Below are 57671 nucleotides of genomic sequence, written 5' to 3' on the forward strand. Positions count from 1 at the left end.
GCTTTTTGGCCGCTACCAGAATAACGCGGAGTCCCGCGCTGCTTATGTATTGCAGGTTCGTAAAATCAAAAATAAATTGCTGCTTGCCTTCCGCGAAAAGCTTCAAGAAGGCTTGCTCCGCAACAGTGGCATTGTTGCCGTCCAGCCTGCCTTCTAATGGAATGACCGTGACTCCGTTCAGCTCGGTTGCTTCTATATTCATTTATTATTTCCTCCCGCTTGCTCTCGATCGTCGTTTTTGTCCTTGAAACCTAATTGCTTCCACATGCGAAAGCGGTTAAGCCCGCCCGCATATTCGTAATGAATGTCATCCATTAGCCGTTTCACAAAAAAAATACCCAATCCCCCGATGGGACGGTCCTCCAGCTCAAGCTCCAGCAATGCCAGCGGGTCCGCTTCCTGCAAAGGGTTGAAGGGTACGCCTCCGTCTTCTATTCTCACTTCTACGCTGCTCGGAGAGGCTTGGATCATGACGTCAATATGATGCTCTCCCCCTGACGGAAAGCCATAATTCACGATGTTGACGACAAGCTCCTCACATGCCAGGGACAGGTCGAGAACCGTACGCTCCGGCCAGCCGACTTCGGCGCCGATTGCTTCAAGTCCTTCGTTTAGTCGCTGAAGCTCATCCATCCGATTGCATAGCTTAATTTCGCGATCGATGGGAAATTGCCAATCGTTCGACATTCACTACCCCCCCATTTGCAACTGGCCTATCCGCTCTTAAGCCAATTCAGGCTATTCGATACGAATCTAGTAGTTCTACGAAACTTGCGGGAATCCTGCTAATGCTGTCGAAATGATTTCACGGCACTTTCGACATAAATCCGCTTTATTCGACCATACCCTGTTCAAAGGCGTATCTTGTCAATTGAACCCGATTGTCCAGATGCAGCTTTTGCAAAATGTTTTTGAGATGATTTTTGACGGTGTGCTCAGACAAGCCCAGCTCGCCTGCAATCTCGCGGTTCGAAGCGCCCGTCGCCACTCGCTCGAGCACCTCTTTTTCCCGTTCCGTAAGCGGAGTGGTTATCATCTCGGCATCTTTATCCAATCTCTGCGGCTTGCTCGCAAGCCTCTTTGCTTCTTTTGGTTTGTTTGCCGAAAACTCTTGAAGCAGCCGGAAAGCAAGTTCCTTCGACATCGGCGCTTCATCCAAAGAAATGGCCCGCAAATATTCGAGCCATGCGGATGGAGCCAGATTTTTTAGAAGATAGCCCTGCGCCCCGCGCTTTATCGCCTCAAACAAATTCGTAATCTCATCCGATACCGTAACCATTACTATCTTCAAAGAAGGCATAAGAAGCTTGAGCTGCTGCGTCGCCTCTAGGCCGCCCATACCGGGCATATTGATATCCATCAACACCAAATCCGGCTTCATGTCTTCTATGACGGCTATTGCTTCCTCGCCGCTTGCCGCTTCTCCGATTACTGTAAAAGAGTCGTCACTCATCACGATATCTCGCATGCCTTCACGTCCGTGAGGATGGTCGTCTACCAAAAAAACACGTACCTGAACCGCTGTTTCGCTCATTTTGACCCGCTCCTGCCGCTGATTTCTATCGTCGTGCCTTGAGGCTTTCTCTGCTGAACCGTTACGCTCCAGCCCAATGCCTCTGCCCGTTCCTGCATCATTTTCACGCCGTATTTTCCTTTTTCAAAAAGCTTCTCCGGCGCTGCCCCGATACCGTCATCGACGATAAGACAGCGGAAGAGGCTTTGCTTTACCTCCGGGTTGAACTCGCTTTCGCAACGAATGTGGATATGCTCCGCTTTAGCATGCTTCTGGACATTCATCAGCGCTTCGCGCATAATCGCCAGCAGCTCGACCTTCTGTTTAGGCGTGAACAAGCCATCCTGTACCTCCCATTCGACCTTTGTGCGAATGCCGCAGGTTTGAGCCATTTCCTCCGTTAAATGATGGATGCTCTGCATCCACGACATATCCGCTCGAAGAGGCGCATCATGCAAATTGGCAATCGACTGCCTGACATCATCATAGACATGCCGGACTGTCTTTCTAATTTGATCCGTCGTTAGCTGCGCATCGGCCGCCGTTTTTGCCCGTTCCAGCTTGTCCAGCTTAACCGAAAGCATAAAGAGCGACTGCGATATCCCGTCATGGAGCTCGCGCGCAAGCTGCTCGCGCTCCTCAAAAGCTGCTTTCACAATCCGTTCACGCTGCAGCGTTTCTTGCATGTTCTCCAATTTCGCAAATAATGCCCGCAGCAGCGTAAGCGTAATGGCGAAGACAAATACTGGCGCCAATAAATTGCCGAGATCCATCGATATGAAAGGAAGAAGGAGCGTATGGCGCAAATATTCCCATAGACCAATCGCAACGGTCGGAATCCATAAAATCAGCCATTTTAACCATTTATACGACATGGTCCTTCCTCCTCCCCCGTTAATCATTGCGGAATGAAATCGTCTGTCTGGATTCCGTATCGGACTTGTCCTTTATAATGAGATCTGCTTCCCATGCCCCCCGCGTTGGCAGATCAACCTTGCTTGATTCATAATCGGTTTCGGTAAAGCCGGGAAAGGCATTGTAATCCTCGCTGTTGTCGCTTTGGAGAGGAACTTCAATGGGTTTTTGCTTCGGATGATCGGGGGAGCGAAGCAGAAGCCGCACGGAAGCCGGCGCGCCAAGCTGCTCCGGCAGCCATATCTTTAACGCAATCCGGTTTGGACCCGGTCCATTTGGCGTAATATTTATCGTGTAATGGAGCGATTCGCCCATTTTGTGATAGTAAAACGGCTCCGTGTCCGGAACCGGGCTCACATAGGTGAAGATACTCACCAAGACCAGCACCATAGCCATCATCAGCCCGTCCCATTTCAAGAGCTTGCCGCTTGGCAGCTTTTGCCGCTTGGCACGCATGCGCAGCAGGAAGCCGGCGCATGCAATCAGCAGCACCAATACGGCTTTCGCCATAAGCATGTTGCCCCAGCCCGTATAAATCAAATACCGCCACGAAGGCAGCAGCAGCACCGTCATCAAGGTACCGCTTGCCGTCAGCAGCAGAATAGTCAGCCATGCGGCTCGCGTAAACCGCTCCGCAAATCTTCCGGCCTCCTTGCGGTCTGCCCGCCAGAATAGCAAAAGCAGAAGCAGGCCGCCTGCCCATAGGGCAGAGCATACGATATGTACGAAATCGAGCACGATCGCCAGCGTATTGTTTGGAAGGGCATTGACATGGCCGTTGAAGCTTTCAGCGGCTGCGAGCAGCAATGCCCAAATGATTTTGATAGAATCATCCCTACGCAGGATGGCAAAGCCTAGCAGCGAAAGCACGATGAGAGCAAGCCATGATTGCCCGGTTGCAGTCTCCGTTAAGATACGGAGCCATTCATTCGGGCTGCTGTCCTCATATCCCTTCAACAGCTGGCTGATATGGACGAACACGAAAAGAAGAACAGCAAGCAGCAGCCCTCTTAATGAAAAGATCCCCCATTTATCGATAAGCTTACGCTGGATGTGATTCGATTCCCCGGGAATCGCAATCGACCAAAGCATGATGCCGGCAGCAAGCATAAACGCAAAATAATAAATCGCTCTAACGGTAAAAAACAACGCCTGCTGAACGGTAATCCCTTCATCGGCGTCCGCGTCCGCATTCGCATCGGTCGAATGCGGATGGCCTACCTGCTCGTGCGGGTCGAAGGATACCGCATCGTTCCCGGTCAGCGGCTCCGCAAATGCCTGCGCCGGCATGATCCAAAGCAATCCGGCAATCAAAAGCACGATAGCGAGCATGTAGATTGCCGTCTCGTTTTTACGGCTAACTGAAGTTCGTTTTTCCATGCATGTCTGAATAGTACCCAACTGATGTCACTTCCCTTTATGTCATTCTGCTTCAGTGTACTCGACCGCTGCCAAAAGAACAATTGCCGGAAAGTATGCCGGATATCCGGATCTTTCCTAACAAGCGTATAGATGAAGGAATTCAGGTTCATTCTACAAGTAAAACAAATACAAAAGGATGTGAACCTTGTGATGGACAAGGATTATCGAATTGCCGAGCTTGGCGGCCAAAGCGATGCGCTGGATGCCATACGTAAGCTCGAGCAGCAATTGACCGACGCCTACGGGACGGATGTGGCGCTCATTGCGTACTCGGCAGACCACGAAGATGAATCGAAGTAAACTTGCGGCTGAATGATAAATAGAGGCACGGTCCCTCCCTGCGCTTGCCAGGCATCGGACCGATGCCTTTATTTATTTGCCGTGCCTATTTTGTGCGCGTAAAAATCCGGCCAATAATCCTCTTCCACGCTGGGACTGCCCCTGTCCGATTCCCATACGTAGACCCAGCCGGAGACCTTCCGGTCCGCGGCGTCACGAACCCAAATCCGCTCATAGTCATTTAATTCTTCTGCACCGTAAAATTCCTCCAGCCTATCCATCGCGGCAAGTCCCTCTCTATCGACGGTGATCCATAGACCGCGTATAATACTATTGCGACCGAAGGCGATTTCGTCCCGCACGGCTGCCGGATAAGCGCCGCAATCCACGAGCCTGCCGGATATCCGGCCCGGCTTTGAGGATGCAGCATAGGCTGAAACGACCTCATGGTTGCTTTGGCCGGGCAGCAGCGAACCGTATATAAAAACGTTAATTAGAGGTATTGCTCTCATCTCCTTCCTTATCCATTCATTCACCCTATTACATCCTGCTTGCTTGGAGGTGCTTAATATCATGGTAATCCAGCAGCCTTACGGCGTATACGGCTACCGTTTTCAGGACTCGCCCGCGCTTCCGATCTATCAGCTGTTTGCCACGGGTTATCAAGAAGTAACGGATGCCGATTATTATTGGGACGGCATGAAACGCATTGACGGACCGCTCTATTTGTTCCAATACACCGTATCCGGCTTTGGGCAATTCAGGCTTGGGAAAGAAACGTACGACATTCATTCCGGAACCGCCTTTTTGGCTGAAATTCCCGGAGACCATCACTATTGCCTGCCCCGTTTAAGCGACCACTGGTCCTTTTATTTTGTATTATTCCGCCAGCAGCATTTGCAAAATCTTTGGGCTGAGCTGCTGCAAGCCGTTGGCGTCACGCCAAGCTTCGATTCCTCGAGCGCAGTCATCCACACACTGAAGGCACTATATACAGAAGCAAGAGGTAACCGAATACAGAACAGCTATCAAGCATCGGCGCTTATTTACCGCTTGATCATGGAGCTGCTCCAATCGAGTACGCTTCAGCAGCAAGAAAAAGCGAACTGGCCGCAGCAAATCAAGCAGGCAGCCGCCTATATGGAGGCGGAATACCATCGACTGCAAAGCCTGGATGACGTCGCATTCGCTGCAGGGCTTTCAAAGTATTATTTTACGCGAATGTTCACCAAGACGACAGGCATCTCGCCAATGGATTACGTCACGAAGCTGCGGATCGAGAAGGCGGTTCATCTGCTCCGAAGCAGCAGCCTGTCCGTCGAGGACATCGCCTATGCCGTAGGCTACTCCAGCGGCAGCTACTTCAGCAAAGTATTTCGCAGCCGCGTCGGCTTTCCTCCGGCTGATTTCCGCTTGGCGAAAGAGCTTCCGTCCATTGACCGTCTACAGTTCGATTAGAGAGCAATATTTTACATGTTAACGCAATAAATTGTGCTAGTCAGGGTCTGCTGTTTCGTTTTACGATTATTGCATAGAGCAATATAACGATATGGGAGGACGAATTTAATGACTAATGCTACTAAACACCATCAATATGCCGCAACGCCGCCTATGGGCTGGAACAGCTGGGATTGCTACGGCGCCAGCGTAAGGGAAGACGAGGTTCGCGGAAATGCAGCGTATATGGCTGAATATCTGAAGGCATTTGGCTGGGACTATGTCGTTGTAGACATCCAGTGGTATGAGCCGGGAGCGAATTCCTCCCAATACCGCCCTTTCGTGCCGCTTGAAATGGACGAGTATTCCCGGCTGCAGCCCGCCGTTAACCGGTTTCCCTCGGCTGCGGACGGCGGAGGCTTTAAAGCGCTTGCGGATTACGTCCACTCGCTGGGACTGAAATTCGGCATTCATATTATGCGGGGCATCCCGCGCCAAGCGGTTCATGCGGACACCAAAATCCTTGGCTCGGATGCGACTGCTCGCCAGATCGCCCATCCGAACTCCATCTGCCCGTGGAATACCGACATGTACGGCGTCGATGCTTCCAAGGAAGGGGCGCAGCAGTATTACAATTCCTTATTTGATCTGTACGCTTCTTGGGGCGTGGATTTCGTCAAAGTGGACGATATCGCGGCATCCAGGCTGTACGGCATTCATTTGGATGAAATCAAACTCATTCATCATGCCATCGAGCAGTGCGGCAGGCCAATGGTCCTCAGCCTCTCGCCTGGACCTGCGCCATTGGAGCATGCAGAGGCGCTTGCGGACCACGCGAACATGTGGCGCATGACCGACGATTATTGGGATCTTTGGCATTTGCTCCACGAGATGTTTGAACGCTGCGAGAAATGGGCGCCTCATGTGGCTGAAGGCGCGTGGCCCGACTGCGATATGCTTCCGCTCGGACATCTCGGCATCCGCTCGGTTGATGGCGGGGGCAGCGACCGCTGGACAAGATTTACGCGGGACGAGCAGGTAACGATGATGTCGCTATGGTCGATTTTCCGGTCGCCGCTCATGTTCGGCGGGGAAATGCGAGATAATGACGATTGGACATTGGCGCTGCTGACGAATGAAGAAGTGCTGTCTCTGCATCGCAATGGCCGAGGCGCCCGCCAGTTGTACCGTGATCAGGAGCGCATAGCTTGGACTGCGCAGGATGAGGCCGGCGTGAACTACGTTGCTTTATTCAACGCCGGCGAGCAGGAAGATACGGTTACGGTTACTTTGGAGCAGCTTGGCCTGACCGCTGCGCCGCAGGTTCGCGACCTTTGGGCGCGCAAGGACCTAGGAAGCATGAACGAGCTTTCGTTCCCGCTGCCGCCTCACGGCTCTCTATTGCTCAAGCTAACTTAGTCTCTTATGGGGTATCGCTTGCAAGAGCAAGCGTCAAATAAAAACCGGTTAAACACGTCGGATGCGTGCTTAACCGGTTTTTTTGTATTTACTCTAGTTCTTTAATGGAGGCCTTCTTACGAAATGCAGTCAAAACATAGGAACCAGCGGAGAATTAACGGGAGTTTTTTCGGTTAATTTGTAACCCTAGCAAAGCCCAGCTCAACCAAGACGCCTCCTCCGCGCACTCGTTCCAATTAACGGGAATTTCTCCCGTTAATTGGAGTTCTCTCCGCCTCAAACGGCATATACATGGAAAAACTCCAGTTAAATTCCGAGTTTCCATCGCAATCGAGCGTTTAGCATGAAATTAACTGGAGAAATTCCAGTTAATTAGTCTGTTGAGCTACCTAGCAGCATATTAACGGGGGTTTTTCCAGTTAATTTATCAGCAAGCCTAGCCCGCCTAACCAAGCCGCCTCCGCACAATCGCTCCATTTTACCGCCTCATTTCCAATTCGGGCGATTTTCGCTCCGAATCTTTGGTTTACCTGTTCCAATATGTTACAGTTAGAATTCACATGCGCTGCGATATTTCCGCATGGTAAGCATCTCATTCCTGAACATGAAGGAGGTCGTTTAGTTATGGCAAGCCAAACTGGAGCCATCGTACAGCAATCCTTAAACGCATTAATGGGAGACCCCGCATTTTTACCGAATTTGCAAGAGCAAGCACGCGAGCAAGCCTTTTTATCGCTGGCCGCCATCCTTTCCACGCCCAATAAAGTACATAAAGCCTTTTTGCGCATAACCGTCGACAACGGCAATGTCGTGCGCATCCCGGCTTACCGCATTCAGCATAACGATACTCTAGGGCCCTATAAGGGCGGCATTCGGTTTCACGAATCCGTCAGCGAAGAAGAGGTCACGAATCTCGCTGCGCTGATGACGCTCAAAAATGCCCTGCATGAGGTTCCCTTCGGCGGCGGCAAAGGCGGAGTCGTCATCAATCCGCGTTCCTATTCTGCCAAAGAGCTTTATCTCATTTGCAAAAAATACGTGCAATACTTCAGCGACGTGCTCGGCCCTGACAAAGACATCCCGGCCCCGGATATGGGAACGGGCGAGCGCGAGATGGACTGGATGATGTCAGAGTACAAAAGCATTCATCCCGGTCAGCCATACCTCGGCAGCTTTACCGGCAAAAGCGTCATCAACGGCGGTTCGCTGGGCCGCAGGGAAGCAACCGGCAAAGGCGTTTATTTCACCTTCCGCTATATGCTTTATGATTTTCTTAAAGCCCAAAGCAGCTGGCTTGCAGGCAGCTCGAACCCATTCGTGCAGACGGCGCTCACCCTTGCCGATAAGCCGCTTTCTATTGCCATACAGGGCTTCGGCAACGTCGGCTCCGTCGCTGCGCTGGAAGCGTATAAATGCTCCCGCCTGCAAAACAAAGTAGTCGCTGTCAGCGACCGCAACGTCACGCTGTACAATCCAGACGGCCTTTCCGTCCCAGCCTTGATCGATTACGCGAACCTCCATCAAGGGGATCTGCCTTCTACGGAAGCTGCTCTGTCCGAGTTTAAAATCAAAGCGCATATTCTCGGTCGCGAAGACGTCCTCTATTTGAATGTCGATGTTCTCATCCTTGCCGCCCTGGAGGAGCAGGTCCACAAAGACAACGCAGAGATGATCAAGGCCCGAATCATCGTGGAAGGCGCCAATGCGCCTGTGACGGGCGAGGCTGATGAAGCTTTGACCGCTAAAGGGACGATCATCATTCCGGATATTTTGGCAAACGCAGGCGGCGTTATCGTATCCTACTTCGAATGGCTTCAAGGCAGAGAAACCCAATTTTTTGGTGAAGAACAGGTGCATCAAATGCTATACGAAAAAATGCAAAAGACATTAAACATCATTTTGCCTGCTTTCTTCGGGGATCCGTTCCCGCTTCGTCAAAACTGCTATAATCATGCCGTCATGAAGCTTTCCACCGTGCTCTACCGCCAAGGCAAGCTTTTTTGAAGCATGAAAGGGCCGTTCCTCCGGCAGCACCTGCTGCCAAGGAATGGCCCTTCCCGTTTTTACGCTTTACCCCTGTTTACGTTTTACCGCTGTTTACGTATTAGCCTGTTTACGAATTATTCCTGCACGTAACGATTAATAACCTCAACAAGCAAATCATTCAACAGCTTTACCTCAAATTCCCCGACAGCCGGTTCTAGATGATCGCTCCCGATACCGCTGTCGTCGGTTAAAAATAAATACGTGCCGCCTGTGGCTGCCGCCATGAACCGCATTAAATATTCCGTCTCAATGCTTACGCCGCTCGATGCTACGGGAATAATCCGAATCCCCTGCCCTGCCGCATCCCGGGTCAGCTTCTTCATTTCGTTAATGACCTGCTTCTCATCATGGGGCGGTGCGTCCAGCACTAAAAAAAGGAGCCGCGCACGCGCTTCCTCGCTCCACTCATGCTCGTGCAGAGCATCGCGCAGCGCTTGATCGACGGCCTCCGGGAAATCTCCGCCGCCTTCTGCCTTTTGTTTGCTGAATTGATCCGTTACTTTATTGATATCCGTCGTGAATGGATACGGCTTTACGATGTAATCATCATAACGGTCCCGGTAAAAATTCGCGCTGATCCGTATGCCGAGCTGATTGGCATGCTGGTCGGATACACGGTTCACGACGTCTTTAAGCTCTGCTTCCAAATAATTCAGTTCATCCTCCATAGACCCTGTCGTGTCTACGACAAACATAATATCCACCTGATCAGATAACTTTGCTCCTTTGCCCAAGTCGACCTTGATGCTGCCTTGCTGCGGAATTTCCAGCTGCTGTGTCGTTTTGCTTTCCTGATCCGATTGCACTCTCACCGTATATCTGCCTAAATTCGCTGTATCTCGATCAAAAATCGCTGCATATACGAAAGCTCGGCCCTCTGTGCTCGTTCGTGCCTTCCAAGCCGTCTGCCCGCCGGCTAACAGCTCTACGCTCGCATCGGATACAGCTTTTCCGTTTGCGGTTACAACAACCTCAAGCCTGTGAAAATTCCAGAACTGCCAGGCACGCTTGCTGCTGTCGCCCTCTTGCGTGTTCAGCAAATTACCGAATCTCTCCCATGCAGCTAGATCATCCCATTCGCCTGCGGTTAACTGACCGGCTTGCACATCCTTATCCGGATTCGGATAGCCCCGCTTACCGCCTTCTTTTTCTCTTTCTGGCATCTCGCTAATGGAAGAGTCATCCTCTCTGCTTGTGCTGGTTTCTTCTTTTGGCGCGGAATTGCTGGACGAATCTGCCTCATCTGCCTTATCACGGTTTCCTGTGTTGGAAACATCGTTTGACGCGGAAGAGCACGAGCTGAGCATAAGCAGCACAGCAAGCAGGACTAAAGCCAAACAGCCTAAACCTTTTCTTTGCCAAACCCGCTCTTTGAACGAATGACCCTCTTTCATTCCTTCAACCCCTCATCTTTGTATTTCCTAATCTGACGAATATTGGCTATGTAATGTTGCATAAATAGTCCGGTAACATTACAATCGTTAACAGACATGCGGCGAGTCCCAGGTTCGGCTGCATTAAGCTTTCTATACAGGAGGACTTCACCATGGAAACCTTTTCCTTGCTTGCATTTGAAATGACCTATCAGCAGAAGACCATACAGCTCTCCTTCACCTCTGCAGAGCTCGTTCGCGTGACCGAATACGGTGATCGCTTGTGGTACGTCGACATTAACGGCGTCGGAGACCGTGAGCTATTGGCATGGTTTGGCCGAAGCGAGGATATTGGAATCGAGCTGATAGCCGTGGCCAGCACCGGACAAACCTTTCGCGGAAAAGGATATTTCCACCCCAACGAGCCGCATCAAGCCGCAGCCGTACGCGGAGACGGCGAACTGCTCGAGCAATAAGCCATAATCCTCATAAAAAAGGCTCCGCTAAGTCTTGTTAGAGACTTAGCGGAGCCTTTTCTTTTTATTTGATTTATTTGCCGTGAGCGATCTCAGGCGTCGTTAGGCGGTCGTAGAACTCCACGCCATTGTCTTTGTCAGCCGAATCGCGAAGCGCCATTGCGGAACGAGGATGCTCGTCCAAAATGCCCGTAATCATGTAAGGGATGATATAGCCCCATTCTTCCTTCTCGCGAAGTGGAACCATGAACTTCTCGATCATGTCGAGTACAGGACGAATATTGTATTTCGTGTTTTGAAGCTCAGCTACAAGAAGTTCCGTGTTGCAGTTACCCGCAGCGCGGCCCATGCCGTAAACAGAAGCATCAAGCAGCTCGACGCCTTTTTCTGCAGCAAGCAGCGTATTGGCGAAAGCAAGCTGAAGGTTGTTATGAGCGTGAACGCCAAGGCGTTTGTTAGGCAGGTGCTGACGGAACTTCTCAACAAGGTAGCTCATGTCATTCGGCTTCAGGCTGCCGTAAGAGTCTACCACGTATACGACGTCAACCACGCTTTCGTTGATCAGTTCGAAAGCTTCGATCAGTTGGTTCTCCATTACGTTCGAAAGCGCCATGATGTTGATGGTTGTTTCGTAACCGCGGTCATGAAACACTTTAACCAGCTCCAGCGCTTTATCCACGTCTTGGATGTAGCAAGCCACGCGGATCAAATCAAGCATGCTTTCGCTGCGCGGCAAAATGTCGTTCTCATCGACACGGCCGATATCAACAAGCGCGGAAAGCTTCGTGTTTCCTTTGTTCGGGATTACTTTTTTCAAGAAATCATCGTTCAGGAAACGCCAAGGGCCTGCACTTTCAGCGCCTTTAAGCAGCTTTGGCGAGTTCTTGTAGCCGATTTCCATATAATCGACGCCGGCTTCGTTCAAGCTTTGGTACAAATGCTGAACGAACTCGACACTAAAATCCCAATTATTTACCAGACCGCCATCGCGGATCGTGCAGTCGACAATTTTACAATGACTCGTTTTTGATTGCATGCGTAGATACTCCTTTAATTTGAACATGAGTTCATTTTTTCTCATCATACTTGAAAAGGACCCGGAACGCAAAATAATTTTGTCGGTTTATGGCTATTTTAAAAGCTTTTCCGCATTATTCGCCAGTTCCTCGCGAAACTGTTTTATTGCCGCCAGTTCGGCCAGTTCGCCATCTTTTTTCTGAACGATTTGTTCGCCTGATTCCGCGAGTTTCTCCAAAAATTGCTTCGTTATACGGGCCGTAGCCGACTCCGGCGCATTTGCTATGGTCGCCTGGTAGCTGCTCTTCACTTCCTCCCGCAGTTTTAAAGTTTCCGCATCATAGATAGGAGCACTGGGCAAACCATTTATATACATCGCTAAATACCCGTTCACATATTTATTTTGAATTTCTTCCCGCTCGGGAGCATCCGCGTAATTGACGATAAAGGTCTCGGCAAGCAAAGCTCTTGAAGCCAGCTCATCCCATGTGATGACGAGTCCGCCGTCCTTGGCGGCTGCCGTATTCGATTCTTCAGCCATTATCTGAACATAAGCATTCATCTGCCCTGACAGCCATTTGCTGAATTGCAGTTGCTTGCTGTAGTCAACGATGGGATAGATCGTTCCCTCTACCGTTTCTAATTTATAACCGCCGGCATGAGCTTTTTGCACAAGGGCAAGCACCTTTTCATCTTTAATGGCATCAGCGCTCTCTTTCGTAATCGGCCATGCTTCCTCTGCCAGCACCTCTTGCACGTTGGAGGCAAAAAAGTCGGTTTGCGCAGCTTCCAGGTGCGTATCATAATAGTCATGCAGGCCGCGCAGCATCGTATCTGCCGTCGATTGATCTGCTTTTTCCATATTTTCAGCCATAAACGCGAAAATATCCGATGCGTCTGCAGCTTCTTTGGCCACAAGCTGAAACTCGGTTATCATCGCCTTTTGGTCGGCCTGTGTTCCTTGCTCGTTCCCGCCCTCATTCACCGCTTGGTTATCCGGTTTTCCCGGGTCAGACGGCTGTTGTACGCTGCATCCCGTCACCGCTATTAATGCAGCAACGGCAAGCCCCGTCATTCTTACACGCCATTTATTAGATCTAGTATGACCATCCTTTATCCGCATTCATCCATCCACTCCTTGCTTTCGATTTGCAATCAGATACCTAATAGACGATTCGGCAGCTTAAAATGTTTTCAAAACAAAAAAACTGTTCTAAGGTGCCATTTGCACCTTAGAACAGTTTTCTTCTACTTCTTATTTAACCAGGGTATGCGGCTCTTGCCCAAAATGACCCGATCGGTTCATTTTCGTTTGGATATATTTCTCGTTATAAACGGAAGCGTTGCCCCAAAGCGGCACTCTGCCCGCTACGTTCATCCCAGATTTGCGCAGCGCGTCCACTTTGCGCGGATTATTGGTGATGATCGATACCGGCAATTCGCGCAGCAGCTTAAGCACGGCAATGGCGTCGCTGTAATCACGCGAATCATCCGCGAAGCCAAGCTCCGTATTGGCATCAACCGTATCGAGGCCATCCTCCTGCAGCAGATACGCGATCGCTTTGCTGAACAACCCGATTCCGCGGCCCTCGTGATTGGCCAAATAAAACAGCGCCCCCGTGCCATGCTCGGTAATAATACGCATCGATTGCTTCAATTGATAGCCGCAATCGCATCTTGCGCTTCCGAAGATATCTCCCGTATGGCAAATGCTGTGCATCCGGATCAGCGCGTCTTCATTATTCTCGAAATCGCCGTAGACGAGAACGCTCGATTGCTGGAGATCCGCATACGAGAAGCGATTCAAATCCTCTACCAGCTGTTCGGGAGACTTTTCCTCGCCCGCTTCCTTGCGGAGCCAGCTGTACCAATGAAACGTTTTGGTTTCACCGTCCAGCTCGACCGGAAGCTTGACCGGGCCAACGACATAGATATCGTCGTTTCCGGCTTGCGTGCGTTTTAATTTATCTTTAATAAGTGCTGCGATGTGGGGTTTAATCATAGTGATTCACCTTCTATATAGGATTAAAATTGCATAGATAAATAGCTCAATGTCCCGAATTCATAGCTTCTGTAGATGACCTGGGGAGCTTCACCAGGATTTCCGCTTCCAAGTGCTATATATAAAGGAACGAAATGCTCGGCGCGAGGTACTGCCATTTTAGCATGCGGGGCCAAGTCTTCATACTGAAATAAAGAATTTGTATCATGCTTATTCATTTTTTCAATCAGCCACTCGTCAAATTCGACTGCCCAGCTCTCCGGCTCTTTCTGCCCCCATTTCACCGCACGGAGATTATGAACGGTTACGCCGCTTCCGATGAGCAAAATATTCTGGCCGCTCAAGCTGCGCAGCGCCTCGCCAATGCGGAACTGCTCCTCCGCCGTGCGATAAGGATTGACGGAAACCTGCACGACCGGGATATCCGCGTTTGGAAACATATGCTTCAGCATCGTCCACGAACCATGGTCGAGTCCTCTTGACGTATCATATGCTACCGGGATATGATTTTCGCTCAGCAGATGGCCAACTAGCTCCGCTACCTTTGTGGAGCCTTTGGCTGGATATTTAACTTGGTACAGCTCATCCGGAAATCCGTAGAAATCGTAAATCGTTTCGTATTCATCATCTTTAGAAGAGATGGTAACCCTCTCTGTCTCCCAATGCGCCGTAAAAATAACGATCGCATCCGGTTTCAGGCCTGCTCCCGTTTGCTGAAGAAATTTGCTATATTCATTTTGCTCGACAGCGAGCATCGGTGATCCATGTGCTAGAAATAACGGTTTCACTGCGGTGCCTCCTCAAATACACTTACTATTTGTAACTAATTATAAATTTATAACTAAGGATAGTCAAGTAATTAACATTATTCAGGTGTGCTTGTATAAATAAGATATTGAGGTTATACTAAATGGAAGATAAAAGAGGTGATACACATGGAGCAATCTAACCTTTGTCCCCGTTTCCAAAGGGGAATGGACATTATTAGCAAGCGTTGGACCGGCCTGATCATTTTCCAGCTTCTGTCCGGCCCGCAGCGGTTCTGCGCCGTCCAGTCCGCGCTGCCGATCAGCGGCAGACTGTTGTCGGAGCGATTCAAGGATTTAGAAAACGAAGGTATTGTCGACAGGCATGTATATCCCGAAATACCCGTTCGCATAGAATATTCATTAACGGAGAAGGGCCGGGCGCTTGAGCCGATCATCCGTGAAATACAAGTGTGGTCGCAGGACTGGATAGAAATAGAAGAAGCGTAATGGGAACGTTTCGAACAAAAGGAATATCACGAAAGCGGAGGACTACGGCCGCTTCGTGATATTCCTTTTTTTGCGACACAGGATTGATGGCTAAAGCGTTCCCGTTTCCTATCGCACATTTTCCTTGATTAAATGTACAAGATTTACAGATATGCAAATGAGGGTTATAATGAAGAGTACATTATTCACGCTGAATTTTTCGAATGAAAAAGCGGGGGAACCATCGCGAACGATTCCAATCGTTTCGCAAGGGGTGAATCCAGGGATTTGTAACCCTGGTAGGGCATTCTCTCTAGCCCGAATCCGACAGCTAACCTCGTAAGCGAACAAAGGAGAGATTTATTTATGTTGACGAACTGTGCAAATCATCTGCATCATTTCACGGAACAGACTCCTCATTTATCCGTCACCCGAATCGAGCTTTTTGTCATTCCTGCACTTGCCGTCGATTCTGCAGGCCACCGTATTTGTCTTCGATTAACGAGCAGCCAAGGCTTTGGCTGGAGCGAGCTTTTTGCCAGCGACACAGAAGAGGCCGTTGACTTAGACAGGTGGAGCGATCTCCTGCAAAGTTTTATCGGACGCATTCCTCTTCCGCCTCTTAGCCAGTATCAATACGACAAAACGGAACAGGATGGGCGTGCTCTCGACTTGTTCGTTACAGCCGTCAATCATGCCTTAGCCAAGTCCGCCGAATCGCCCCCGTACAGCATCGACCATGAAGAATCTGTTTTGCGTCAACGTTCTGTCTCCTACGTCTCTTTGGACTAGTAAAAGGGTTAGTACACATAGAAAGTCCAGAACACGCAGTCTTGTTCTGGGCTTTCTTGCATTGTGCAGCGGTTTATGGAAAGGGCCGGCATTTGCGGACAACGAAAAGGCCCTCCTTATTACAGCCGCAGCCGTATGGGGAGAGCCTTCTTGTTTTTTAATGCCTTACGGTTCTTACCTTACCAACCATCCGCCGTCAACGGCGAGAATATGGCCATTCATGTAATCAGAGGCTGCGGAAGCTAAAAATACAGCCGGTCCAATCAAATCCTCGGAGGAGCCCCATCGTCCAGCTGGAATGCGCTGCAAAATTTGGGCGCTGCGAACCGGATCCTCGCGTAGCGCTTCCGTGTTGTCCGTGCTCATATAGCCTGGAGCAATCGCGTTTACCTGCAATCCTTTACCAGCCCATTCGCTTGCAAGCGCTTTGGTAAGCCCTGCCACCGCGTGCTTGCTGGACGTGTAGCCTGGAACGTTAATGCCGCCTTGATAGGAGAGCATGGACGCGATATTAATAATTTTGCCTGAACCCTGCTCGATCATTTGCTTGCCTGCAAGCTGGGAAAGCACAAAAACTGAGTTCAAATTAACATCGATCACAGCCTGCCAATCCTCGTAGCTGTGCTCTGCTGCAGGTGTACGGCGAATGATTCCTGCGTTATTGACCAAAATATCGATCCGTCCCAGCTCTTCCAATGTGCGGTCAATGATGCCCGCCAGCTTAGAGCGATCTGAAACATCGGCTTGAATGGTAATGGCTTTGCGTCCTAATGCCCGCACAGCGTCGGCTGTTTTGTCAGCAGGCGTGCTATTGGTAACAAGCGCCACATCAGCGCCTGCTTCCGCCAAGCCAAGCGCTACCGCTGCGCCAAGGCCGCGGCCGGCACCCGTAACGACAGCCGTTTTTCCTGTCAAATCGAACAAACCCATCGGTTTAAGTCCTCCCTCTCGTGCGCTTCCCGCTTTCCGGAAGCTCCGCCTTCATCATCTTTATTTGCTGTGCCTCGTATTTGGCTGCAACCTCTGGAGCGATGCCTTCATCCGTAATGATGAAATCGATCTCGTCCAGGCCAGCAAAAGTAATCAAGGCGCCCTTGTCGAATTTGCTATGGTCAGCCAGGCAATACACGATTTTCGCGTTATCCATATAAAGCTTCTTCAGCTTCGACAATTCTTCCGTAAATATCGTCAGCCCATATTCCAAATGAATACCCGTCGTGGATAAAAAAAGCTTATGGACATTCAACCGTTTAATCCATTCCTGCGATTCGGCCCCAATAAGCAGGTTGTTATGGCGATAGCCGCCTGGAATCACAAGCCTTACCTGATCCTTCAAGGTCAGCTCCCGGATAATGAGCAGGTCATTCGTAAGCACGGTGACAGGCATATTGGGAAGCCTCTTCGCCATCTCAAGCGTAGTGCTGCCCGCATCGAGCGCGATGATATCGTTATCCTCGATGCAGCTTAGCGCAAGCGCCGCAATCGCCGATTTTTCCTGTTGATGTTTGCTGTTAGGGAACTGCAGCGGATAAAGACTGTCTTCCCCTTCCTGCTCCACCACGGCCCCGCCGTGCGTACGCTTGAGCAGACCCTTCTCCTCAAGCTTCTCCAAGTCCTCACGAACCGTTTTTTCCGTAACGCCAAACTGCTCACTCAGCTCAGATACTTTAACTGCCCCAAGCTGCTCTAGTTTCTCAATAATTTTACGATGCCGTTCAGCAGCAAGCATGGTGCACCTCCTGTAGCGAATGCTTCTATTTTAGCTCGCTTGCAGGGACCGCGTCCATGTCTGTAAACGTATAGTTTTCTCCTGCCATCGACCAGCAGAACGTATAATTGCTCGTTCCAACGCCAGAGTGGATGGACCAAGGAGGCGAAATAATCGCTTGCTCGTTCGCCACAACCAAATGTCTCGTTTGCGAAGGCTCACCCATCATATGGAATACGCGCGCATCTGCATTCATATCGAAGTAGAGATACGCTTCCATGCGGCGGTCATGCACATGAGAAGGCATTGTGTTCCATACGCTTCCCGTTTTTAGGCTTGTTACGCCCAGCATAAGCTGGCAGCTTTGAATGCCGTCGGCATGAATGTATTTGTAGAGAACGCGTTCATTCGAAGTTTCCTGCGAGCCAAGATGAGTCGGATTTGCTTCCTCCATCGTCATCTTGCGCGTTGCGATTTCGGCATGCGCAAGCGCGGAGCAGAAATAAAGCTTAGCCGGGTTCGCTTTGTCAACGCTGGATAACAAAACCTGGCGTTTGCCTTTTCCGACATAAAGCACTTCAAGCTTGCTAAGCTCGTAAACTTCGCCGTCAACGGAAATCGATGCAGGTCCGCCAATGTTGAGGAAACCAATCTCGCGGCGCTCCAAGAAATATTCGGTTTTCAGCGTTGCTGCGTCTTCCAGTTCAAGCGTTTCGTTCACTGGCAATGCTCCGCCAACGATCATGCGGTCATAATGGGTATATGTCATCTTGATTTGATCCTGTTCGAACAGGCTCTCGATCAAAAACTCGCTGCGCAGACGTTCCGTATCATATTGCTTCACATCGGTAGGGTTTGTTGTGTGGCGTACTTCCATTGGATAAAAGCCTCCTAAATTTTTTTGGGGCGCACAGCATGCTCTGCTAGCGGCGCTAACGTTTGTTAATGTTCGTTTTTATGATATCACACATTTACGAACATAAAAAGTACTTTTATCAATCAAAAGAGGAATCAGCATAAAACCTATAAACGCAAGAAGGAGGAGACTCTAGTCTCCTCCTCCCTCCTATCTCGGCTGCAGTTTACCACGTAATCCGGCCGCCTGTCCGTTGATAACCACGTAATAATTCATATTTCCCGCTGCGCATCAAGCGTTTCATTTGAACTCTGTATTTACGACTGTCATCTCTTCTGGCTTCGGTGCATTCTTTGTTATAATGAACGCTCTTCATGCCCTTCCGATATTCCCGCGTCTTGCTTCTTCTTGGGTCATCGTGCTTCTTCGCAAAAACAGGCCTAATGTTTTGCTCGTTTTCCCACAGTGTGATATCTTCCTGTACAAACATCTTCATCCCCGTTATACCGGGTTAGATTATGGCGTTAAGCCATTATAGCGGTATAACTAATAGAAGATGACCTTTGGATTAAACATCTCTATCCCTCCTTATAATGAACATCGCTATTTAAGGTTAAGCAATCTAGTCAGGCCTGCTCCAAACCCGGCTAACCGTAATTAATTCGGTGCCTTCGAATGCCAGCTTATAAATATCCGGCATCTCAAGCTGTTTCCAGAAATCGAAGCCGTAGCTTTTATCCAAAGCATTCAGGATTAAAGCCAGCAGGTTTCCATGCGTGCCGATTACGATATTTTGGTTAGTATACTGTTTGAGCACCTGCATGGCGGCTTCCAGCCCGCGCTTCTGGGCAATCGCATTCGATTCCCCGCCCTCCCATGCAAAGCTGCTTTCCTCCCACACCTTCTCGATAGCTGCCTGAAAATCCTCGACCGGACGGTCCGAAAGCAATCTTTCCTTAAAATCATCCATAATTACAATAGCTTCGTTTAAGTAAGCCGCAATGCCTTCCACGGTCTGCATCGCCCGTTTATAGGGACTCGAAATGACCGCGTCGATATTCATTTCCATTAGCGCTTCTGTTATCATTTTTGCATCATTTAACCCCTGCTCCGATAAAGGCCTGGTTAATTCGTCCGGCGTATAGACGGAGTGCGCGTGCCTCACCAAATAAAGATTCGTCATCTGCTTGTTTGTTGCCTCCTTTAACTTTGCGCCCGGATCATCGTTCGAGGCCATCAATCCACAAATGATAATACATGTTCCTTCACTTGAGCCTTCTGCTCTTCTGTCAGCTTAATGGATTCCAATTCCTCGTACGATTGATCGGGGATAAGAATGGTCGACGGCTTTGCCAGTTCGGTTTTGGTCTGATCGCCATTGTCAGACATCATCATATCGGATCTGACTGCATCGGAAAGTATGATTTCGGATTTAATGAAATTTCCCTCTAAATCGTAAGAGTCTTCGATCATTTTGATATCGGATTTAATATAATTTTTGCCTTCGACGATAATGGTGATGGCATTGACCTTCTTATAGCCTGTTCGCACAAACATCCCTTCATCATTCTGCTCGCTCGTTTCGGTAGCAAACACTTCGATATGCTCAACCTTTTCCGATTTGCCGCAAGCACTTATTAAGACAAAAACAATGCATAGCAGACTTAGCTTCATTGCAGCGGCATATTTGCCTGTTTTGTATTTGAATCCCAAATCACCACTCCTTAACGCCTTCGTTTTTTGGGGTGTGCATGATCTGTATCGTATCCTTACCTCATGATTACAAACGTTTACAATTTTGTAAAGGTTGCAAAAGCCTGCGGCAAGCGAAGCACAGCTGCAAACCTATCGAATGGCGTGATATGATAGGCATGAGATTTTTATCCAATCTAATTATTTTATTTGAATGCGGAGGTTATATGCATGCCCATGCCAACCCATATTGTAGCTGTAGGCGGTTTTGTTGAAAATGAGCAAGAGCAGGTCCTTTTGGTGAAGACACAACATGACGGATGGGTTTTTCCCGGAGGACAGGTCGAAGCAGGCGAGAATTTAATGGATGCTTTAATCCGGGAAATAAAAGAGGAAAGCGGAATAGACACCGCTGTTTTGAGCTTAATTGGCATTTACTCCAATACAGGAACCTATACTTGGCATGACGGAGTAACCGAAGTTCCAACCAAAGTCATGCTGGACTTCTCGTGCAAAGCGCTCGGCGGGCAGCTATGCGTCTCTGAAGAAACGTCGGAAAGCGGATGGTTCGATAAGGCAGCGGCGCTCGAAGCGATTACAGCGCCTGCCATCCGTGCGCGCTACCAGGTTTATTTGGATTTTGGGGGAAGCGTAAGCTATATGGATTATGTCACGAAACCAGACTTTGAAATCAAATTAAATCGAAGCGTCTAGCTGCTCTCATAACATTTATTAGGCTAAGGGATTAAACAAACAACAGACAAATAAAGAAGCCGCTGGTCTACAATCGTGCAGGCCAGCGGCTTCTCTCTTATTCGTCATGCTGGCAGTCCGATGTCCATTACTGCCCGCGATGCAACGGTTTCCTAATAAATCGTTCGACCGGCCTCGTCAGAAATACCGGATTTCCGAAAGAAATACGTGTTAATAATATCGCGCCAATTTTTGGCATGCTCGGCTTGGTCAGCCAAACGGCAAGCAATCGAAGCAAATCTGGCTTCGTCCATCTTGCCGGAAAGTCCTGCCCATTGCTGCTGCAGCCTTTCCGCTTCCTCGGCTCCCCAGAAATGGGTGTCATAGATATGCTGAATCACCGTTTTTCCGGAATGGAGCTTATGGGTATAAGGCACATGGTGGAAAAATAGCAGAAGCTCGTCCGGGCATGTCTCGATGCTGTCATAGAGGGCCGCGTTCGGCGCTGCGTATTGCGATGTATATCCCGTGCCGCTCGCAAGCGTCCGGTTAACGCCGATGCCGTCCCGATCCGCAAAATGATACGTTCCCCATCTGGAATACTCGTAGCCGTCTACATCCGGACCGTAGTGATGGTTAGGCGCGACCATCCAGCCGACGCCAAGCGGAGCGGTGTAGCCTTCGAAAATCGGCCAAGAATGCATCAGCATCTGGCCGACCACGGTCACGACTTCAGGATCGCTGCCAAATGTTGCGATCGTCCACTCCATGCCTATTTCCTCGGCCGACAGCTGCGGGTTCCAAATAAGGCGGCCATACCCGTAAAGATTAGCCTGCGCCAATATATGTCCCGTCCAGCTTTCCTCATCCCCGATATTCGATACGGCGGCGATGCCGCTGTACGGTATCCCGTATAGCGTTCCATCCACGATTCTTTTCACTTCAGTACCTGCGCCTTCCGCAAACGTATCGAAGTCGAGTACCTGCTTCCATTGCGGTACCAGATAGCAGAGATGGCGCTGCTGGCCCGTGTACTCTTGGGTAATCTGGAACTCCAGTACTTGATTGGTTTTTTTCATGGCGCCGAACAAAGGAGACACCGGCTCACGCACTTGGAAGTCCATCGGTCCGTTTTTAATTTGCAGCAGCACATTTGGCCGAAAACGTCCGTCTAACGGCTTGAAATGGTCATATGCCGCACGCGCGCGATCCGTCTTCCGGTCACGCCAATCCTGCATGCAGTCATATACGAAGCATCGCCAGATCACGATTCCGCCATGGCTTGCCAGCGCGTCTGCCAGCATGTTTGCCCCGTCCGCATGGTCGCGGCCATAGGCAAACGGGCCCGGCCGATGCTCGGAGTCCGCCTTCACGACAAATCCGCCGAAATCAGGAATAAACGCATAAATCCGGTCCGCCGTTTCCTTCCACCAGCTTTGGACGCTGCCATCCAGCGGGTCTGCCGTCGGCTGGCCCCCTATTTGCAGCGGTGCCGCAAAATTAACGCTTAGGAATAATGTAATCCCGTATTCCCGGAAGACATCTGCGACGAGCGCTACAGAAGGAAGCTGCTCCGCTGTTATGAACCTGGTCTCCCGCTCATGAACATTCACGTTATTAATAGAGATGGCATTGAGACCGACAGAGGCGAGCAGCCGCGCATAATCCCTTACCCGGTGCAGATTTGAAGTAATGCAGCCATTCCGGTAAAAGATAGAACGACCCGCGTACCCTCTCTCGATAGAGCCGTCTGCATTATCCCATTGGTTTATCATCCTCAGCGCGTTGCTAGGGGATTCCTTCACATTCAGTTCCTCAAGCGGCGCTCCCGAACCGATTAGCCGAAGCAAATGGAACACGCCGAATAAGATACCGGCAGCCGATCCTCCTGTAACGATTATTGCGCCATATCCGCCCTCTTGCCAGTATCGCAGCGTATAGCCTTCTTTCCCCTGCTTCCATTCCTCCGAGCCCGCTTCGTCCGAGTAAACCGCTAATTGAACGAAGCCTCCATCCGCAGGCTGCTCCTTGATGCTCGCATCGATGCCGAGTAAAGCTTGGATACCTTGCTGAAGCTCCCTTACTGCGGTATCCATAGCGCCGGAACGTTTATCCGGAGCAATAATTTGGCTCAATATGCCCGTATAGGCTTTTCTCGTTTGCCGATCTTCAACCGGAAAATAATTCAGCCAGGCCTTATATGCCCTACTATTCATCAATCAAAATGCCTCCTTACGAACCCGCTTTGCAGTTGTTAGCTCCTCTGAATAACTCTCCAGAACGAGCCTTTTGGCTCATGCTTCTCATCGAACAGAAGCGGCCAATTTTTCCGTCCCCGCACAGGAAAGTCGCTCAGCCACGTATAATCATCCGCCGCTCCCCAAAAAGTAACGGCGTCAATATGGCTCCGGTATTCCTCCAGCAGCTTAAACAAGGCTTCGTAGCGCTGCTCCTGCAGCTCAAGCATTTCAGCCGTCGGGCTTGCTAAATCCGTGCGCCGGTCATCGTGGCGGAACATCGATACATCAAGCTCCGTCAATTGAAGCCTTAAGCCGAGCGAAGCATATTTCTCGATGGCAGACCGTATATCATCCAATTCGGGACTATACAGATTCCAATGCGCTTGAAGGCCGACGCCGTGCACCGGTACGCCTTGCTCGAGCAAGGATTTGACCAAGCGGTAGATCTTATCGCGTTTTGCTGGATTCGACTCATTGTAATCATTGTAGAAAAGCTGGGCTTTCGGATCGGCTTCATGGGCGAATTCGAAGGCTTTGGCAATAAAGCCGGGCCCGGCGATCTCCAGCCATTTGGAGGGGCGAAGCAGCTCCGATCCCTCGTCTGCGATTACCTCATTCACAACATCCCACGCATAAATATCCTCTTTATAGCGCTTCATAACCGTATCGATATGCGATTTCAAGCGGTCATACAGCTTATCTCGGCTGACCGGTCGGCCATCTGCTTCTTGAAACAGCCAATCCGATGTCTGATTGTGCCAAACGAGCGTATGCCCTCTCATTTTTTTGCCATGCTCTTTTGCAAAAGCAACGATTTTGTCTGCCTCTTCGAACGAATACGTATCCTCCGCCGGATGCAAGCTTACGAACTTCATCTCATTCTCGGCGGTCAGGCTGTTATAATGCTTGGCGATAAGCTCTCCCGCCTGAATGATCGTACGCGGATTAACCGCTGCTCCAATATCGAACGAGGCCTGAAATGCCTCATGCAGCTTTGGAATGCTGCGGTTCGGAATGCTGTCCATTTCCTGTTCCCCCATTCGATTATCCTTTCACGCCGCCTACGGTCATGCCTTTCACAAAGTACTTTTGCAAAAACGGATATACCATGATGATCGGCAGGGAGGCTACAATGGTCATCGTTGCCCGAATGGCGAACGGCGTTACCGTATTGGCTCCCGTATTGCCCGCATTGGCGAATGCATCGCCGGCCGATTTCGTCGTCAAGGAAGCATTGGAGTTTTGCAAAATTTTCTGAAGCTCATATTGCAAGGTGCTTAAATCGATATTCGATGAATTGTACAAGAAGACGTCAAACCATTGGTTCCATTGATAGACGGCCGAGAATAAAGCGACGGTTGCAAGCACCGGAACGCACAAGGGCAGAACGATGCTGTAAAACATTTTGAAATCGCCTGCTCCGTCTATTCTTGCCGACTCGAGAATGCTCTCCGGCAAACCTTCGATAAAGGAACGAATGATGATTAAGTTAAACACGCCGATCAAGCCGGGGAAGATATACACCCAAAAATTATCGAGCAAACCCAAATCGCGGATCAACAAAAAGTTAGGAATGAGGCCGCCGTTAAAGTACATCGTCAATATGAACGCAATCGTAACGAATTTGCGCAGGACGTACTCTTGTCTTGTAATGGTATAGGCCACCATGGCCGAGCAAAACACGGTTGCGATCGTTCCGATCACGGTACGCATAACCGAAATCATCGTCGCATGGAATATGGTCGATTCCTTCAGCACATAAGCGTAATTGTCCAGCGTCCACATTCTCGGCAGCAAATAGATGCCGCCCTTGATCGAATCTGTCGCATTATTCAGCGAAACGGCGGCCGTATTCAAGAAAGGATATAGGGTAACGACCATCAGTAAGGTGAGAAAGATATAATTGCAGGTGTCGAAGATCAGATCGCCGCGCGACGAACGTATGCGGCTTGATTTTTTGGAAACAGCTTCCGCTGCCGATTGATTCATGATGTACCCTCCTTCTAAAATAATCTGGACTCGCCCATCCGTTTTGCGAGATTGTTCGCTGCGAACAATAGGATAAAGCTAATAATCGTTTTAAACATGCCCGCCGCGATCGAGAGCGAGTAGTTGCCTTGCGCAATCCCGTATTTCAGAACAAATATGTCAAGGTTTTCGGAAAAATCGACGTTCATCCCGTTCCCCAGCAAATACTGCGGCTCGAAACCCGATTCCAGCAAATACCCGATATTCATAATCAGCAATACGATAATAACCGGCTTAATGCCCGGAAGCGTAACATACCACATCCGTTTAATACGGCCTGCTCCGTCCATCTCCGCCGCTTCATACTGCGCGGGGTCGATCATTGTCATCGCCGCCAAATAGACGATGGTGTTCCAGCCTACGTCCTTCCATACGGAGCTTGCTCCGAATATAGCCCAGAATTGCTCCGGTATGCCGAGGAACAGAATTTCCTCGCCTTTCTCGACGAAGCCGGTCCAAAGCAGCAATTGATTGATGATACCGTCAGGCGATAACGTCGTTTGAATGATGCTTGCCGCTACGACCCATGAAATGAAATGCGGCAAATAGCTTACCGTTTGAACCACTCGTTTAAAAGCAACCTTGCGCACCTCATTCAGAAGCAAAGCAAGCGTAATGGCCGTCACGAAACCAAGAATCAGATTAATGCCGCTCATGGCAAGCGTGTTTCTTAAGACGCGGATAAAGCGTTCATCCTGGAACAAAAATTGAAAATGTTCAAACCCCACCCATTTCTGTTCGCTAAAGCTTCTGGCAGGCTTGTAGTCTTGAAATGCGATGGTCCACCCCCATAGAGGCATGTATTTAAATATAAACAACCAAACTAAAAACGGTACGGACATGAGGATAAGCACGCGCTGTTCGATCAGCTTTTTTGAAAAATGCTTCAGTCCTGTCGGCTTCTTAGGCAACACCAGGTTTGACGTTGACATTGCTCGCTTATGTTCCATCTTTATCTCTCCTTCCGGACTGAATCGGGCAAAATAAGGAGAAAGGCCGGACATTTGCATGCGCAAGCCGGCCTCTCACCGCTACTACGTTACCTGTTATTTTGATGCTTCGATCAGTTTCTTCACTTCATCCGTTGTCCATTTCTCGTAAGCTGCCGTATCGAGCTTGCCGAAAGCTTCCGTGTACTCTGCCCATACCTTATCGAAATCCGCCGGCTTCGCAAGGACAAGCTTAGGGAAGTACTTCTTCGTGATTTCGTCTTTTTTCGTTTCCCATATTTGCTGTTCCGAGCCTTGCTCCTTCGGAATGCCCCATGCAGGGTACCAAGGGCGGGCGTCCGGTTTAGCGAACATTTCGGAATAGGTTTTTACGCCGTATTTTTCAAGAATCGCTTTATCCGCATCCGTCAGGCTCATTTGGAACACTTCCGGCTGATTTCCCGGTGCAACCGCATTGCCGTCAGGCAGGGTAGAGTTGTTGCCGTAAAGCGGCCAGTTCCATGAGTAGTATTTGAAGCCGAATTTTTCATTAAAGGTTTCATCGATTTTCAAGATTTGTTCAGCCGTACGGTACATCCGGCCTTTGTCATCCACTTCGAACGTTTCGCCTATAATGCCCCATTTTTGAAGAATTTGGTTCTCGTCCGTCAACAGGTTATCCAAGTATTGAATAATGCGAACCGGGTCTTTTGCGCTTACCGTAATGCCCATACCGCGGTTTTTCACGAAGCCTGGAGGATCCAAATATTGATCCTTTTGACCATCGAAGGTTACCGGCAGCGGGAAATAAACAAAGTCATCCATTGCCGGGTCCTGCTTGGCCGCATCTTTAAGCGCGTTTTGCGCGTTCGCGAACTGCCAGCCGTAATCGAAGAATCCGACTACCTTATGAGATGTAAGTTTCGCCAAATATTGATCGTAGTTGTCTACGAAAGAGGCTTTGTCGAACAAGCCTTCCGCGTTGATTTCGTTTAGTTTTTTCAACCAGCGCTTTGTATTGTCATCCGCTGCATAGGTTTTTGCATCAAAAGTCGTCATGTCGACGATGACATTACCATCGTTCGGATAACCAGCCAAATGGTTTGGAGGGTTAGAAGTTGCGAAGAATCTCCAGTCATGCGTCAAGGAAACGATACCGGTTAAATCCTCGTCTTTATGTTTTTCCACGAAATTTTTAACCAAGTCCATATAGGCGTCAAGCGTTGTGATTTTCGGATATCCTGCTTCCTTCAACACGCGGCGCTGTACCCAGAAAGCTCCTTGTCCGATATTCGGATCCGGGATATATTCGCCAACCGTGTTCGAGAACGGCAGGAAGTAAATTTTGCCGTCTGCGGCTTTCATTTGATTGAAATAAGGACCGTATACGCGTTTAATGTTCGGACCGTATTGCTCGATTAGATCATCAAGCGCAATGAACGCGCCCGCATCTAGGATCTTGTCGATTGCGGCATCCGGAATCATAACATCGGGATAAGCGTTCGATGCAATCATCGTTCCAATCTTCGTATTAAGATCGCCAACTAAGTGCTCAATCTTAAAGTTAACGCCGGTTTGATCTTCAAGTATTTTACCGATCGTCGTTTCATTGGTATTCGTATCTTTAGCTGCCGCTACGCCGTTGAAATAAGAAAAAGTTACTTTTTCAACCGGTTTCTCTCCCTCATCCGCCGTTGCATTCGGACTGTTCGTGCTGTCTGAGGGCTTGTTTGTTCCGCCATTGTTGTTATTCGAGCATGCTACAGTAAAAATCATGAAAGCAGCCAAACAAACTAATAATAATTTCTTTGTCACTTTTTCGAGCCCCTTTCGATACTTTTTGTTTTATTTATTGTTGTAAGCACTTTCAGTATAAAAAAATTCAGAACCTTTGTTTACCCCGCAAACTATAGTTCTTGCTTTAAAAAGCATATAACCTTCAGCCGTTTTGAGATGCGTCTAACCTATTCAACGGGTACTCTAACCCGAATAAACGTCCCTTCCCCAGGCATACTCTCGATTAATAGGTGAAAGCGGCCGCCGTAGATCAGCTTCAAGCGATAAATGACATTTTGAACGCCGATCCTTTCTCCGATCTCTTCTTCGCTCTCCAAATAACCGTAAAACTGCTTCACTTTTGCTTCGTCCATTCCAATGCCATTGTCACGGATCGAAAAGATCAGCTCATCTTCTTCCCGTTCGACCCTCACCTCGATTTTGCCTCCGTTCCGCAGCGGCTCAATGCCGTGAATGCTGGCATTTTCAACAAATGGCAGGAACATCATTTTGGGCATCAAACAATTTCTAGCGGAGGGATCAATGTGAATATCGTAAACCATCCGGTCCTCGAATCGGTATTTTTGGATCTCCAGGAAGCAAACGATAAATTCCATTTCCTCGCTGACCATCACCCGGTCCTTGCCCCACGTAAGCGAGTTTCTGAATATTTTCGCCATATTCTGAATGATTTTTGCCGTCTCCGTCTCATCCTTAATGAGGCTGCGCATTCGAATGGTTTCCAGCGCATTAAATAAAAAATGGGGATTAATTTGGCTTTGCAGCGCATTAAGCTGCGCTTTCCTTCGTTCCAGCTCGAGGGATTTCGTCTGAATGTCCGCGATATAGACATCGTCAATCAAGCTTTTCACCTGTATCGTCATCCGATTGAATTCGCTCGTTAATTGGCCGATTTCATCCGAATATTCTTCTTGCTTAATCGTATCAAAATGCTGGTTTTTCACTTTTTTCATATGCTTAAGAATTTCAACCAGCCGTACATTCAAGGAACGCGTAATCCATAAAATGATCAATGTCGGGATGAAGATATTCAGGCAGGCCAATACGAAAACAAACTCACGCGATTGACGCACTTCCTTCAATACCTCTTCCTCCGAAATCGAAGCAATAATGCGCCAGTTGTCCATGTAGCTCACATAAGCGTATTCTGCTTGGAATGCGACGGCATCCGATGGGAATTCCAACGAATCATACCGTATGGTATCTTTTCGCCAGTCCACCGCAGAGTCCGTCGTAAATTCAATTTCGTCTTTGTCATTGACTAAGTAAATATTTCCTTGCAAATTCTGATTCCGGAAAATTTGTTCAATCGTGCTTGTTTTCAAATCAATTTTCAAAAACTTCTTCCACTGTTTTTTTGATTCATAATAATTCATTTCGCGGATAATGCTGAAGGTATTACGGGTCACATTCTCTTCGCTCTTCAAATACAAGTCTTCCTGCTGCGTACGGATGAAGATCGGATAGGCATTGTGCTTCTCCTGCATCATTTTGTACCAATCGGTTTGCTTGATTTCATCCGAAAGAAACCCGATTCCGCCGGAATGCAGCATCGTTGGGTTCTCGACATAAATTTTAATATTTTGAATGGAGGTGTACACGGGCGTATAGCTGTTCAAAATCCTTCGGAAATAGGTGTCGTACGCTTCAATATAAGCAGCCGGCTCTTGATAGTCCGTTTCTAATATTTGATTTAAATTATAATCCGTATAAAATACGGACGAGATCGTCACGGCATCCTCGACCTCGGACCGGAACTCATTGTTTATTTGATCGACTGCGCGCGAAAAATCCTTCATCCGCTGGTTTTTCACATTCTCTGTCGTCACATTATAGAAAATCACATTCGTTAATACGATGGGGAGAAAAACGGAAAAAATATAGAGGACCAGCATCTTATTCCGCAGTCGGACATTGTTGAGATTCAAGTGCAGCTTCACGCGTCTAATCCCCTTTGTGTGTAGTTATTTCATTTGGCGTATAAGCTTATGGGAGCTGATTGCGGTATTCGGTCGGCGTCATATGCTCGATCTTCTCGAATTGGGTAACAAAATAATCGGCGTTGCTGAACCCGACCTTCTCCGCGATCTCATATACTCGCATTGCGCAGGATTGCCGAAGCAGCTTTTTGGCTTCGTTCACCCTCAGCTGCAGCAGAAACTCGTTAAAATAAACGCCGTACGTCTTCTTGAATAGCTGGCCCAAATAGACGGGATTCACATAAAATTGCGCCGCGATGCTTTTGAGGCTCATATTTTGCGAATAATTCATCTCGATATAGCTCTTGATTTTTTGTATGCCGCCCTTCTGCTGTTCTTTTCTCAGCTCCGCGACAAGCAATCCGCTCTCTTCGATAAATGCCGAAAACATGTTTTTCAATTCGCCGAGCGACAGATTGATGTCCTGCCAATTCAGCAGCGGTTTGAGGGTGGACAAGGATTGCTCGTCCCCTTCCATGCTGCGGATCGTTTTCATAATCCCCATTACGCATTGCTGAATATTCATCTTGACCGCTTCCGGGGCATACCGTTTCTCGCGAAAATCCAGAAACCACTGCTCGACCGCCGTTTTCACCACATCCAGCTTCAGCTCTTCGAAATGCTCCATGAATTGATTAAACTGAACCGGCTCGAAGCCGATATAATTTAGCTGCTCCGATTGGATCTGCTCATACACAACGATTCGTTCATCATTTGTGTATTTGTATAACAAGGCGTCCTTAGCCGCTTTGTAGGAATCCCGAATATGCGCCAGACCATAGACCGGAGAGCCGGCATATAGAAATACGCTTTTGCCAAAATGGATATCCAGTGCCGCTCTAAATTTTGCCAGGAACCGCTCAAGCTCCCCGTTGAAGGGCTCCAGCAGAAAGCCGGGCAGCAAGATGCCGATACGGTTGCGATGCTCATACAGGTTAACCGGCTGAGAGGCTGCCGTAATCCGCATAAGCTCCTGCTGGACCAGCTCCATGAAACGCGCGTTAGGGATCTGTCCCGTTGATGGATCCAGGCGGTGGTTATCGTTAAGCTCCGCGAACATATAAATTAAGAAATCGGTTTTCTTCAACTGCAAACGACGCTCCCATCCTGCAATGGAAGCCTCGCTTGCTTCGCCAAGAATAAGCGATTTGATCATCTCGCTGCCTATCCGCCGCTCCTTCTTGGTTTGCTCCTCTTGCTCCGCATTTAGCTTTTCGTTTAGCTTTTTCAGAATGCTGGTGAATTCGATCTCATCAATCGGTTTGACAACAAAATCTTGAACGCCGTAACGCATAGCCTGCTGAGCATAGTTAAAATCGTTATAGCCGCTTATGATCACGAAAGCAGGCTTCATGTTATTTTCCGTCGTGACCCGCCTTATCAGCTCCAGTCCATCAATGACCGGCATACGAATATCCGTGATAACAAGCTGCGGCTGAACTCGCTCGATCAGCGCCAACGCATCCTCGCCATTATCCGCTTCTCCGGCAATTTCAAAGCCGCAGTCTTCCCAATCGATCAGCTTTATTAGGCCTTTGCGGGTAAATAATTCGTCATCCACCAGAATTGCACGATGTAAATGCATCATTTTGTCCTCCTCATTCGGGTTATGCCAGACGAAATACGGGATCAACAGGCAAATAATGAACGGGAATGGCGGGAAACCATTTCCCCAGCCGATCGGCGAGCAGCCGCATCCCCGGCTGCTCGCTTTCCATGTGGCCAAGAACAATGAGCGCATTGCTTTTGCCAGCATGCACGGCATCCCGAACATATTCCGGCGTTTCCCACTCCGGGCCTTCCCCGTAAATAATCAAATCCAGATTATATTTGCTGAACAAAGGAATCACGTTCTCTCCTGCCCCTCTATAGCCAACCAGCAAGCCAATACGGGTGCACGCCATGGACAAATCGCCAACGGCCCGCAGGAAGCGGATCCCTAGTCTTTTTTTGATATCGCCAATGACCTGTTCAAGGTTCATCGGCGGAAGGGTTACGAGCGTCGCGGCGGGTAAATTTTCCGTTACATGCTCCTGCCATCCCAAAGCTTGGATGAGCCCTTCCATAATGCCATCGGGCTGAAAGCGATGCCAATAATCGTGATAGCGATAAACGGCCACGCCCATCCTTTCGATATACCATTTTTTCGACTTATATACAACATCGTCCGCGTATAAGGGTTTCGTACCGTCACGGTGGTTGTAAAATATCCCTTCATGCGTGATGACGAGGTTAGCCCCTAACTGGACGGACTGCTCAAGCACCTGCTGCGTCGCCATGAACGTAACGGCAATGCCCTTAACTTCCGTCCCGGGCGTTCCAAATGCCAGCGTATCCACGGAATTCGGAATCGGTTCAAGGGAAGCTGTCAGCCTGTCTATTATATCCTGTATGTTTGTCATCGTTCTTGTCCGCTCCCGCAGGTTTTATTTTAAATTAAATTACGCTTTGTTATTTAAATTTTATGTTCAATAAAGGAACGGCACAATGCAAAAAGTATAGTGTCAACCCTAAAAACTAAAGGTGTTTACAACATCCTTTTGGCGTAAAGCGGCTTGGGAACAAAAAAAAGCGACCGCCCCGGATAGATTCCGGTAAGCGATCGCCGCATTTTAGCTTATTATTTTGGCTGCATACCTGCAGGCCGTTCCATCATGCTACAAGCGTTCCTTCACCCAAACGGCCATTTCACCTTTGCCGCGGTTCGCCCATGCGTAATACGGAATAAAAGTAAGGCTGGCCGGCTTGAGAGCAGCATCGGCGTCCGAGCGGTACAGCTGGCTGCCCCATTGCTCGAATTGCAGCTTCAACCCTTCCGCCTTGATTACTTGAATGCCGCCGATCAGCTCCTTTTCGTAAGAAGCTGCAAGCTTGGCATCCTGCGGCAGAAGCAGCTGCTGAAGCTGTTGTCCGTTGTCGGCTTCTTCTACGCAATACACGAGCGGGCCGCGCTGCAAAGCAACTTTACCGGCGTTTTGCTTCACGAGAGGATTGCTTCTTACACGTAAAATAGGCAATTCCAGCGTGAGCTCGACGATATCGCCTGACACCCACTGCCGATCGATGCGAGCGTAGCCGTCAACGGTTTTATCCGCAATCGCATAGGCCTCTCCGTTTACGAGAACAGATGCATTCGCTGACCAATCCGGTATGCGAAGCGCCAGCGTGAAGGCTGCAGGCTGCTCCAAAGTAACCTCGAAGCGCGCCGAGCCCTCCCACGGCATCGATGATTGCTGATTAAGCTTAACCTTCGCAGCTCCCAATGACAGCTCCATTTCGCCGCCGATATAGAGATGGGAGTAAATGGTGTTCTCCTTTACGGAGTACAAGTATTCGCCCAGCGATGCCAGTAAACGGGCAATATTCGGAGGGCAGCATGCGCAGCCGAACCATTCTTGGCGGACAGGCTTTACATGGTTGAAGTTTTTATTTTTCCCTTCGCATACATCCGGCATTACTTCCAGCGGATTGACATAGAAGAAATGCCTGCCGTCGCGCGACATCCCCGCAAGCACCGTATTATACAAAGCGCGTTCCATGACATCGGCATATTTGCTGCTTGGCTCCAGCTGCAGCATTCTGTGCGCGAAGAAAATAAGGCCGATCGAAGCGCAGGTCTCTGAATATACCGTATCATTCGGCAAATCGTAATCAAAAGAAAAAGCCTCGCCCTGCGCCATCGAGCCGATGCCGCCCGTGATGTACATTTGCTTGGAAGCAATGTTGTCCCAAAGCTTGCGGCAAGCGTTCATCAAGGATTCGTCGCCTGTTTCCCGCGCAACGTCTGCCATGCCTGCAAGCATGTAAACTACGCGTACCGCGTGTCCGGCTGCCGCTTCCTGCTCGCGAACAGGCAAATGCGCTTGAAAATATTCCGGATCAATATGAATCTTATTGTTGCTCCAATGCGTCGTTCTTCCTCTGCGGTCAGCTTCTGCCTCGAAAAAGCTAGGCTGCTGTCCGCGCTTGTCAATGAAGTAGCTGCTCAGCTCCAGATATTTGCGTTCGCCTGTTGCTTCATACAGCTTAACAAGCGCAAGCTCGACTTCCTGGTGTCCGTCGTAACCAGCGATTTGGCCCGGGCCGTCACCGAACACAACGGCGATATCATCCGCGATCCGGCATACGATATCGAGAAGATTACGCTTGCCGGTCGCACGATAGTAAGCAACGCCTGCTTCAATCATATGTCCCGCCGAATACAGCTCATGGCATTCCGTTAAATTCGTCCATTTTTTATCCGGTTCCTTAATGGTAAAAAACGTATTCAAATAACCGCTTGGCTGCTGCGCCTTGCCGATAATCTCGATCATCTCGTCGGCAACCTGCTCCAATGCGGCGTCAGGCTTCGTTTCAAGCAGGTAAGCTACCGCCTCTAGCCATTTGGCTACGTCGGTATCTTGGAATACATAGCCGTAAAACTCGCCTTCTTCAAGCCCTGCAGCGATTTTAAAATTGCTTACCGCGCCGCTTCGCTCCGCTCCCTCAACCCGGTCGTTTATCGCATCCCACTGATAAGGGACAACAACATCCCTCACCAAATGAATATAATAATTCCAGAAATCATCTGTAATTTTAACTTTCTTTAATGATACCGGCTTCGCATGTACCTTGCTAACTGCTTGTCCCATTCGTATCGCACCTCTCCAGCATTTATTCAATTTCATACTGCTGATTCCTATTTTATGCGTTAGAATAGAACATAAATACAAACACAAATAACCTATTTCTTATAAAATATCACACAAACTCGGAGAGTGGATTACGATGACAGAAGCATCGGAGCATATCTATTTTGCGGCGCCCCCGCTTCCGTACTACCTCGAAAGCGGCGTTACGGTCCATAAGCGCGGCGACCAGCATCCCAGCCGCAGGCATCTGGGCGTATTTGATCTGATTATCGTGGAAAGCGGCTGTCTCTTTATTGGAGAGGAAGAACGCAAATGGGAGTTGACGGCAGGGCAATCCCTGGTTTTGCTGCCTGACCGTCCCCATTATTCCGTAAAGCCGTCCGAAGGGAAGACCGTTTTTTATTGGGTTCATTTTCTGCCGGTAGGAGAATGGCAGCAATCGGAGCTCGACCATGCCAGCATCAGCCATGACCAGCATTATAATCGTTTTCTCACTGCGCCCTATTCCCTCCATCTTCAAAAAGCGTGGACGCTCCCTTACCCCGAGCAGGCTTACCGGCTTATGCGTACGCTGAACAAAGCGGGCGCGGAACGTCAATCCAGCGCCTTCTGGACGCAGCAGCAGACCTTCGAGGAACTGCTCCGCATGATGGATTTACGTCAAAACGACAGCTATACGAGCCCTTCCGTCACTTTGGCGGAAAAAGCGGAGGCGTATATCAAAAACAATTACCGCGCGGAAATAACAAGCCAAACGATGGCAGACGCGCTGAATTTTCACTACAACTACATCACGCGCTGCATGAAGCAGGTATACGGCATGACGCCGATTGACTACTTATCCAAATACCGGCTCGAGCAGGCGAAGCTGCTCCTGCTTAAGACGGAATGGCCCGTAGCCCAAATCGCGCTGCATGTCGGCTTTGAGAATGTCCCTTACTTTTCTAACTGCTTCACGCGGCAGATCGGAATGCCGCCGACTAAGTTTCGCAAGCAGTATATGAGTTGAAGATCTTGTTGCAATCGTGTAAGGGTCCGTCACGAACAGCTCTTTGGTAGACATCATTCTATAATACATCAGCATGCTGTTATGGACCACTCAGCTGCGGCACCCCAGGCCGATCGGGAGGGGAGCTAATATCGAATGCTGACGCAATCGGCCCTCATCTACACCTTGGAACTAGCTACAATGCAGTTACTGCAACAGAACCGCTCATTTACCGGCTGCTCCGCCTCAACATTGCAGTTACTACAACAGATGATCTTATTTGCGGCACTTCTCGCTTGACAGGGGCCATTTCTATTGTAGTTTCTACAGCGCAGCCAAAAGAAAAAGTGCGATGTTAACTTTCTGCTGCACAAAGTACACTATAATCGCCGCTTCAAGGCCATTCATTTGCGGAATAACCTGCACAACAGACCGGCAAGCGGATCATGGCGGGAATTCTGATTGACGCGATGATCGCTTTGCTTAAAAGTAACGATAGGTTTAATCAGCTGAGCCACGGCAACTTTGGCGGTTTAATCGTCATGAAAAAACAGGGCATCTCCTCAGCCGAATAAATAAGCCGAGAGGATGCCCCGAAAAATAAATGATAGTGCCGTTTATTGCTGCGGCTTCGCCTTTTGCCCTTCCTCGAGCCATAAAATCGAGGTTACGCCACGCGGATAATATTTGCTGCCGGTAATGCGCCCGGAAATCATTTGGTCGCTCCAGCTCCAAATCGAAAGCTCGGGATGCGTCAGCCACTGGACATGAGCTTGGTCAGCTTGCCGTCCGGTCTCCTCCCATGCGATGCCGAGCAGCTCGCGCGCCACGAATTGGCACAAGTAAATTTTGCTGAGCCAGCTGTTATTGCTCGTAGAGGACAGCTTCCAGCCTCCATCCTCAAACAAGCAAATGCCAGGTTTCAATACATACCGCAAATGCGTGTTTAGAGCCTCCAAGTAGGCGCCAAACCGTCCTTCCGGCTCAAGCGCGGCAAGGTTCCCCGTCACGTAAGGAAAAATAAGCCCTTCGATGGCCGGAATGATTTTGGAATCATTATTTTCGCCAATGACCGCCGGTATATAGCCTTCGCTTGTGACATGGCTGACAATCGTGGCCGCGCATTTGTCTGCTTGCTTTCCTGCCGTCTCTGCCTGCGAAGCCCGCTCGTTTTCATGGAATATCCGCTCCATCGCCACGTAAGCCGCCCAGTTTTTCCCCGCTAAATAAATGTTGTTCCGTGATTGGCCTAGAGATACGTCCAAGCTGTCGTAAGTCGTAATCTCCGCGCCGCCCATCGTCCGCGAGCTGTCCAGACCCATAATGCCGTTGCGGCTGTCCGGATTGGAATCATCCCGGTTAAGCATGCTGTTTAAGCATTTCTCGAATATTTCAAGGTTCGCGTCAAGCCATTCGCGATCTGCCGTTTTCTCGTAATAGGCCGCGCCGCAAAGCACCCAATTCGTCAGCTGCTCATGCGTCATATGGGAGAAACAGCCGTCAAGGCCGTACAGCTCATAGGACGAGAAGCCTGGACGGGATACCGCATTCGCAACGCCCATGTCATGGGTAAAGCTGATGCCTCCCGGATATACCTCGTCACTGCCCGGTTTGCGCAGCGTATCCTCGTAGCTATAGCGTTTCACGAACATGTCGAGCTCGTTTTTGACTGTCCATGGATTCATTTTGAGCTCATAGAACAACTGGTCCACGGTCAAATCGAACGTATTCATCATGCGGTATTCGCCTTCATTGACGATCCAAAACGGCTTCCCTTCGTAATCCAGAAGCTGCGTGTTGCCATAATAGCTCCGAATGGAGTGGATTAGCATGAATTTTTGGTCGTCGGACAGGTTATCCTGTTCTGTCAACGCGCCAGCCCGCAAAGCCTCCTCGGTCAGCCTGTCAAAATGGGTCAGCGCATACTCAGCGACCGCCTCGACATTCGGAAAGTAACGCGTATAGAAGTAGGAAGCGTCAATCCCTGTCGTGACATATCCGGCTCTATAGAAGCAAATCGCGAACCGGTATGTTTTAATTTCCCCAGGTTCCGTGTCCAAGATAAGCGAGCATACGGCCCCAAGGCCGAAGGTCCAGTTTTCTTTCAAAGACGCGCCCAAAATATCCTCCAGCGTAAAATGCTGCGCAGACGCCGCCGTCTGCTCATCCGTCACGATCGCTAGCTGGCGTCCCTGCCCAATGCCCGGTCTGCCGCAGGTATCATCCATTCGCCGCATCGCTTGGTAGGGATCACTTCCCTGAAAACCGAAAAACGCCCTGCGTTTGCGGTCCGAACGCGAATTATCTACGGTCAGCTCCGCAAATACGGCTGGGAGAAGCGTGTCCTTAAGCTCCCCTTCAGAGGCCGATGCCGGGTCCGGTACCGAGCGTACCTGCGAATAAATCCGGAATGACAAATCGCCCGACTTCCATGTATCCGTCGTCAGCTGGAAATCACGCTGGATGTCCTGCTGCGCCAGCGGGTGAAGCAGCTTCGGCTTGTCGGGACTCGGATCGGGATTCTCGATATCGTAGCGCTTGCTCTCATCTTCTCCCTGCACATCATGAAACGGCAGCGTGTCATAGCCGGTCCCGTCCATACGTTCCAGGCCAATATATATATTCTCCTTCGGCGGTTTAGCCAGTTCGATGTCAAAGCCTCCCGAAGCTCCGGGAAATCCGAGCGTAAAGCTGGAAAAAGCACCGATCGGGGAATGATGCGCGTTAAAAAACTGATTTTTTGCCAAGGTAAATTCATCTCCTTCATAGGTTGTATCTCTTCCCATCTTACGGTCGTTTTACAGGCGCCAACAGGGTCATAACAGGCCTTTATTTGTACAAAACGTCACCATGCCGCAGGTTGACGGTATGTTATACTGAACTCATCCTATAAAGCGAGGAATACGCGATGAGAAACCATCTACCCTTCGGCCGGGAAAACAGCATTCAGGAGCTGATGACGCCCGATTTGCAGTTTGCCTTTCAAATCGTTGCGGCGCATAAGCGTACCGTTAACGGGCAGTGGAGCTATCCCGAGCATTATCACACCATGTTCGAGCTCAACATGGTCTTGGACGGAGAGCAGACCATGTTTGCGGAGAACTCATCCTTTTTGCAGCATGAAGGGGATATCTTGTTCATTCCTCCCAGCGTCAAGCACAGAAGCGAAGGCTCTTCCGGCAATGAGACAATGACTTACTTCTGTCTGCATTTTGATATCGACGATTTGACGCTCCGCAGAAGCTTGATGAGCATGCAGACGACGCTGCTGCCTACCGGAAATCCTTCGTCTGCCGGCATCAGAAGCACGCTGGAGCGGTTAATACGTTCGCTGCAATATGCCCAAACGGGCCTGCAGCGGGACAAGCTCGCTTTTCTGAGCGATACCTTCCTCATGCTGTCTGCCCTAACGAATTGGACCATGGACGAAGGCAAGGGCGAGCTGCATGGAAAAGAAGCCTCCGAGAATGAAATGTCGCTCGCCGCAACGATAGAACGGGAGCTGCGGAGCGCCTCCGTCTCGGAACGCCTGCCTGAGGAACGAATCGGTATCGAAAAAATGGCCGCCCGCCTCGGCTATAGCCCCGCTTATTGCAAACGGGTCTTCCAGCGAGTTTACGGCATGTCGCCGCGGCAATATTTAACGGGCCTGATTGTACGCCAAGCGAAGCTGCTGCTGATCAATTCGGAGCTCACCGTCGAGGATATCGCCTATCAGCTCGGATATCATGACGTCTCGCAATTCAGCAAGCAATTTAAGCGATGGATGAATCTGTCCCCGACAGCCTTCCGCAAGCTGACGAAATAACTCCAATTCATTGGGTTTAAAGGCTGATGCCTTACACTGCGGCAAGCGGTTCTTATAAAATAAACAAGGGACGCAAGCCGAAGCTTGCGTCCCTTGTTTATTTTAAGACGGAGGGAATTTTATGATCAACCGTTAATTGATTTTGATGCTGAATACGACTGGTGCCGAGCTTTGGACATGCCGTGTCTGAATAATCAAGGCTTCTTCCGTTCTCTCCCATGCCGGTTTTTCGTCAAACCCTAGAACATTAATTTCCTCGATAATACCTTGGAAATGGATCGATTTTTCTTTGAGGGCTTTGATTGCGACCACTCCGTTTTCGGGATATACGAGAATGGCTGCAAAAAGAGTGCTGCCCTTCACGGTGAACCTAATGTCTTCACTCGTAAACACTTTAGATTTCCCATCCGTAAATTGGCCCTCCTCGATCTCCGTCGGCCCTTCGCCAAAGATGCGCCAGAAGGTCGAATCGTAGATGGCTTCTCCGTTCACCTTCAACCAGTGGCCGATTTCAAGAAGAATCTGCTTATCCTCATCGGGAATCGATCCGTCGGCTTTGGGGCCTACATTCAGCAGCAGGCTGCCGTTCTTGCTCACGATATCTACTAAATCCCGGATAATTTCATTCGATGATTTATAATCATTGTTCGGCGTGTAACACCATGAGTTTTTTGCCACCGCCGTGTCGGTCTGCCAAAAATACGGCTTGAGTTCCGCGAACTGTCCTCTCTCGATATCCGGGACCGCGGTGCCGAAATGATACGCGTCATGCTTATAGTTGATCGCTACTTCTTCGCCCCACTCCATCGCCCGGTTGTAATAATATGCTGCGAATTTTTTGAGATAAGGCTTAAAGGCTTCCGTTTGAATCCACCAGTCAAAATAAAATACCTTCGGTTGATATTGGTCCACAAGCTCGCAGCATCGGATCAGCCAATCCTCCAAATAGGCTTGATTCGGAGGAGAACCGTACAGGTCGTGATGGTCAGGCTCCGGCATCGAAGGCCAGTAGAAGTCGCCGCGTACGAGCGGCTCTTTAACGTCAGAATCAAATTTTTTGCCATGCGATAAGAAAAACCAATGCTCCGCCCGGTGCGAAGAAACACAAAACGTCATATCCTGCTTCTCGAAAGCTTCTTTCATTTCACCAATTAAATCGCGCTTTGGCCCCATTTCATAGGCATTGAAAGGTGAGATGCCGCTTTTGTACATTTGAAACCCGTCATGATGCTCCGCAACCGGCATAATGTATTTGGCGCCTGCTTGCCGGAAAAGCGCAGCCCATTCGTCAGCATTGAATTTCTCCGCTTTAAACATCGGAATAAAATCCTTATAGCCAAAATCTTTGTGCTCTCCATAGACGGCGAGATGATGCTTGTATTCCTCCGAGTCCTGGATATACATATTCCTCGGGTACCATTCGCTCTTGAATGCGGGGACGGAATAGACGCCCCAGTGAATGAAAATACCGAATTTCGCCTTCTCATACCAAGAGGGAGCTTCAAATCCGCTGAGCGAATCCCAATTATCCTTGAATTTCCCGTTTTTAATCGTATCTTCAATCGTCTTCAAATATGTATCTGCTCCCATGAAGCTATCATCCTCTCTCGCATTGAACTACCTATGTTCATTCTAGCGATGAAGGCACTTCATAGACATGCAGAAAATTATCTATCTCTTGGACAAAAGTAACCTTATTGCGAGGTTAACGTCCGCTTCAGCCAGTCGTAAGCCAGCCTTCCGCTAATTTTGTGCGCGCCCGGAAAAATGTCCGTTGCGAGCTTTTCGCCGGCACCCTCTGCTTCATAAATCTCCTGGATTTCAGCTGCCGCCTTGCGAAAGCCAGCAACCGGAAAAATCGGATCACGCTCGCCCGATTCGAGAAATAACGGGCGCGGCGCTAGAAGACCGATTAACTCTGGCAGCTCCGCATGCACAAGCAAACCCGGCGTGTAATTATCAATGCAATGATGGACAGCAAAAATACTGTCTTTAACCGTGTTTGTAAAGCCGGTCAACACCGCTGCGTTGATCCGCGCCTCCAGCACGGCAGCTGCATAACCAATTAATGCTCCGCCGGAGAAGCCCATGAGCCCTATGCGATCCGGATTGACCTCCGGCCTTGAAGCCAAATAAGTAAAGGCCTTTAAAGCCTCGGTAACCCGCAAGCCGGTAAGCGTTTTTCCTAACATCATCAGCTGAGTGGATAGTTTGTAGCAGGAGCTTGGCGTATCTGGATTAACCGCAAGGTCCGCAAGAAGCCTTCGCTCACCGAACCCGATGACGTCCGGCGCGATTACGGCCATTCCCCGCTTCACGAGCTGCAAGGCAAAATGCTGGTGGATGCCTGGCTCTTCCGGATCGGGCGAGCCATCCTTCAGCAAGCCGACGATCTCACGGCTGCCATAACCATGGCCATGAATCGCCAGCACGGCAGGCAGCGGCTCCTTCACGTTATCAGGAATAAGGACATATGCAGCAAAGGTTAACGCCGGTGTAGCCGAAAGTTCCACCCGCTCGCGGACATATCCATCGCATTGGACGCGTTCCAGCAGCCGCGGAGCAAAATCCGAGTTAGGCTCAAAGTGGCCAATCGCTTCACGCAGCGCCGCCTTCAGCTTCGGTCTGCGCTCGTTTCGAAGCTCCCGCATGGAACTCGTTTGATGCCGATTGACCGCTTCGTTGTAAAGCTTATTTAATAAATCGTCCCCATTCCACATTTTTCGCTCCGCCTCTACTCTAGATTTTTTTTACATGTTATTCCGAATCATAATGACCGTTTTGGAAGGTTAGCCGTAAATATACCTTGTGAAGATTTTAATTCTGTATTGAATTTTTATTCACTTTACTGTATATTTATACAATACTTTGAATAACCGGGAGGCTCGTCATGATTCAAATGGAAAAATCATTAACGGCAGCACTGCTCGAAAAAGCGGAGAAATCGGTTTTATTTACGGCACGTCGTCCTGGGATCGTGATGGAGCGCGGCGATGGAATGCATCTTTGGGATACGGAAGGCAAACGTTACTTGGATTTTGTGGGCGGCTGGGCCGTAGCCAGCCTTGGTCATTCACCAGCGGTCTTGCAGGAAGCACTGTCGCGCCAAGCCGCCACTTTGGTGCACGCCAGCCCCGGCTATTATAACCGGCCAATGATTGAATTCGCCGAGCTGCTTACCGGCGTCAGCGGGATGGATAAAGCCTTCTTCGCCAGCAGCGGCGCCGAAGCGAACGAGAGCGCGATTAAGCTTGCCAGAAAGCATGGCGCGGTCAACTTAAACGGAGCTTATGAGATTATTACGTTGACGAACAGCTTCCACGGACGAACGCTTGCGACGATGTCGGCTACCGGCAAAGAGCAATGGAAGGAACTTTTTGCTCCCAAAATCGATGGCTTCAAGCATGTTCCGATCAACGACCTCGACGCTTGCTTTGCCGCGGTTACGAATCAAACCTGCGCCATTATGGTCGAGCTTGTGCAAGGCGAAGGCGGGGTTCATTCGGTATCGGAGGCTTATTTATACGGATTGCGTAAAATTTGCGACATGTACGGCATGCTGCTCATCTTCGATGAAATCCAGACGGGGATGGGCAGAACGGGCAAGCTATTTGCCTACGAGCATTATGGCATACGGCCCGATGTCATAACGCTCGGCAAAGGAATCGGCGGCGGCTTTCCGTTATCGGCGATGCTCACGTTGGACAAATACGACTTATTCGAGCCTGGCGATCACGGCGGTACTTATACGGGAGCTCCGCTTGCTATGGCTGCCGGCTATGCCGTTCTGAAGGAGCTCCTCGATCGAAATTTAGCCGAAAATGCGAAGAAGCAGGGACAATACTTGATAGATGGACTTCATGCCCTCGCAAGCAGCTTCCCTATTTCGAATATTCGCGGCAAAGGATTGCTGCTTGCCTTCGACTTGCCCGAGGGTACAGCCACCCTGTTGGCCGCGGCTTGCCTGCGTGAGGGTTTGCTCATTAATTCGCCTAATCCATCTACGGTTCGGCTCGTGCCTCCGTTAATCGTAACGCAGCAGAACATCGATGATATGCTGGGCATTATGCGTCACGCGCTCGGAAAGCTGGAGCCGGGTTGATGCTTCAAGCGTAAACGGCTGACGCAGTGCTTGGCGGCGAAAGCTCGTTTACGGTGAAAAGGCAACGGATCGGGTTAAAATTTCAAATAAAAGGTCTGCGGTCCAGTACGAACTGCAGCGGTTCAGCGGTTTGAATGAGCCCCGGGATCAACCGCTGAATCGCAGCCAAGCCGCATAACGCTCCGCATAATGAAGGCAAGCCGTCGAAGGGCTCATCTGATTCGGCGCCAAGCTGATCCAGCCTCTCGATAAAGCGCTGCGATGTGCCTTTTACGGCGGCCTTGCATTCTTCTGCGCGGTAGGAAGATCTTTTTGCATGGCTTCACCTTAATGGAAAGATTTATTTGGCTCGTATCGATGTGCTTCTTACGATGAAGCATATCGATACGATTTTTTTAATATAACAAGCATCCACATCGGTACCCCGTCGGTATTCCACTGGCTACGATGCATGCACAATACGATCCTGCTCTTGCTTCCCTTCCAGTCCTACAATGCAGAAAGTACAGCGGAATCCCTGTTATTCGCCTCTCTTCGAAGCTACGTTGCATAAAATACAGCAGAACACAACAATTGAACCCATTTTCCCGGAATAGGAGTCGTTTATAAAAATTCTGTTGTACAAACTGCAGTGTATGAGAAGCAGTTGCCGTTCTGGCGCCATTCTATTGTACGAACTGCATCGTAGGCCTCCCGCAGGTGCAATTCGAAAATTGCATCATACCAACTTCCGTTACAACAACTCCTAAGCTGCTGCTTCGTTTAGATAGTAGATGTCTTCCTTGGCGATAGAAGCTAGTTCCGCTGTGAAATATAAGCATTGCATAAGGTTAAATCTATATTTTCAAATGTAAAAAAAACTAAACTCGACCCCTGCTGTCGAACCCGGCCTTAACCTCTACCAATTAAGCCCATTGCCTGCGTAATCTACATATTCGCACTCGGCCCCGTCTGCCGGAAGCCACAGCCGCGCCTCAATTAGCCGCAAAATGGCATCTGCCGACTGCTCGGGCGTCAACGAGGCCGCTGCATCAAGCTTGCCCTGCATGAAGGTTTGCACCCAGCCAGGATGAACGACTAATACGCGCCCGCCCTGCTTCTTAATTCCGTTATGGATCAGCTTGGACTGCATGTTAAGCGCCGCCTTCGACATGCAGTATGCGAACCAGCTGTCACGGTAGCAATCGCCTATGCTGCCTGCTTCCGATGAAATGTTGATCAGAAATTTCGAATCGCTCTTCAGAAGCAGCGGCATAAACGTCTGGCTCATCCGCAGGCTGCCCAGCGTGTTCACGTTAAAGACGTCCATCATCTCCGCATAATTCAGCGGATCCAGCACGGTAGCTCCAATGTCGCCGAGTATAGCGCCGTTATTGATTAACAAATCAACCTGATCCGTTTTCCCGGACACCGACTCAAATGCCCTTGCCACGCTGTCATCGCTCGCGATATCTAGAGGCAGCAGACAAAGCTGATCAGCATGCACTTCTTTGAGTGCTTGAAGCTCCGGCGCTTCATCCGTGTATTGTCCCGCAAATACATGAAAGCCCTGCCCCAGCAGGCTTTTCACAAGGGCAAGACCTACCCCGCGGTCCGCGCCTGTTACTAACGCTGTTTTTTTGATTTCATCCACTTCTCCCTTCAACTTTTAATTCGAGGCTCGCCATGCATGATGGATAAGCATTTCCGCATAACTTAGATACGGTTGTAATGCGCCTAATCAGCAGGAGGGCTATCATTTTGCGTACACGAGCCATAAAAAATAATGAATTTAAAATTTACGTCATACCCGCCTGGAAATGGAAGGAGTTTCTGGCCTTCGAGCTCATCGGCGGTACAGCGTTTTATTTGCTTTGCAGAAAATTAGCCCATTCCGAGCTGTTCGGAATGGCCGCCAATATCGCCGGACCCCAAATGCTCAAATATTTAATGGCCGCTTACCGGCTCGATGCAAAAAACGTTCCGCAGCCCCCGCCGAGCTAGCGGAATTGCAGAACGTTTCTTACCTCTTAAAACCCGAAGTATGCTTTCGCATTGCGGTAAGAGATGTTTTGAACCATATCGCCGAGCAGCTCCATATCATGCGGAGCCTCGCCGTTTTCTACCCATTCGCCAAGCAAATTACAAAGTATGCGTCTAAAGTATTCATGCCTTGTGTACGAAAGGAAGCTGCGGGAGTCGGTCAGCATGCCGACAAAGCGGCTTAACAGACCTAGATTCGCAAGCGCATTCATCTGGTCCAGCATGCCATTTTTGGTATCGTTGAACCACCATGCCGAGCCAAGCTGGATTTTCCCCGGCACTCCGCCGCCTTGGAAGCTGCCGATAATCGAACCGAGCACATCGTTATCTTTCGCGTTTAGCGAATAAACGATCGTTTTTGGCAGCGCATCGTCCGCATCCAGAGCATCAAGCAGCTTGGCGAGCGGATAAGCCACTGCGCTGTCATTGATCGAATCGAAGCCGGTATCGGGCCCAAGCTTGCCAAGCATGCGGGAGCTGTTGTTTCTTGCGGCGTTAATATGGAACTGCATCGCCCAGCCGCGCTCCGCATATAAGCGCCCCAGGAAGAGCAGCGTATGCGTTTTATACTGCTTCTCTTCCTCCAAGGTGACGGTTTCCCCGTTCAACGCTTTGGCAAAAACAGCGGTAGCCTCAGCTTTCGTCGTCTCCGCATAAGCCACATAATCAAGCGCGTGGTCAGAAACCTTGCAGCCGACCTCGTCGAAAAATTTCACCCGTGCGGCAAGCGCGGCAAGCAGCGCATCATAGCTGTCGATCGCGGCGGAAGCCGCTTCGCTAAGCTTGCCTACCCAATCCCGGAACGCCGGCCGGTTTATTTCAAGCGCTTTGTCCGGACGGAAGGAAGGCAGCACCTGCACGTTGAAATCCTCTAATTCCTTGATCGCGATATGATACTCAAGGGTATCGACCGGATCATCCGTCGTACAAATGACCTCTACGTTCGACATTTTGATCAAATCACGCGCTTTGAACTGCCCCGTCGCCAGCTTCGCGTTGACCTGCTCCCAAATCGCCAGCGCATTTTTTTCATTAATAAGCTCGTTTACGCCGAAATAACGGCGAAGCTCCAAATGCGACCATTGATACAAAGGATTGCCGATCGTCTGCGGAACCGTTTTGGCCCAAGCCTCGAAACGATCGTAATCCGTTACGCCTTCTCCGCCTGTTACGAAACACTCCTCTACGCCGTTCGCGCGCAGGGCACGCCACTTGTAGTGGTCGCCGTAGAGCCACGCCGCCGTCAGGTTCTCGAAGCTCGTATTCTCCAAAATTTGCTGCGGGCTAAGATGGCAGTGGTAATCAATAATAGGCATGTCCTTGGCAAAATCATGATAAAGCCTTACCGCCGTTTCATTCGATAGCAAAAAATTGTCGTCCATAAATGGCTTCATTTCAGCTCTCCCCCTGAACACTATTTGTGAAATTTCACAAGGTCGTCAATCTGAACGGCCAACCCCGTTTGAATAGAACGGTTAGCGGCAATGCCCGTTAGAATCGACCTGGCTCCGTCAATATGATTAGCTGCTCGATTGAACGGATCCTCCACCGGCGTTCCGAATAAGTCGTTCAGCAATACAGGATCGCCGCCGCCGTGGCCGCCTACGCCTACCTCCACCTCAACCTCGTAAGGCGCAGCAAACATCGGGAACACCTTAATCGTCTTCTCCTTCAAAGCGCCTTCATCCGCTTTCTTGCCGCCTGAATTGACGTACGATTGCTCGACGATATTCATCTCAAGGCGCCCCTTCGTTCCATTAAACGCAATGCGGTAGCCCTCCCACGGCAAGTAAGCGTTTAACGAATACGTCAGAATGGCGTTGTTTTTGTAACGGACAAGCACGCCCATGGTGTCTTCGATATTGATGCCGTCACCGAATACGCTCTGATCGCGGCGGTAGCCGTCCTCGTGTTCCGCATCCAAATACATCGCTTTCAAATGGTCATTTTTATCCAAGTGTAGCGCAAAAGGATCGTTTTCGGCAATCGGATTTCCGGTCGCGCGTTCATAGAATTGCGTTTCCCCGCGCTGCTCCGCATTTTCGCGTCCGTAGAACAGCAAATCGCCAAAGGCGAATACGGATTCCGGCTGCGACCCGATCCAGAAGTTGACGAGATCGAAGTGATGCGTCGATTTATGCACGAGCAAGCCGCCGCTGTTTTGTTTATTGCGATGCCATCTGCGGAAATAATCGGCGCCATGCCGCGTATTCAGCAGCCATTCGAAGTGAACGGAGGTCACTTTGCCGATCGTGCCGTCCGCGATAAGCTCTCTGGCCTTCGTATGATGCGGCGCATACCGGTAGTTGAACGTTACCCGCACATTGCGGCCCGTCCGTTCGACCGCGTCCAAAATGTCTTGGCATTTTTTCTCGTCGACCGTCATCGGCTTCTCCGTCACGACATCGCAGCCGAGCTCCAGCGCGCGAATAATGTACGTATGATGTGTACGGTCCATGCTCGTGACGATAACCGCATCCGGCTTCTCCTGTTCGATCATCTGGTCGAATTCGTTTGATTTGTACGTTCTTACTGCTCCATATTTATATTTATCCACTAAAATGCGGTTCGCGTAGTCCATTCTTGTTTGGTTGATGTCGCAAAAAGCAAGCAGCTCCGATGTCTCTTTGAAATCGGTTGCAAGCGCTCCGTAAAAAAATTCGGCTCTCCCGCCGCTTCCTACCAGCACATAACGTTTTTTTGTCATAATCATTATTCCTCCCTAAAAATTGCTTACTTCCATATTACCGCATGAGAATGCTATAATTCTCTGCATATCATGCTGATTTTTCCCATAACACCGCTTTTCTTGCGGTTCATGTAAGGAGCTCGCCTATTATGAATAATGAAATTGAAATATGCAGCTTCGGCTCCACACCCGAGCTGTTTGTGGAATATACGAAGCGCTCGGCCCCTTTTACGATGGAGAATGACCATTATCATGACTATTATGAAATTTACTATATGCTGTCCGGGCAGCGGATTTATTTTATAAAGGATCGTTCCTATTCCATTGAGCAAGGCGATCTCGTCTTCATTCATAAGCATGAGCTTCACAAAACGATGCAAACCGGCAGCGGCTCCCATGAAAGGCTGATCTTTCATTTTAATGACGCGAAGCTACAGAGTTTGGCAGGAAAACATACGGAGCTGCTGTCAACCCCGTTCAAACAGCAATCACACATCATCCGACTGCCAAGGCAGGAGCAGCTGGCGCTGGAGCAGTTAATGAGGCGATTGGTTTCGGAAATAAAGGAGGAGCCTGCAGGCTACGAGCTTTTCCCGCCATATGCGCTGACGGGACTGCTGCTAACCGCAGCCAGGTATATCGAGCAGCATGATCCGGCGCCGCTTCAACATGCGACGCCGATGCACGCCAAAATCTCGGAGGTCATCCGCTATATTAACGCTCATTTCGCAGAGCCGCTTCGGCTTGGCGGACTCGCCGAGCATTTTTTCATCAGTCCCTTCTATTTGAGCCGCATGTTCAAGGACGTAACCGGGTTTACTTTCTCCGACTACGTCATTCTGACGCGCATCAAAGAAGCGCAGCGTCTGCTTCGCGAGTCCGATAGCAGCATTACGGAAATTGCGGCAGCGGTCGGCTTCGATAACTTTTCCCATTTCGGCAAAACGTTCAAAAAAATCACCCGGTATTCCCCGCGCGGCTATCGGAAGCAGTATAAAGGGATTTGATGCATCCATGTCGCAATTTCACACATATATCGTCATTAAATTATACTAAAAATAAGCGAAGAACTATGTTAAATTATATTTGTTGTCATAAATTTATACATGAAATGTAGATCCACTAATAGATGCCCAGGGAGAGATGAACCGATGATTCGAATTGGTAAAATCAGTTATTGGCATGTGCACGCATGGGATTATACGAAGCAGGCCCAGGAGCATCCTGGTACGGAAATCGTCGCGGTATGGGATGAAATCTCGCAGCGCGGACAGGCAGCGGCAGAGAAACTCGGCGTTCCTTTCTATGAAGATCTGGATGAAATGCTGGGCCGCGATGATATCGACGCGGTTATCGTCGATGCGCCGACGGCAAGACACCAAGAGGTGATCGTCGCTGCCGCCAGGGCGGGCAAACATATCTTCACCGAGAAGGTCATTGCGGCTACCCTGAAGGAATTAAACATAATACTGGATGAAGTCACCAAAAATAATGTAAAATTAACGGTATCGCTGCCGCGTTTAAACGATGGCTATACGCTTGCGATCCGTGATATTTTATCGCAAGGCGTGCTTGGAAAAATAACACTGGTACGCGCTCGTCTGTCTCATAACGGAGCAACCGCCAATTGGCTGCCCGAGCATTTCTACAGCTTAGAGGAATGCCTCGGCGGCGCTTTAATCGATTTGGGTTGCCATCCGATGTATTTGACCAGACTGTTTATGAACGAAATGCCAAAAGAAGTATCTGCTCATTTCGGCTATGTCACCGGCAAACAAGTGGAGGATAACGCGGTAGCGGTCTTGACTGCGGCTTCCGGCGCGATCGGAATCGTAGAGGCCGGCTTCGTTAACAACCATTCACCGTTTACGCTGGAAGTGCATGGCACGGAAGGAACGCTGCTGTACGGTACGCCAGAGAACCAGCTTCTGCTTCGCACTTCCGGTTCAGGAGCCGGATCATCCGAGAAGTGGACGGAACAAGCCATCCCGCCAGCTCGGGAGAGCGCTTTTCACCAATGGGTACAGCATATTGAAAATGACACGGCAGCCGATGAAAATGTAAGCCTTGCCACTGATTTAACAAAGTTGATGGAGGCTTCAAATCTCTCCGCCCGCGAACACCGCGCCGTCCGGATTGATGAGCTGAGCAAGTAATACCAAATGGAATTGGGTGACTCCGAGGAGGAATCAGCATGCCTAACTTTCCTTACGAAATGATGCATGAACGTCAGGATGCGCTTGAGCGCCTGGAGCTCTGCATCAGGTGGGGACAATACGACATCCATGTGCTGCGCTTCCATTTAACGCAATTTCCTCCCGGAAGAGTCATAGGCTTCCATAAGCATGCCGAGTATGAATTTCATTTCATCCCGCAGGGCAAAGGAAAGGTCATTATCGTTGACCAGGAATATGCGCTGAAGCCCGGCATGCTGTATTTGACCGGACCTGAAGTTATGCATTATCAGGAAGCGGATGCCTTTGAAGCAATGGATGAGCTCTGTCTGCACGTCGATATTATCGACCGAAATGCCGGGAATAACAACGGCGATCCTTATACTTACGACCATTGGGAAGCCGCCGAAGCGCATGATTGCATCGAGAAGCTGCGCTCGCTTCCCCTCTATCCTGCAGCGGACCTGCATCAAGCGATGCCACGTTTCCTCGAAGCCTATCAGGCATGCAGCGATAATTTTGTCGGCAGCTACACCACCATCAAGCAGACCGTTATTCAAATTCTGCTACGTGCGGTACGCGCTTACGATACGGCGAACGAACAAAAGCAGTTTCCGACGCGCGATATGAAGGCTTACCGTTACCGGCTCGCCTTGGAATACATTTACGCGAACTATGACGGCAGCATCACGCTCGAAGACGTAGCAGACAAGCTTAACCTGAGCTCGCGGCATATCCAGCGGTTATTTAAGGAGCTTCATCACGGGCATACCTTCAGCCGCATACTCGAGGATATCCGGTTAGCGGTCGTATGCCGGGAGCTGCTGGAAAGCGAGCAATCCGTCGAACAGATCGCGAAGCTCGCAGGCTTTGCCGGCGGTAACTACCTGCATGCAGTCTTCCGCAAAAAATTTGGCGTCACGCCCTCCGAATACCGTAGGAGCGCTCGTCAAACCCAATTGCAATAACAATAATTTATAACTATTAGGAGGCTATTTAACATGTCTAAAGTATATAAACTTGCTATTATCGGCTGCGGCGGAATTGCAAACGGCAAGCATTTGCCTAGCTTGAAGAAACTCGATAACGTTGAAATCGTTGCATTTTGCGATATCGTCGAGCACCGCGCTTTTGAAGCTGCCGGCTTGTACGGCGCGGAAGGCGCAAAAGTATACACCGATTACAAAGAGCTGTTGACTGATCCTACCATTGAAATCGTTCATGTCTGTACGCCAAACGATTCACACGCGGATATTTCCATTGCGGCGCTTGAGGCCGGCAAGCATGTAATGAGCGAGAAGCCGATGGCCAAAACCGCTCACGATGCGCAGCGCATGGTAGATGCGGCCCGTCGCAGCGGCAAGAAGCTTACCGTTGGTTACAACAACCGCTTCCGTCCGGACAGCCAGCATTTGAAGAAGCTTTGCGCAGCAGGCGAGCTTGGAGACATTTATTACGCGAAAGCGCATGCGATTCGTCGCCGCGCCGTACCGACTTGGGGCGTGTTCCTCGATGAAGAGAAGCAAGGCGGCGGACCGCTTATCGATATCGGTACCCACGCGCTTGATTTGACGCTTTGGATGCTTGACAACTACAAGCCAAAAGTCGTGCTGGGCACCTCCTATCATAAGCTTTCGCAGCGTGAGAATGCGGCAAATGCATGGGGGCCTTGGGATCCTGCGAAATTCACGGTTGAGGATTCCGCATTCGGTATGATCGTCATGGAGAACGGCGCTACAATCGTGCTTGAATCCAGCTGGGCGCTCAATACGCTTGAGGTTGACGAAGCGAAATGTACGTTGTCCGGTACGGAAGGCGGAGCAGATATGAAGAACGGCCTTCGCATCAATGGCGAGAATCACAGCCGTTTGTACACGACTGAGATCGATTTGAAGGCAGGCGGCGTAGCTTTCTACGACGGCAAAACAGAGAGCGATGCTGATCTCGAAATGAGAATGTGGCTGAAAGCGATCGACGAGGATACCGATCCTGTTGTTACGCCTGAGCAAGCTTTCGTTGTTTCGCAAATTTTAGAAGCGATTTATGAGTCCTCCAAAACCGGCAAAGCCGTTTATCTATAAGAAATAATCAATCACGTTTTTGAATGACAAATAAATAAAGGCAGCGGAAGCTTGGACGGTTAACATAAAGTCCTTGGCGACCGCTGCCTTTTTTAAACTTATTTCTCGTTAACGTAATATCGTCTGTAAGAAAAAGACGAATGATAACCTTACAGCATCACTAAGGAACAACACCATTTTCATCGAAAAAGCCGCCCGTAGGTCCATCTTCAGGCAGTTCCGCTAAGCGGAGCACAACAGCCCCAGCGTTTCCACAGATCTTGTACCCTAGCATCCTTCATGATGAACTCCTCAATCTTTTCGACGATAGGCCCACCATTCTTTTCAGAGTTACGTTTTACTTGAATCCATTCTGGGTCTTGTCTAAATTGATCCCATAGCCGTTGACGCTCTGCTAAATCAGAAAACTCCATAACATAATATAGTTTGCTCTGACCTGCCCCATCGATCCAAAAATTCACTACCTTCATTCCCAGCCTCTCGAATATTGTGAGCGTATGATCCTTAAATCGCGTTTGAATCGCATCCATTCTACCAGGATATAGGGTATAAATCCGCAGCTCATACTTAGCGTGGAAAAGGCAGCCGATCGTTTTGGTCGGCTTCCGTTGTGTCTTTCTTTATTCAGCTATCTTTACCCGATAGTTGAACGTAAAGCGATTTGAGCTGAACGCAGTTCGAAGAATTACACAACATTTTAATATTAATACCAACTCTAGTCAGTGATGTTCATGTAATTGTATCCATAATGCAGTAATATAAATTTAACATATAAAAAGGAGGCTTCTACATTTGACAGTTAAAGCTGGTATTAACGCTATTAAACTCGAAATGAATGCAGGCGGGCGTCCGTTTGTCGTTCATGCGGCATTGCTGTGGGACGATCATGACGTCATCTTGGTGGACACTGGGATCCCCGGACAGACTGAGCTTATCCGCGATGCACTCGCCAAAGAAGGATTCGCCTTTGATAAACTGACAAAAATCATAATCACGCATCAGGATCTGGATCACATCGGAAGTTTACCGGAGCTAATCGAGGCTTCGGGGGGGCGTATAAAGGTGCTCGCGCACGAATTGACGAAGCCATATATTTTTAGGGGAAGTGCCATTGATAAAAAGAGGCATTGTCGTTCCGCCGGTCAAGGTCGATACTACCCTGCAGGATGGTGACGTTCTTCCTTATTGCGGCGGCATACGAGTCATCTTCACGCCGGGACACACGCCAGATCATATTTGTTTGTTCCATGAACCGAGTCAAACCTTGATTTCCGGGGACGCCCTCATTTCTATCGATGGACAGCTGATGCCGCCCGACTCCAGCTTTACAACCGATATGGAAACGGCGCTGAAATCGGTCACCAAGCTGCTGGAAACAGACATCGAAATGGTCATCACCTACCACGGAGGCGTATGCACCGGATCTATCCGGGAACGGCTCGCCGAGATTGCAGGTAAATAAGGCGAAAAAGGGGATGCTGCCAGGCTGGCAGCATCCCCTTTTTCGAATGTTCTTCTACTAAATTTCATAACTGGCCAATCGATTCAAAAATTGAATGGCACGTGCGCTCTGAGGATTTTCCAAAACATTCTCCGGCGGCCCTTCTTCAATAATAACTCCGCCATCCATGAGAATGACGCGATCTGCTACATCCGCTGCGAACTTCATCTCGTGGGTGACGATTATCATCGTCATTCCGTCCGAAGCAAGCTGCTTAATAACCTTGAGCACCTCGCCAACCAATTCAGGGTCCAGCGCTGATGTCGGTTCATCGAACAGCAGCACCTCAGGATCAACAGCCATTGCTCTCGCAATGGCAATCCGCTGTTGTTGTCCACCTGACAATTGATGCGGATAAAATTCTGCTTTATCGGCCAAGCCAACCTTAGCCAGCAGCTCTGCGGCGCGTTGTCGAGAGTCTGACTTGCTCTTCTTCTGCACAGTCACTTGCGCTTCCATAATATTCTCAATAGCTGTTTTATGTGGAAAAAGGTTAAACGACTGGAACACCATACCCGTTTGCTTGCGTAGGGCTACGGCTTCCTTCTCCCGAACTTTCTTCCCCGCCTCAAAATCCAACGTTTGCTTACCGACTGTTAATATGCCTCGATCAGGCACTTCTAGAAGATTGAAGCATCGAAGCAGCGTCGTCTTGCCGGAACCGGAAGGGCCTATTATCGCAAGCACTTTGCCCCTCTCCAACGTCATATCAATTCCCTTCAGAACTTCCAATGATCCGAAGGATTTATGCAAATTGCGAATTTCGATCATCTATACTCTCTCCCTTAGCTTGCGGAATACCGTGCCAGTCGTTTCTCGGTAACATTCTGCAGCCACGACAGTACAGAGCAGAACAAAAGATAGATGGCCCCAGCGGTGCAATAAATCAGAAGAGGTTCGTACTTAGCTGCGTTAATTTGTTGCGCTACACGGAACATCTCCACATAAGTAATGGTAGCTGCAAGAGAAGTATCCTTTACTAGGCTTATGAACGAGCTGCCAAGCGGCGGAATCGACACGCGAGCCGCCTGCGGTAAAATGACTCGCCGAAGCGCCTGCCACCTCGTCATACCTAGTGAATAGGCTGCTTCCCATTGGCCTTTCTGGATCGACTGAATTGCCGCACGCACGATCTCGGAGCCGTAGGCGCCTACACTGAGCGTGAAGCCGATGACTGATGCAGTAAACGGATCTAATATAATCCCCACGTAAGGAAGACCATAGAAGATAATAAACAATTGGACAAGCAGCGGTGTTCCGCGAATGATCCATACATAGAAGCGTGCAACAAGCCGCAGTACTCTTATGGTGGATAGTCTTGCAAGAGCAGTAGCAACAGCTAAAATGAGACCAAGAGTAAATGAAACTAAAGCTAGCGGAATCGTAAAAAGTACCCCTGCTTTAAGCAGGGGCAGCAGTGAATCTATAAGAATCTCTATTTGACGATCAGTCATATTATAAGCATCCTTTACGCCTGTGGGCTGTTAGTCAGCATGGCAGCATTCATTATTTGGAGACGTCTGCTCCAAAATATTTCTCGGAGATTTTTAAGTATGTGCCATCGCTCTTCATCTCGGCAAGCGCGCCGTTTACCGCCTCAATCAAAGCTTCATTTCCTTTTCTGAAAAGAGCGGCATTCTTGGCTGCATCCGGTGCTTCAGCAACGATTTTAAGCGGCAGGTCAGGCTTTTGTTTCTTTAAATCCAAGAAAGATATTCCGTCATTTACGGTAGCATCGATACGCCCCGAAGCAAGCAGATCGATCGCTTGGTTGAAACCATCCGTCGTTACAATCTCTGCCCCATTCTCGCGAGCAATATCAGCGAGGTTGCTGGTTAACGATTGTCCTGCTTTTTTGCCTTTCAGGTCCGCGAACGTTTTAATATCCGTGTTATCTTCAGCAACAATCAATACTGCTTTGGAAACGATATAATCATCAGAGAAATCATATTTCTCTTTCCGTTCATCCGTAATGCCCACTTGGTTGAAAATAGTATCAAAGCGCTCAGCATCAAGGCCAGCGATAATGGAATCCCACGAAGTCTCAATGAATTCAGCCTTTAAGCCAAGCCGCTTAGTAATCTCTTCTGCGATCTCGACATCGAAGCCGGTGAGCTTGCCTGACTCATCATGAAATGTAAATGGCGCGTATGTGCCCTCCGTACCGATACGGAGCTTGCCGCTCGCTTTAATCGCATCCCAAGCCGCTTGCCCCGGTGCTGCTTCCGCAGTTGGGCTTACCGCTGGCTCCTGGGTGCCTCCATTGGTATTGTCTTTTTTGGCACCGCAAGCTGCTAGCAGCAATACGGTAAGTGCTATTAACAATGTTAGTGTGCTCAATCTCTTCATGTTATTACCCCTCGCTATTCTTCTCTGTAATGTATGGACAGGTTGACTACATGAATATTATAACGTAGGTGGTGCTGTGTCAATCCCTTTTTCCCTAGTATCCTTATATGAATTATATATTTAAAAGATTTGTGAAGATAAAATCATTATAGCCATGTACAAAAAGGCATAACCGTATTTAAAAAAATGCGCTGTCCCATAACTCATGACTACGCCGCTTGATGGTTCGAACCCTTCATCACATCTTTTTTAACTACCCGACAGATATCCCTTACGGATTCTTGATGCGGACATATACTTAAGAAAACCCGATGGGGAGGATGCATATGGTTATGAAATCAGATCGACTCACGATTATTATAGAAAAAGGCAATAAACGAATGATCGCAAGAACACCGATCACTGGAATTGACAAGCTGGTGTTCGTCGTAAACCATCAATTTACAAACGCCCCCAACACGACGCAAATTGCAAGCGGTGCAGGCCGCAGCAGCGCTGCTGGCAACAACGCCGCTATTAAATCCCCGAATACGCAGCAGCAACAGAGCGTCGGGGCAGGAGGAACAGCCAAGAACAAATGGTTGAAGGGTGCCAATGGAGGACTTTATCATGGCAATACCCAGCCCGGAACGCGTCGTTGCGGCAAAGAAATTGTCATTGTTCTTAATGATCAGATCGTCAAGCTTCCCAGAAATGCCGCTAACGCCTCGGCTACCCAGGTTGCAAGCGGAGGCGGAAGATACAGCACGAGCGGGACTAATTCTGCAATTGAAAGTGCAGGAACCAAACAACAGCACGCTGTCGGTGGAGGCGGAACTGCTTTGAATAAATGGATTAGCAAGCGAAGGAAGAAATCGAGGTAGTAAATAGCAGACAAATTTGTGAAAGGCCATTCTTTGTAGGATGGCCTTTCTCACTCCATTTAAAATAGGTTTAGTGACTTAGGGTGTTTAGGTTCTTCTCTTAAGAAACTTACCGTGTTCGTCTCTTTTGTACTCCAAAATATCACCTGGATGACAATCCAAAACCTTACATATCCATTAATTATTCATTTTTTAACTTTAGATCCGGGACATTTGTTAATGGCTTTTGAAGTGCGTCCACAATGGCTATGATGATACTTGTTGCTAAAATACCCATTAGACATAATGGTATAGGAGCTGCATCACCACCTGTAACTTTTGCACATACCTTTAAGCTTACGATTCCTAACAAAATGAGGAAAATGACTGTAAAAGCACATTTCTTTATAATCTTCAAAGATTTAAGGGATAATTCAGAGAAAGCATTGTTCTTTTCGATGTAGGTTAATAGTTTATATGCTTGATACAGCGCAACAGAAAACGCGATACAGAATCCGTATGTACATACTAAAAATGGGATTAGGAAGTAAGCTGTATCTGGATGTTATTATTATTGTTATTTAATTGTCCTTATAATTTTGACAAAAATAAATAGCATTTCTTATTTCAAAGAAA

Annotated in this window: 58 protein-coding genes, 1 pseudogene and 1 riboswitch (1 of these 60 only partly in view); of the genes and pseudogenes, 21 read left to right on the forward strand and 38 right to left on the reverse strand. The window is 49.3% G+C overall.

Translation table 11 applies throughout. The features are described 5' to 3' along the window. From MRBLPE1_RS08000 to MRBLPE1_RS08020, 5 genes are all read right to left on the reverse strand, one after another. Positions 1-202, reverse strand: partial view of an STAS domain-containing protein gene (locus MRBLPE1_RS08000; RefSeq protein ID WP_364143755.1) — the 5' portion only. Its footprint begins 143 nt before the window's first position; 202 of the gene's 345 nt are visible here — the first part of the coding sequence; its start codon is at positions 200-202; its stop codon lies beyond the left edge, outside the window. Beyond that, positions 199-687: an ATP-binding protein gene (locus MRBLPE1_RS08005; protein WP_364143758.1), complete on the reverse strand. Its 489-nt coding sequence runs from the start codon at positions 685-687 to the stop codon at positions 199-201. Before MRBLPE1_RS08005 ends, MRBLPE1_RS08000 begins: the two co-directional genes overlap by 4 nt. 145 nt (positions 688-832) lie before the next feature. Next, positions 833-1534: a response regulator transcription factor gene (locus MRBLPE1_RS08010; protein WP_364143759.1), complete on the reverse strand. Its 702-nt coding sequence runs from the start codon at positions 1532-1534 to the stop codon at positions 833-835. Beyond that, entirely contained in the window at positions 1531-2388 is an 858-nt protein-coding gene (locus tag MRBLPE1_RS08015; protein ID WP_364143760.1) for a sensor histidine kinase, read from the reverse strand. Before MRBLPE1_RS08015 ends, MRBLPE1_RS08010 begins: the two co-directional genes overlap by 4 nt. A 19-nt stretch (positions 2389-2407) precedes the next feature. Further along, positions 2408-3829 carry a copper resistance D family protein gene (locus MRBLPE1_RS08020; RefSeq protein WP_364143762.1) on the reverse strand — a complete coding sequence of 474 codons (1422 nt, stop codon included), beginning with the start codon at positions 3827-3829 and terminating at the stop codon, positions 2408-2410. Between the two features lie 168 nt (positions 3830-3997). Between MRBLPE1_RS08020 and MRBLPE1_RS08025 the strand changes: the two genes are divergently transcribed. Beyond that, on the forward strand, positions 3998-4150 hold the full coding sequence (locus MRBLPE1_RS08025; RefSeq protein ID WP_364143765.1) for a hypothetical protein: 153 nt from the start codon (positions 3998-4000) through the stop codon (positions 4148-4150). A 68-nt stretch (positions 4151-4218) separates the two neighbouring features. On the opposite strand, the gene MRBLPE1_RS08030 is transcribed toward MRBLPE1_RS08025, so the two are convergent. Continuing rightward, entirely contained in the window at positions 4219-4665 is a 447-nt protein-coding gene (locus MRBLPE1_RS08030) for a gamma-glutamylcyclotransferase family protein (RefSeq protein ID WP_364143768.1), read from the reverse strand. Positions 4666-4702: 37 nt separating this feature from the next. On the opposite strand from MRBLPE1_RS08030, the gene MRBLPE1_RS08035 reads away from it, so the two are divergent. The 3 genes from MRBLPE1_RS08035 (at position 4703) to MRBLPE1_RS08045 (ending at position 8989) form a co-directional block, all read left to right on the forward strand. Further along, entirely contained in the window at positions 4703-5587 is an 885-nt protein-coding gene (locus MRBLPE1_RS08035; protein WP_364143770.1) for an AraC family transcriptional regulator, read from the forward strand. Between the two features lie 108 nt (positions 5588-5695). Then, complete coding sequence (locus tag MRBLPE1_RS08040) at positions 5696-6985, forward strand: glycoside hydrolase family 27 protein (protein ID WP_364143771.1); 1290 nt, start codon at positions 5696-5698, stop codon at positions 6983-6985. A gap of 624 nt (positions 6986-7609) precedes the next feature. Beyond that, positions 7610-8989: a Glu/Leu/Phe/Val family dehydrogenase gene (locus MRBLPE1_RS08045; RefSeq protein WP_364143773.1), complete on the forward strand. Its 1380-nt coding sequence runs from the start codon at positions 7610-7612 to the stop codon at positions 8987-8989. A 116-nt stretch (positions 8990-9105) separates the two neighbouring features. Here MRBLPE1_RS08045 and MRBLPE1_RS08050 read toward each other — a convergent pair whose 3' ends face one another. After that, a complete protein-coding gene (locus MRBLPE1_RS08050; protein ID WP_364143776.1) occupies positions 9106-10425 on the reverse strand; it encodes a vWA domain-containing protein in 1320 nt (439 codons plus the stop codon). Between the two features lie 152 nt (positions 10426-10577). On the opposite strand from MRBLPE1_RS08050, the gene MRBLPE1_RS08055 reads away from it, so the two are divergent. After that, on the forward strand, positions 10578-10880 hold the full coding sequence (locus MRBLPE1_RS08055; RefSeq protein ID WP_364143778.1) for a hypothetical protein: 303 nt from the start codon (positions 10578-10580) through the stop codon (positions 10878-10880). 73 nt (positions 10881-10953) lie between these two features. Here the strand turns inward: MRBLPE1_RS08055 and MRBLPE1_RS08060 are convergent, their stop codons facing one another. From MRBLPE1_RS08060 to MRBLPE1_RS08075, 4 genes are all read right to left on the reverse strand, one after another. Further along, the gene (locus MRBLPE1_RS08060) at positions 10954-11916 is read right to left on the reverse strand and encodes an aldolase catalytic domain-containing protein (RefSeq protein WP_364143779.1); all 963 of its coding nucleotides are present in this window, start codon (positions 11914-11916) and stop codon (positions 10954-10956) included. Between the two features lie 93 nt (positions 11917-12009). After that, positions 12010-13020 (reverse strand): hypothetical protein, encoded by a 1011-nt coding sequence (locus tag MRBLPE1_RS08065; protein WP_364143782.1) that lies wholly within the window; start codon positions 13018-13020, stop codon positions 12010-12012. Between the two features lie 132 nt (positions 13021-13152). Further along, complete coding sequence (locus tag MRBLPE1_RS08070; RefSeq protein WP_364143784.1) at positions 13153-13899, reverse strand: GTP cyclohydrolase II; 747 nt, start codon at positions 13897-13899, stop codon at positions 13153-13155. 23 nt (positions 13900-13922) lie between these two features. Further along, positions 13923-14687, reverse strand: a complete 765-nt coding sequence (locus MRBLPE1_RS08075; RefSeq protein ID WP_364143787.1) for a dioxygenase — start codon at positions 14685-14687, stop codon at positions 13923-13925. Between the two features lie 147 nt (positions 14688-14834). Between MRBLPE1_RS08075 and MRBLPE1_RS08080 the strand changes: the two genes are divergently transcribed. Then, entirely contained in the window at positions 14835-15155 is a 321-nt protein-coding gene (locus MRBLPE1_RS08080) for a winged helix-turn-helix transcriptional regulator (protein WP_364143790.1), read from the forward strand. 178 nt (positions 15156-15333) lie between these two features. Beyond that, a riboswitch (cyclic di-AMP (ydaO/yuaA leader) is annotated at positions 15334-15495 on the forward strand. Positions 15496-15500: 5 nt separating this feature from the next. Further along, on the forward strand, positions 15501-15926 hold the full coding sequence (locus MRBLPE1_RS08085) for a hypothetical protein (protein ID WP_364143792.1): 426 nt from the start codon (positions 15501-15503) through the stop codon (positions 15924-15926). A 174-nt stretch (positions 15927-16100) separates the two neighbouring features. Here MRBLPE1_RS08085 and kduD read toward each other — a convergent pair whose 3' ends face one another. The 6 genes from kduD to MRBLPE1_RS08115 form a co-directional block, all read right to left on the reverse strand. Beyond that, positions 16101-16856 (reverse strand): 2-dehydro-3-deoxy-D-gluconate 5-dehydrogenase KduD, encoded by a 756-nt coding sequence (kduD, locus tag MRBLPE1_RS08090; protein WP_364143795.1) that lies wholly within the window; start codon positions 16854-16856, stop codon positions 16101-16103. Positions 16857-16860: 4 nt separating this feature from the next. Continuing rightward, positions 16861-17655 carry a DeoR/GlpR family DNA-binding transcription regulator gene (locus MRBLPE1_RS08095; protein ID WP_364143796.1) on the reverse strand — a complete coding sequence of 265 codons (795 nt, stop codon included), beginning with the start codon at positions 17653-17655 and terminating at the stop codon, positions 16861-16863. Positions 17656-17680: 25 nt separating this feature from the next. Then, entirely contained in the window at positions 17681-18511 is an 831-nt protein-coding gene (gene kduI / locus MRBLPE1_RS08100; protein WP_364143799.1) for a 5-dehydro-4-deoxy-D-glucuronate isomerase, read from the reverse strand. Positions 18512-18716: 205 nt separating this feature from the next. Then, complete coding sequence (locus tag MRBLPE1_RS08105) at positions 18717-18980, reverse strand: hypothetical protein (protein ID WP_364143801.1); 264 nt, start codon at positions 18978-18980, stop codon at positions 18717-18719. Positions 18981-19112: 132 nt separating this feature from the next. Beyond that, positions 19113-19673, reverse strand: a complete 561-nt coding sequence (locus MRBLPE1_RS08110) for a histidine phosphatase family protein (protein WP_364143804.1) — start codon at positions 19671-19673, stop codon at positions 19113-19115. Positions 19674-19726: 53 nt separating this feature from the next. Continuing rightward, positions 19727-20203: a hypothetical protein gene (locus MRBLPE1_RS08115; protein ID WP_364143806.1), complete on the reverse strand. Its 477-nt coding sequence runs from the start codon at positions 20201-20203 to the stop codon at positions 19727-19729. Between the two features lie 210 nt (positions 20204-20413). Between MRBLPE1_RS08115 and MRBLPE1_RS08120 the strand changes: the two genes are divergently transcribed. Beyond that, a complete protein-coding gene (locus MRBLPE1_RS08120; RefSeq protein WP_364143808.1) occupies positions 20414-20896 on the forward strand; it encodes an NUDIX hydrolase in 483 nt (160 codons plus the stop codon). Between the two features lie 152 nt (positions 20897-21048). On the opposite strand, the gene MRBLPE1_RS08125 is transcribed toward MRBLPE1_RS08120, so the two are convergent. The 9 genes from MRBLPE1_RS08125 to MRBLPE1_RS08165 all read right to left on the reverse strand — a co-directional run bounded on the left by MRBLPE1_RS08125 (position 21049) and on the right by MRBLPE1_RS08165 (position 34479). Beyond that, complete coding sequence (locus tag MRBLPE1_RS08125) at positions 21049-23091, reverse strand: alpha-glucuronidase family glycosyl hydrolase (protein ID WP_364143811.1); 2043 nt, start codon at positions 23089-23091, stop codon at positions 21049-21051. A 38-nt stretch (positions 23092-23129) separates the two neighbouring features. After that, on the reverse strand, positions 23130-24140 hold the full coding sequence (locus tag MRBLPE1_RS08130; protein ID WP_364143814.1) for an endo-1,4-beta-xylanase: 1011 nt from the start codon (positions 24138-24140) through the stop codon (positions 23130-23132). A gap of 19 nt (positions 24141-24159) precedes the next feature. Continuing rightward, positions 24160-25104 carry a carbohydrate ABC transporter permease gene (locus tag MRBLPE1_RS08135; protein ID WP_364143817.1) on the reverse strand — a complete coding sequence of 315 codons (945 nt, stop codon included), beginning with the start codon at positions 25102-25104 and terminating at the stop codon, positions 24160-24162. A 14-nt stretch (positions 25105-25118) separates the two neighbouring features. Then, positions 25119-26093, reverse strand: a complete 975-nt coding sequence (locus MRBLPE1_RS08140) for an ABC transporter permease (RefSeq protein ID WP_364143820.1) — start codon at positions 26091-26093, stop codon at positions 25119-25121. A gap of 96 nt (positions 26094-26189) precedes the next feature. Further along, complete coding sequence (locus tag MRBLPE1_RS08145) at positions 26190-27887, reverse strand: ABC transporter substrate-binding protein (RefSeq protein WP_414698834.1); 1698 nt, start codon at positions 27885-27887, stop codon at positions 26190-26192. Between the two features lie 149 nt (positions 27888-28036). Next, entirely contained in the window at positions 28037-29764 is a 1728-nt protein-coding gene (locus tag MRBLPE1_RS08150; RefSeq protein ID WP_364144564.1) for a sensor histidine kinase, read from the reverse strand. A 91-nt stretch (positions 29765-29855) separates the two neighbouring features. Then, the gene (locus tag MRBLPE1_RS08155; RefSeq protein ID WP_364143822.1) at positions 29856-31433 is read right to left on the reverse strand and encodes a response regulator; all 1578 of its coding nucleotides are present in this window, start codon (positions 31431-31433) and stop codon (positions 29856-29858) included. A 22-nt stretch (positions 31434-31455) separates the two neighbouring features. Continuing rightward, on the reverse strand, positions 31456-32250 hold the full coding sequence (locus MRBLPE1_RS08160; RefSeq protein ID WP_364143825.1) for a Nif3-like dinuclear metal center hexameric protein: 795 nt from the start codon (positions 32248-32250) through the stop codon (positions 31456-31458). Between the two features lie 255 nt (positions 32251-32505). After that, the gene (locus MRBLPE1_RS08165; protein WP_364143827.1) at positions 32506-34479 is read right to left on the reverse strand and encodes a glycoside hydrolase family 127 protein; all 1974 of its coding nucleotides are present in this window, start codon (positions 34477-34479) and stop codon (positions 32506-32508) included. 136 nt (positions 34480-34615) lie between these two features. Here MRBLPE1_RS08165 and MRBLPE1_RS08170 point away from each other — a divergent pair, with 136 nt between their 5' ends. The 3 genes from MRBLPE1_RS08170 (at position 34616) to MRBLPE1_RS08180 (ending at position 36042) form a co-directional block, all read left to right on the forward strand. Further along, positions 34616-35488 carry an AraC family transcriptional regulator gene (locus tag MRBLPE1_RS08170; RefSeq protein WP_364143830.1) on the forward strand — a complete coding sequence of 291 codons (873 nt, stop codon included), beginning with the start codon at positions 34616-34618 and terminating at the stop codon, positions 35486-35488. Positions 35489-35623: 135 nt separating this feature from the next. Next, complete coding sequence (locus MRBLPE1_RS08175) at positions 35624-35767, forward strand: hypothetical protein (RefSeq protein ID WP_364143833.1); 144 nt, start codon at positions 35624-35626, stop codon at positions 35765-35767. Between the two features lie 146 nt (positions 35768-35913). Beyond that, entirely contained in the window at positions 35914-36042 is a 129-nt protein-coding gene (locus MRBLPE1_RS08180) for a hypothetical protein (RefSeq protein ID WP_364143836.1), read from the forward strand. A 42-nt stretch (positions 36043-36084) separates the two neighbouring features. Here MRBLPE1_RS08180 and MRBLPE1_RS08185 read toward each other — a convergent pair whose 3' ends face one another. Further along, positions 36085-38214, reverse strand: a complete 2130-nt coding sequence (locus MRBLPE1_RS08185; RefSeq protein ID WP_364143838.1) for a glycoside hydrolase family 52 protein — start codon at positions 38212-38214, stop codon at positions 36085-36087. Between the two features lie 161 nt (positions 38215-38375). On the opposite strand from MRBLPE1_RS08185, the gene MRBLPE1_RS08190 reads away from it, so the two are divergent. Continuing rightward, the gene (locus MRBLPE1_RS08190; protein ID WP_364143840.1) at positions 38376-39275 is read left to right on the forward strand and encodes an AraC family transcriptional regulator; all 900 of its coding nucleotides are present in this window, start codon (positions 38376-38378) and stop codon (positions 39273-39275) included. Between the two features lie 132 nt (positions 39276-39407). Here the strand turns inward: MRBLPE1_RS08190 and MRBLPE1_RS08195 are convergent, their stop codons facing one another. Beyond that, positions 39408-40865, reverse strand: a complete 1458-nt coding sequence (locus MRBLPE1_RS08195; protein ID WP_364143842.1) for an alpha-L-fucosidase — start codon at positions 40863-40865, stop codon at positions 39408-39410. 104 nt (positions 40866-40969) lie between these two features. Further along, positions 40970-41995, reverse strand: coding sequence for a dienelactone hydrolase family protein (locus tag MRBLPE1_RS08200; RefSeq protein WP_364143845.1), 1026 nt, complete (start codon positions 41993-41995; stop codon positions 40970-40972). A 170-nt stretch (positions 41996-42165) separates the two neighbouring features. On the opposite strand from MRBLPE1_RS08200, the gene MRBLPE1_RS08205 reads away from it, so the two are divergent. Continuing rightward, positions 42166-43377, forward strand: a complete 1212-nt coding sequence (locus MRBLPE1_RS08205) for an aspartate aminotransferase family protein (protein ID WP_364143848.1) — start codon at positions 42166-42168, stop codon at positions 43375-43377. Positions 43378-44275: 898 nt separating this feature from the next. Here MRBLPE1_RS08205 and MRBLPE1_RS08210 read toward each other — a convergent pair. Then, the gene (locus tag MRBLPE1_RS08210) at positions 44276-45010 is read right to left on the reverse strand and encodes an SDR family NAD(P)-dependent oxidoreductase (RefSeq protein ID WP_364143850.1); all 735 of its coding nucleotides are present in this window, start codon (positions 45008-45010) and stop codon (positions 44276-44278) included. 107 nt (positions 45011-45117) lie between these two features. On the opposite strand from MRBLPE1_RS08210, the gene MRBLPE1_RS08215 reads away from it, so the two are divergent. Further along, positions 45118-45360 carry a hypothetical protein gene (locus MRBLPE1_RS08215; protein ID WP_364143853.1) on the forward strand — a complete coding sequence of 81 codons (243 nt, stop codon included), beginning with the start codon at positions 45118-45120 and terminating at the stop codon, positions 45358-45360. 26 nt (positions 45361-45386) lie between these two features. Here MRBLPE1_RS08215 and uxaC read toward each other — a convergent pair whose 3' ends face one another. Both uxaC and MRBLPE1_RS08225 read right to left on the reverse strand, forming a co-directional pair. Beyond that, on the reverse strand, positions 45387-46793 hold the full coding sequence (uxaC, locus tag MRBLPE1_RS08220) for a glucuronate isomerase (protein WP_364143856.1): 1407 nt from the start codon (positions 46791-46793) through the stop codon (positions 45387-45389). 20 nt (positions 46794-46813) lie between these two features. Beyond that, positions 46814-48109, reverse strand: coding sequence for a Gfo/Idh/MocA family protein (locus MRBLPE1_RS08225; protein WP_364144566.1), 1296 nt, complete (start codon positions 48107-48109; stop codon positions 46814-46816). A gap of 128 nt (positions 48110-48237) precedes the next feature. Between MRBLPE1_RS08225 and MRBLPE1_RS08230 the strand changes: the two genes are divergently transcribed. The 4 genes from MRBLPE1_RS08230 to MRBLPE1_RS08245 all read left to right on the forward strand — a co-directional run bounded on the left by MRBLPE1_RS08230 (position 48238) and on the right by MRBLPE1_RS08245 (position 52343). After that, complete coding sequence (locus tag MRBLPE1_RS08230) at positions 48238-49095, forward strand: AraC family transcriptional regulator (protein ID WP_364143859.1); 858 nt, start codon at positions 48238-48240, stop codon at positions 49093-49095. Positions 49096-49239: 144 nt separating this feature from the next. Then, positions 49240-50244 carry a Gfo/Idh/MocA family protein gene (locus MRBLPE1_RS08235; RefSeq protein WP_364143862.1) on the forward strand — a complete coding sequence of 335 codons (1005 nt, stop codon included), beginning with the start codon at positions 49240-49242 and terminating at the stop codon, positions 50242-50244. 38 nt (positions 50245-50282) lie between these two features. Next, positions 50283-51230: an AraC family transcriptional regulator gene (locus MRBLPE1_RS08240; protein WP_364143865.1), complete on the forward strand. Its 948-nt coding sequence runs from the start codon at positions 50283-50285 to the stop codon at positions 51228-51230. Positions 51231-51263: 33 nt separating this feature from the next. Continuing rightward, positions 51264-52343 (forward strand): Gfo/Idh/MocA family protein, encoded by a 1080-nt coding sequence (locus MRBLPE1_RS08245; protein ID WP_364143868.1) that lies wholly within the window; start codon positions 51264-51266, stop codon positions 52341-52343. A 209-nt stretch (positions 52344-52552) separates the two neighbouring features. Here MRBLPE1_RS08245 and MRBLPE1_RS08250 read toward each other — a convergent pair whose 3' ends face one another. Beyond that, complete coding sequence (locus MRBLPE1_RS08250; protein WP_364144568.1) at positions 52553-52933, reverse strand: NIPSNAP family protein; 381 nt, start codon at positions 52931-52933, stop codon at positions 52553-52555. 202 nt (positions 52934-53135) lie between these two features. Between MRBLPE1_RS08250 and MRBLPE1_RS33145 the strand changes: the two genes are divergently transcribed. Together MRBLPE1_RS33145 and MRBLPE1_RS33150 are read left to right on the forward strand one after the other, a co-directional pair. Next, complete coding sequence (locus tag MRBLPE1_RS33145) at positions 53136-53516, forward strand: MBL fold metallo-hydrolase (protein ID WP_414698835.1); 381 nt, start codon at positions 53136-53138, stop codon at positions 53514-53516. Further along, positions 53455-53805 carry an MBL fold metallo-hydrolase gene (locus MRBLPE1_RS33150; RefSeq protein ID WP_414698836.1) on the forward strand — a complete coding sequence of 117 codons (351 nt, stop codon included), beginning with the start codon at positions 53455-53457 and terminating at the stop codon, positions 53803-53805. The genes MRBLPE1_RS33145 and MRBLPE1_RS33150 overlap by 62 nt, the downstream gene beginning before the upstream one ends. 57 nt (positions 53806-53862) lie before the next feature. On the opposite strand, the gene MRBLPE1_RS08260 is transcribed toward MRBLPE1_RS33150, so the two are convergent. Genes MRBLPE1_RS08260 through MRBLPE1_RS08270 form a run of 3 tightly spaced genes read right to left on the reverse strand, consistent with a single transcriptional unit; the run spans position 53863 to position 56193 of the window. Further along, complete coding sequence (locus MRBLPE1_RS08260; RefSeq protein WP_364143871.1) at positions 53863-54615, reverse strand: amino acid ABC transporter ATP-binding protein; 753 nt, start codon at positions 54613-54615, stop codon at positions 53863-53865. Positions 54616-54629: 14 nt separating this feature from the next. Beyond that, positions 54630-55298, reverse strand: a complete 669-nt coding sequence (locus tag MRBLPE1_RS08265; RefSeq protein ID WP_364143874.1) for an amino acid ABC transporter permease — start codon at positions 55296-55298, stop codon at positions 54630-54632. Between the two features lie 52 nt (positions 55299-55350). Further along, positions 55351-56193 (reverse strand): amino acid ABC transporter substrate-binding protein, encoded by an 843-nt coding sequence (locus tag MRBLPE1_RS08270; protein WP_364143877.1) that lies wholly within the window; start codon positions 56191-56193, stop codon positions 55351-55353. A 380-nt stretch (positions 56194-56573) separates the two neighbouring features. Between MRBLPE1_RS08270 and MRBLPE1_RS08275 the strand changes: the two genes are divergently transcribed. Beyond that, positions 56574-57056 (forward strand): hypothetical protein, encoded by a 483-nt coding sequence (locus MRBLPE1_RS08275; RefSeq protein WP_364144570.1) that lies wholly within the window; start codon positions 56574-56576, stop codon positions 57054-57056. Positions 57057-57143: 87 nt separating this feature from the next. On the opposite strand, the gene MRBLPE1_RS08280 is transcribed toward MRBLPE1_RS08275, so the two are convergent. Together MRBLPE1_RS08280 and MRBLPE1_RS08285 are read right to left on the reverse strand one after the other, a co-directional pair. Next, on the reverse strand, positions 57144-57230 hold the full coding sequence (locus tag MRBLPE1_RS08280; RefSeq protein WP_364144573.1) for a hypothetical protein: 87 nt from the start codon (positions 57228-57230) through the stop codon (positions 57144-57146). Between the two features lie 7 nt (positions 57231-57237). After that, positions 57238-57600, reverse strand: a pseudogene (locus tag MRBLPE1_RS08285) (DUF2975 domain-containing protein); the annotation flags it as partial. Between the last annotated feature and the right edge of the window lie 71 nt (positions 57601-57671).

This window comes from Paenibacillus sp. LPE1-1-1.1 (assembly GCF_040676435.1).
Classification (GTDB): Bacteria; Bacillota; Bacilli; order Paenibacillales; family Paenibacillaceae; genus Pristimantibacillus.

Coding starts and splice junctions, on each gene's coding strand:
- MRBLPE1_RS08005 (WP_364143758.1), bottom strand. CDS start 687: ATGTCGAACGATTGGCAATTTCCCATCGATCGCGAAATTAAGCTATGC.
- MRBLPE1_RS08010 (WP_364143759.1), bottom strand. CDS start 1,534: ATGAGCGAAACAGCGGTTCAGGTACGTGTTTTTTTGGTAGACGACCAT.
- MRBLPE1_RS08015 (WP_364143760.1), bottom strand. CDS start 2,388: ATGTCGTATAAATGGTTAAAATGGCTGATTTTATGGATTCCGACCGTT.
- MRBLPE1_RS08035 (WP_364143770.1), top strand. CDS start 4,703: ATGGTAATCCAGCAGCCTTACGGCGTATACGGCTACCGTTTTCAGGAC.
- MRBLPE1_RS08040 (WP_364143771.1), top strand. CDS start 5,696: ATGACTAATGCTACTAAACACCATCAATATGCCGCAACGCCGCCTATG.
- MRBLPE1_RS08045 (WP_364143773.1), top strand. CDS start 7,610: ATGGCAAGCCAAACTGGAGCCATCGTACAGCAATCCTTAAACGCATTA.
- MRBLPE1_RS08050 (WP_364143776.1), bottom strand. CDS start 10,425: ATGAAAGAGGGTCATTCGTTCAAAGAGCGGGTTTGGCAAAGAAAAGGT.
- MRBLPE1_RS08055 (WP_364143778.1), top strand. CDS start 10,578: ATGGAAACCTTTTCCTTGCTTGCATTTGAAATGACCTATCAGCAGAAG.
- MRBLPE1_RS08060 (WP_364143779.1), bottom strand. CDS start 11,916: ATGCAATCAAAAACGAGTCATTGTAAAATTGTCGACTGCACGATCCGC.
- MRBLPE1_RS08065 (WP_364143782.1), bottom strand. CDS start 13,020: ATGCGGATAAAGGATGGTCATACTAGATCTAATAAATGGCGTGTAAGA.
- MRBLPE1_RS08070 (WP_364143784.1), bottom strand. CDS start 13,899: ATGATTAAACCCCACATCGCAGCACTTATTAAAGATAAATTAAAACGC.
- MRBLPE1_RS08080 (WP_364143790.1), top strand. CDS start 14,835: ATGGAGCAATCTAACCTTTGTCCCCGTTTCCAAAGGGGAATGGACATT.
- MRBLPE1_RS08085 (WP_364143792.1), top strand. CDS start 15,501: ATGTTGACGAACTGTGCAAATCATCTGCATCATTTCACGGAACAGACT.
- kduD (WP_364143795.1), bottom strand. CDS start 16,856: ATGGGTTTGTTCGATTTGACAGGAAAAACGGCTGTCGTTACGGGTGCC.
- MRBLPE1_RS08095 (WP_364143796.1), bottom strand. CDS start 17,655: ATGCTTGCTGCTGAACGGCATCGTAAAATTATTGAGAAACTAGAGCAG.
- kduI (WP_364143799.1), bottom strand. CDS start 18,511: ATGGAAGTACGCCACACAACAAACCCTACCGATGTGAAGCAATATGAT.
- MRBLPE1_RS08105 (WP_364143801.1), bottom strand. CDS start 18,980: ATGTTTGTACAGGAAGATATCACACTGTGGGAAAACGAGCAAAACATT.
- MRBLPE1_RS08110 (WP_364143804.1), bottom strand. CDS start 19,673: ATGACGAATCTTTATTTGGTGAGGCACGCGCACTCCGTCTATACGCCG.
- MRBLPE1_RS08120 (WP_364143808.1), top strand. CDS start 20,414: ATGCCCATGCCAACCCATATTGTAGCTGTAGGCGGTTTTGTTGAAAAT.
- MRBLPE1_RS08125 (WP_364143811.1), bottom strand. CDS start 23,091: ATGAATAGTAGGGCATATAAGGCCTGGCTGAATTATTTTCCGGTTGAA.
- MRBLPE1_RS08130 (WP_364143814.1), bottom strand. CDS start 24,140: ATGGACAGCATTCCGAACCGCAGCATTCCAAAGCTGCATGAGGCATTT.
- MRBLPE1_RS08135 (WP_364143817.1), bottom strand. CDS start 25,104: ATGAATCAATCGGCAGCGGAAGCTGTTTCCAAAAAATCAAGCCGCATA.
- MRBLPE1_RS08140 (WP_364143820.1), bottom strand. CDS start 26,093: ATGGAACATAAGCGAGCAATGTCAACGTCAAACCTGGTGTTGCCTAAG.
- MRBLPE1_RS08150 (WP_364144564.1), bottom strand. CDS start 29,764: ATGCTGGTCCTCTATATTTTTTCCGTTTTTCTCCCCATCGTATTAACG.
- MRBLPE1_RS08155 (WP_364143822.1), bottom strand. CDS start 31,433: ATGCATTTACATCGTGCAATTCTGGTGGATGACGAATTATTTACCCGC.
- MRBLPE1_RS08160 (WP_364143825.1), bottom strand. CDS start 32,250: ATGACAAACATACAGGATATAATAGACAGGCTGACAGCTTCCCTTGAA.
- MRBLPE1_RS08165 (WP_364143827.1), bottom strand. CDS start 34,479: ATGGGACAAGCAGTTAGCAAGGTACATGCGAAGCCGGTATCATTAAAG.
- MRBLPE1_RS08170 (WP_364143830.1), top strand. CDS start 34,616: ATGACAGAAGCATCGGAGCATATCTATTTTGCGGCGCCCCCGCTTCCG.
- MRBLPE1_RS08175 (WP_364143833.1), top strand. CDS start 35,624: ATGCTGACGCAATCGGCCCTCATCTACACCTTGGAACTAGCTACAATG.
- MRBLPE1_RS08180 (WP_364143836.1), top strand. CDS start 35,914: ATGGCGGGAATTCTGATTGACGCGATGATCGCTTTGCTTAAAAGTAAC.
- MRBLPE1_RS08190 (WP_364143840.1), top strand. CDS start 38,376: ATGAGAAACCATCTACCCTTCGGCCGGGAAAACAGCATTCAGGAGCTG.
- MRBLPE1_RS08195 (WP_364143842.1), bottom strand. CDS start 40,865: ATGGGAGCAGATACATATTTGAAGACGATTGAAGATACGATTAAAAAC.
- MRBLPE1_RS08200 (WP_364143845.1), bottom strand. CDS start 41,995: ATGTGGAATGGGGACGATTTATTAAATAAGCTTTACAACGAAGCGGTC.
- MRBLPE1_RS08205 (WP_364143848.1), top strand. CDS start 42,166: ATGATTCAAATGGAAAAATCATTAACGGCAGCACTGCTCGAAAAAGCG.
- uxaC (WP_364143856.1), bottom strand. CDS start 46,793: ATGAAGCCATTTATGGACGACAATTTTTTGCTATCGAATGAAACGGCG.
- MRBLPE1_RS08230 (WP_364143859.1), top strand. CDS start 48,238: ATGAATAATGAAATTGAAATATGCAGCTTCGGCTCCACACCCGAGCTG.
- MRBLPE1_RS08235 (WP_364143862.1), top strand. CDS start 49,240: ATGATTCGAATTGGTAAAATCAGTTATTGGCATGTGCACGCATGGGAT.
- MRBLPE1_RS08240 (WP_364143865.1), top strand. CDS start 50,283: ATGCCTAACTTTCCTTACGAAATGATGCATGAACGTCAGGATGCGCTT.
- MRBLPE1_RS08245 (WP_364143868.1), top strand. CDS start 51,264: ATGTCTAAAGTATATAAACTTGCTATTATCGGCTGCGGCGGAATTGCA.
- MRBLPE1_RS08260 (WP_364143871.1), bottom strand. CDS start 54,615: ATGATCGAAATTCGCAATTTGCATAAATCCTTCGGATCATTGGAAGTT.
- MRBLPE1_RS08265 (WP_364143874.1), bottom strand. CDS start 55,298: ATGACTGATCGTCAAATAGAGATTCTTATAGATTCACTGCTGCCCCTG.
- MRBLPE1_RS08270 (WP_364143877.1), bottom strand. CDS start 56,193: ATGAAGAGATTGAGCACACTAACATTGTTAATAGCACTTACCGTATTG.
- MRBLPE1_RS08275 (WP_364144570.1), top strand. CDS start 56,574: ATGATCGCAAGAACACCGATCACTGGAATTGACAAGCTGGTGTTCGTC.